This is a genomic window from Microcoleus sp. Z1_B2 (assembly GCF_036700325.1).
Lineage (GTDB): Bacteria > Cyanobacteriota > Cyanobacteriia > Cyanobacteriales > Microcoleaceae > Microcoleus.
This window is the reverse complement of the sequence record NZ_JAUBOQ010000012.1, coordinates 78,392-136,062: the sequence shown is the minus strand read 5'-3', so window position 1 is coordinate 136,062 and position 57,671 is coordinate 78,392. Positions and strand designations below refer to the sequence as shown.

At 46.6% G+C, this 57,671-nt stretch carries 49 protein-coding genes and 2 pseudogenes (2 of these 51 running past the window's edge); 36 read left to right on the top strand and 15 right to left on the bottom strand.

Annotated elements, in window-relative coordinates; genetic code table 11:
- From dnaK to QT984_RS09415, 8 genes and pseudogenes are all read left to right on the top strand, one after another.
- Positions 1–2,067, top strand: the 3' portion of a protein-coding gene (dnaK, locus tag QT984_RS09450) for a molecular chaperone DnaK (protein WP_333373833.1). Its footprint begins 75 nt before the window's first position; only the last 2,067 of its 2,142 coding nucleotides appear in the window; its start codon lies beyond the left edge, outside the window; its stop codon occupies positions 2,065–2,067.
- Between the two features lie 132 nt (positions 2,068–2,199).
- Positions 2,200–3,330, top strand: coding sequence for a molecular chaperone DnaJ (gene dnaJ, locus QT984_RS09445; protein ID WP_333212567.1), 1,131 nt, complete (start codon positions 2,200–2,202; stop codon positions 3,328–3,330).
- 291 nt (positions 3,331–3,621) lie between these two features.
- Complete coding sequence (locus tag QT984_RS09440) at positions 3,622–3,912, top strand: sulfurtransferase TusA family protein (protein WP_333056046.1); 291 nt, start codon at positions 3,622–3,624, stop codon at positions 3,910–3,912.
- Positions 3,909–5,159 (top strand): ribosome small subunit-dependent GTPase A, encoded by a 1,251-nt coding sequence (gene rsgA / locus QT984_RS09435; protein ID WP_333234145.1) that lies wholly within the window; start codon positions 3,909–3,911, stop codon positions 5,157–5,159. Before QT984_RS09440 ends, rsgA begins: the two co-directional genes overlap by 4 nt.
- A gap of 241 nt (positions 5,160–5,400) precedes the next feature.
- Positions 5,401–6,186, top strand: coding sequence for a MotA/TolQ/ExbB proton channel family protein (locus QT984_RS09430; RefSeq protein ID WP_333234144.1), 786 nt, complete (start codon positions 5,401–5,403; stop codon positions 6,184–6,186).
- 15 nt (positions 6,187–6,201) lie between these two features.
- A complete protein-coding gene (locus tag QT984_RS09425) occupies positions 6,202–6,930 on the top strand; it encodes a biopolymer transporter ExbD (RefSeq protein WP_333056049.1) in 729 nt (242 codons plus the stop codon).
- A 147-nt stretch (positions 6,931–7,077) separates the two neighbouring features.
- Positions 7,078–7,747 (top strand): annotated as a pseudogene (locus tag QT984_RS09420) (IS607 family transposase).
- 9 nt (positions 7,748–7,756) lie between these two features.
- Positions 7,757–7,906, top strand: a complete 150-nt coding sequence (locus QT984_RS09415; RefSeq protein WP_333056050.1) for a helix-turn-helix domain-containing protein — start codon at positions 7,757–7,759, stop codon at positions 7,904–7,906.
- 27 nt (positions 7,907–7,933) lie between these two features.
- Here the strand turns inward: QT984_RS09415 and QT984_RS09410 are convergent.
- Positions 7,934–9,015 (bottom strand): ISKra4 family transposase gene (locus tag QT984_RS09410; RefSeq protein WP_333056051.1). Its coding sequence is split into 2 segments (ribosomal slippage): positions 7,934–8,859 and positions 8,859–9,015, totalling 1,083 coding nucleotides; the frame shifts between segments, so codons are not numbered across the junction.
- A gap of 152 nt (positions 9,016–9,167) precedes the next feature.
- Between QT984_RS09410 and QT984_RS09405 the strand changes: the two are divergent.
- Together QT984_RS09405 and QT984_RS09400 are read left to right on the top strand one after the other, a co-directional pair.
- Positions 9,168–10,070: pseudogene (locus QT984_RS09405) on the top strand (RNA-guided endonuclease InsQ/TnpB family protein); the annotation flags it as partial.
- A 590-nt stretch (positions 10,071–10,660) separates the two neighbouring features.
- Complete coding sequence (locus tag QT984_RS09400) at positions 10,661–10,858, top strand: NblA/ycf18 family protein (RefSeq protein WP_006635253.1); 198 nt, start codon at positions 10,661–10,663, stop codon at positions 10,856–10,858.
- Positions 10,859–11,293: 435 nt separating this feature from the next.
- Here the strand turns inward: QT984_RS09400 and QT984_RS09395 are convergent, their stop codons facing one another.
- From QT984_RS09395 to QT984_RS09385, 3 genes are all read right to left on the bottom strand, one after another.
- Positions 11,294–11,743 carry a hypothetical protein gene (locus QT984_RS09395; RefSeq protein ID WP_333056052.1) on the bottom strand — a complete coding sequence of 150 codons (450 nt, stop codon included), beginning with the start codon at positions 11,741–11,743 and terminating at the stop codon, positions 11,294–11,296.
- A gap of 80 nt (positions 11,744–11,823) precedes the next feature.
- On the bottom strand, positions 11,824–13,026 hold the full coding sequence (locus QT984_RS09390) for an anhydro-N-acetylmuramic acid kinase (protein WP_333373830.1): 1,203 nt from the start codon (positions 13,024–13,026) through the stop codon (positions 11,824–11,826).
- Between the two features lie 90 nt (positions 13,027–13,116).
- Positions 13,117–13,848, bottom strand: coding sequence for a PP2C family serine/threonine-protein phosphatase (locus QT984_RS09385; RefSeq protein ID WP_333056054.1), 732 nt, complete (start codon positions 13,846–13,848; stop codon positions 13,117–13,119).
- Between the two features lie 117 nt (positions 13,849–13,965).
- Here QT984_RS09385 and QT984_RS09380 point away from each other — a divergent pair, with 117 nt between their 5' ends.
- The gene (locus QT984_RS09380; RefSeq protein WP_333056055.1) at positions 13,966–15,147 is read left to right on the top strand and encodes an RNA-guided endonuclease TnpB family protein; all 1,182 of its coding nucleotides are present in this window, start codon (positions 13,966–13,968) and stop codon (positions 15,145–15,147) included.
- 318 nt (positions 15,148–15,465) lie between these two features.
- Here the strand turns inward: QT984_RS09380 and QT984_RS09375 are convergent, their stop codons facing one another.
- From QT984_RS09375 to QT984_RS09365, 3 genes are all read right to left on the bottom strand, one after another.
- Positions 15,466–17,232, bottom strand: a complete 1,767-nt coding sequence (locus tag QT984_RS09375; protein ID WP_333234158.1) for an AarF/ABC1/UbiB kinase family protein — start codon at positions 17,230–17,232, stop codon at positions 15,466–15,468.
- Positions 17,233–17,343: 111 nt separating this feature from the next.
- Positions 17,344–17,676: a DUF6825 family protein gene (locus QT984_RS09370; RefSeq protein ID WP_333373828.1), complete on the bottom strand. Its 333-nt coding sequence runs from the start codon at positions 17,674–17,676 to the stop codon at positions 17,344–17,346.
- 888 nt (positions 17,677–18,564) lie between these two features.
- On the bottom strand, positions 18,565–20,133 hold the full coding sequence (locus tag QT984_RS09365) for a serine/threonine-protein kinase (RefSeq protein WP_333056058.1): 1,569 nt from the start codon (positions 20,131–20,133) through the stop codon (positions 18,565–18,567).
- A 754-nt stretch (positions 20,134–20,887) separates the two neighbouring features.
- Between QT984_RS09365 and QT984_RS09360 the strand changes: the two genes are divergently transcribed.
- The 3 genes from QT984_RS09360 (at position 20,888) to QT984_RS09350 (ending at position 22,602) form a co-directional block, all read left to right on the top strand.
- Complete coding sequence (locus tag QT984_RS09360) at positions 20,888–21,502, top strand: hypothetical protein (RefSeq protein ID WP_333056059.1); 615 nt, start codon at positions 20,888–20,890, stop codon at positions 21,500–21,502.
- A gap of 241 nt (positions 21,503–21,743) precedes the next feature.
- Positions 21,744–21,962 carry a hypothetical protein gene (locus QT984_RS09355; protein ID WP_333209475.1) on the top strand — a complete coding sequence of 73 codons (219 nt, stop codon included), beginning with the start codon at positions 21,744–21,746 and terminating at the stop codon, positions 21,960–21,962.
- A 37-nt stretch (positions 21,963–21,999) separates the two neighbouring features.
- The gene (locus tag QT984_RS09350) at positions 22,000–22,602 is read left to right on the top strand and encodes an ABC transporter substrate-binding protein (RefSeq protein WP_333315460.1); all 603 of its coding nucleotides are present in this window, start codon (positions 22,000–22,002) and stop codon (positions 22,600–22,602) included.
- A 24-nt stretch (positions 22,603–22,626) separates the two neighbouring features.
- On the opposite strand, the gene QT984_RS09345 is transcribed toward QT984_RS09350, so the two are convergent.
- Positions 22,627–23,925, bottom strand: a complete 1,299-nt coding sequence (locus QT984_RS09345; RefSeq protein ID WP_333373836.1) for an IS4 family transposase — start codon at positions 23,923–23,925, stop codon at positions 22,627–22,629.
- Positions 23,926–24,085: 160 nt separating this feature from the next.
- On the opposite strand from QT984_RS09345, the gene QT984_RS09340 reads away from it, so the two are divergent.
- Positions 24,086–25,162 carry an ABC transporter substrate-binding protein gene (locus QT984_RS09340; RefSeq protein WP_333314261.1) on the top strand — a complete coding sequence of 359 codons (1,077 nt, stop codon included), beginning with the start codon at positions 24,086–24,088 and terminating at the stop codon, positions 25,160–25,162.
- A 236-nt stretch (positions 25,163–25,398) separates the two neighbouring features.
- The gene (locus tag QT984_RS09335; RefSeq protein ID WP_333056061.1) at positions 25,399–26,409 is read left to right on the top strand and encodes an ABC transporter permease; all 1,011 of its coding nucleotides are present in this window, start codon (positions 25,399–25,401) and stop codon (positions 26,407–26,409) included.
- A gap of 11 nt (positions 26,410–26,420) precedes the next feature.
- On the opposite strand, the gene QT984_RS09330 is transcribed toward QT984_RS09335, so the two are convergent.
- Positions 26,421–26,831 (bottom strand): hypothetical protein, encoded by a 411-nt coding sequence (locus tag QT984_RS09330; RefSeq protein ID WP_333056062.1) that lies wholly within the window; start codon positions 26,829–26,831, stop codon positions 26,421–26,423.
- 520 nt (positions 26,832–27,351) lie between these two features.
- Between QT984_RS09330 and QT984_RS09325 the strand changes: the two genes are divergently transcribed.
- The 4 genes from QT984_RS09325 to QT984_RS09310 all read left to right on the top strand — a co-directional run bounded on the left by QT984_RS09325 (position 27,352) and on the right by QT984_RS09310 (position 34,331).
- The gene (locus tag QT984_RS09325; RefSeq protein ID WP_333056063.1) at positions 27,352–29,238 is read left to right on the top strand and encodes an efflux RND transporter periplasmic adaptor subunit; all 1,887 of its coding nucleotides are present in this window, start codon (positions 27,352–27,354) and stop codon (positions 29,236–29,238) included.
- Between the two features lie 474 nt (positions 29,239–29,712).
- Positions 29,713–30,930, top strand: a complete 1,218-nt coding sequence (locus QT984_RS09320; RefSeq protein ID WP_333056064.1) for an ABC transporter permease — start codon at positions 29,713–29,715, stop codon at positions 30,928–30,930.
- 122 nt (positions 30,931–31,052) lie between these two features.
- Positions 31,053–32,273 (top strand): ABC transporter permease, encoded by a 1,221-nt coding sequence (locus tag QT984_RS09315; protein WP_333056109.1) that lies wholly within the window; start codon positions 31,053–31,055, stop codon positions 32,271–32,273.
- A gap of 327 nt (positions 32,274–32,600) precedes the next feature.
- Positions 32,601–34,331: a chemotaxis protein CheB gene (locus tag QT984_RS09310; RefSeq protein WP_333056065.1), complete on the top strand. Its 1,731-nt coding sequence runs from the start codon at positions 32,601–32,603 to the stop codon at positions 34,329–34,331.
- Between the two features lie 130 nt (positions 34,332–34,461).
- On the opposite strand, the gene QT984_RS09305 is transcribed toward QT984_RS09310, so the two are convergent.
- Entirely contained in the window at positions 34,462–37,443 is a 2,982-nt protein-coding gene (locus tag QT984_RS09305; protein WP_333373825.1) for a glycerol-3-phosphate acyltransferase, read from the bottom strand.
- Positions 37,444–37,654: 211 nt separating this feature from the next.
- Here QT984_RS09305 and psb35 point away from each other — a divergent pair, with 211 nt between their 5' ends.
- Positions 37,655–37,867 (top strand): photosystem II assembly protein Psb35, encoded by a 213-nt coding sequence (psb35, locus tag QT984_RS09300; RefSeq protein WP_332981549.1) that lies wholly within the window; start codon positions 37,655–37,657, stop codon positions 37,865–37,867.
- A 459-nt stretch (positions 37,868–38,326) separates the two neighbouring features.
- Here psb35 and QT984_RS09295 read toward each other — a convergent pair whose 3' ends face one another.
- Both QT984_RS09295 and QT984_RS09290 read right to left on the bottom strand, forming a co-directional pair.
- Positions 38,327–38,911, bottom strand: a complete 585-nt coding sequence (locus tag QT984_RS09295) for a DUF6658 family protein (RefSeq protein WP_333056067.1) — start codon at positions 38,909–38,911, stop codon at positions 38,327–38,329.
- 233 nt (positions 38,912–39,144) lie between these two features.
- Positions 39,145–39,912, bottom strand: a complete 768-nt coding sequence (locus tag QT984_RS09290) for a DUF2993 domain-containing protein (RefSeq protein ID WP_333209484.1) — start codon at positions 39,910–39,912, stop codon at positions 39,145–39,147.
- 415 nt (positions 39,913–40,327) lie between these two features.
- Between QT984_RS09290 and QT984_RS09285 the strand changes: the two genes are divergently transcribed.
- The 5 genes from QT984_RS09285 (at position 40,328) to QT984_RS09265 (ending at position 44,375) form a co-directional block, all read left to right on the top strand.
- Positions 40,328–41,737: an HD domain-containing phosphohydrolase gene (locus QT984_RS09285; protein ID WP_333056069.1), complete on the top strand. Its 1,410-nt coding sequence runs from the start codon at positions 40,328–40,330 to the stop codon at positions 41,735–41,737.
- A 94-nt stretch (positions 41,738–41,831) separates the two neighbouring features.
- The gene (locus QT984_RS09280; RefSeq protein ID WP_333056070.1) at positions 41,832–42,425 is read left to right on the top strand and encodes a pentapeptide repeat-containing protein; all 594 of its coding nucleotides are present in this window, start codon (positions 41,832–41,834) and stop codon (positions 42,423–42,425) included.
- A gap of 127 nt (positions 42,426–42,552) precedes the next feature.
- Positions 42,553–43,308, top strand: coding sequence for a DUF2993 domain-containing protein (locus QT984_RS09275; protein WP_333056071.1), 756 nt, complete (start codon positions 42,553–42,555; stop codon positions 43,306–43,308).
- A 235-nt stretch (positions 43,309–43,543) separates the two neighbouring features.
- The gene (locus QT984_RS09270; RefSeq protein WP_333056072.1) at positions 43,544–43,834 is read left to right on the top strand and encodes a DUF1816 domain-containing protein; all 291 of its coding nucleotides are present in this window, start codon (positions 43,544–43,546) and stop codon (positions 43,832–43,834) included.
- A 265-nt stretch (positions 43,835–44,099) separates the two neighbouring features.
- Positions 44,100–44,375 carry a DUF1816 domain-containing protein gene (locus QT984_RS09265; protein WP_333056073.1) on the top strand — a complete coding sequence of 92 codons (276 nt, stop codon included), beginning with the start codon at positions 44,100–44,102 and terminating at the stop codon, positions 44,373–44,375.
- A gap of 376 nt (positions 44,376–44,751) precedes the next feature.
- On the opposite strand, the gene QT984_RS09260 is transcribed toward QT984_RS09265, so the two are convergent.
- Positions 44,752–45,675: an ADP-ribosylglycohydrolase family protein gene (locus QT984_RS09260; protein ID WP_333056074.1), complete on the bottom strand. Its 924-nt coding sequence runs from the start codon at positions 45,673–45,675 to the stop codon at positions 44,752–44,754.
- 321 nt (positions 45,676–45,996) lie between these two features.
- On the opposite strand from QT984_RS09260, the gene minC reads away from it, so the two are divergent.
- From minC to QT984_RS09225, 7 genes are all read left to right on the top strand, one after another.
- Positions 45,997–46,797 (top strand): septum site-determining protein MinC, encoded by an 801-nt coding sequence (gene minC / locus QT984_RS09255; protein WP_333056111.1) that lies wholly within the window; start codon positions 45,997–45,999, stop codon positions 46,795–46,797.
- Between the two features lie 325 nt (positions 46,798–47,122).
- The gene (gene minD, locus QT984_RS09250; RefSeq protein ID WP_333056075.1) at positions 47,123–47,929 is read left to right on the top strand and encodes a septum site-determining protein MinD; all 807 of its coding nucleotides are present in this window, start codon (positions 47,123–47,125) and stop codon (positions 47,927–47,929) included.
- Positions 47,930–48,135: 206 nt separating this feature from the next.
- Complete coding sequence (minE, locus tag QT984_RS09245) at positions 48,136–48,507, top strand: cell division topological specificity factor MinE (RefSeq protein ID WP_333056077.1); 372 nt, start codon at positions 48,136–48,138, stop codon at positions 48,505–48,507.
- A 117-nt stretch (positions 48,508–48,624) separates the two neighbouring features.
- Positions 48,625–48,834, top strand: a complete 210-nt coding sequence (locus tag QT984_RS09240) for a hypothetical protein (protein WP_333232076.1) — start codon at positions 48,625–48,627, stop codon at positions 48,832–48,834.
- Between the two features lie 287 nt (positions 48,835–49,121).
- Entirely contained in the window at positions 49,122–49,697 is a 576-nt protein-coding gene (locus QT984_RS09235; protein ID WP_333232078.1) for a TerD family protein, read from the top strand.
- 12 nt (positions 49,698–49,709) lie between these two features.
- Entirely contained in the window at positions 49,710–50,312 is a 603-nt protein-coding gene (locus QT984_RS09230; protein ID WP_333056081.1) for a TerD family protein, read from the top strand.
- Between the two features lie 160 nt (positions 50,313–50,472).
- Positions 50,473–51,174: a zinc-dependent metalloprotease family protein gene (locus QT984_RS09225; protein WP_333056082.1), complete on the top strand. Its 702-nt coding sequence runs from the start codon at positions 50,473–50,475 to the stop codon at positions 51,172–51,174.
- A 27-nt stretch (positions 51,175–51,201) separates the two neighbouring features.
- Here the strand turns inward: QT984_RS09225 and QT984_RS09220 are convergent, their stop codons facing one another.
- A complete protein-coding gene (locus QT984_RS09220; RefSeq protein WP_333056083.1) occupies positions 51,202–51,657 on the bottom strand; it encodes a TerB family tellurite resistance protein in 456 nt (151 codons plus the stop codon).
- A gap of 218 nt (positions 51,658–51,875) precedes the next feature.
- A complete protein-coding gene (locus QT984_RS09215; protein WP_333056084.1) occupies positions 51,876–53,045 on the bottom strand; it encodes a DUF58 domain-containing protein in 1,170 nt (389 codons plus the stop codon).
- A 282-nt stretch (positions 53,046–53,327) separates the two neighbouring features.
- Between QT984_RS09215 and QT984_RS09210 the strand changes: the two genes are divergently transcribed.
- From QT984_RS09210 to QT984_RS09200, 3 genes are all read left to right on the top strand, one after another.
- Positions 53,328–54,608, top strand: coding sequence for a PilT/PilU family type 4a pilus ATPase (locus tag QT984_RS09210; RefSeq protein WP_333056086.1), 1,281 nt, complete (start codon positions 53,328–53,330; stop codon positions 54,606–54,608).
- Between the two features lie 570 nt (positions 54,609–55,178).
- A complete protein-coding gene (locus QT984_RS09205; protein WP_333056087.1) occupies positions 55,179–56,810 on the top strand; it encodes a polysaccharide biosynthesis protein in 1,632 nt (543 codons plus the stop codon).
- Positions 56,811–57,383: 573 nt separating this feature from the next.
- Positions 57,384–57,671: the start of a glycosyltransferase family 2 protein gene (locus tag QT984_RS09200; RefSeq protein ID WP_333209497.1), read on the top strand. The gene runs 918 nt beyond the window's last position; 288 of the gene's 1,206 nt are visible here — the first part of the coding sequence; the start codon lies at positions 57,384–57,386; its stop codon lies beyond the right edge, outside the window.

Here is a 57,671-nt window from a genome sequence, read left to right as displayed (position 1 = left end):
GTGATCGCCAATTCCGAGGGCGGTCGCACAACTCCGAGTATAGTAGGATTCGGCAAGGCGGGCGATCGCTTAGTAGGTCAACTAGCCAAGCGGCAAGCTGTAACTAATGCTGTAAATACTGTATACAGTATCAAACGATTTATCGGACGGCGGTGGGACGACACGGAAGAAGAACGAGCGCGGACTCCCTATACCTGCATAAAAGGCAAAGACGATACCGTTAACGTCCAAATTCGGAACAAGGTTCACACTCCCCAAGAAATCTCGGCAATGGTACTCCAAAAGCTCAAGCAAGATGCTGAAGCTTATTTGGGACAAACGGTTACACAAGCCGTGATTACAGTGCCAGCTTACTTCACAGACGCCCAACGGCAAGCTACTAAAGACGCCGGTACGATCGCCGGCCTAGAAGTCCTGCGGATCGTCAACGAACCGACGGCTGCAGCCCTTTCCTACGGGCTGGACAAGCAAAATATAGAACAGAAAATCTTGGTCTTTGACCTGGGCGGCGGTACTTTCGACGTTTCGATCCTGCAACTGGGAGACGGAATTTTTGAAGTCAACGCTACCTCCGGTAACAACCATCTCGGAGGAGATGACTTTGACGACTGCATAGTGCAGTGGCTGGTAGAAGCTTTCCGCACTCAAGAAGGCAGTGACCTTTCACAAGACAAAATGGCCTTGCAGCGCCTCCGAGAAGCTGCCGAAAAAGCAAAAATCGAACTCTCCAACCGGGAATCCACCTCAATCAATTTGCCCTTCATCTCTTCTGACGAAAAAGGGCCGAAGCATTTGGAAATGGAACTCTCCAAAGCTCAGTTTGAAAAACTGGTGGCTCATTTGGTGCAAGCGACGATCGATCCGGTGACTCAAGCCCTCAAAGACGCAAGTTTGACCCCCAAAGACATAGACAGAATTATTTTAGTGGGAGGCTCAACCCGGATTCCGGCAGTTCAACAGGCAATTAGCAAGTATTTTGGGGGCGTTTCTCCCGATAAATCCGTCAATCCCGACGAAGCTGTAGCGGTAGGCGCGGCAATTCAAGCCGGAGTGTTGGGTGGTGAAGTCAAAGACTTGCTGCTGCTCGATGTGACGCCGCTCTCCCTGGGACTCGAAACCTTGGGCGGGGTGTTTACCAAAGTAATCGATCGCAATACAACTATTCCCACGAGCCGATCGCAAATGTACAGCACGGCGACAGACGGGCAAACCTCGGTAGAAATTCACGTCCTCCAAGGCGAGCGGGCATTGGTTAAAGACAATAAAAGTCTCGGCAAGTTCCTGCTCAAAGGCATTCCCCCAGCCCCCCGCGGCGTACCTCAAATCGAAGTTACCTTTGAAATCGATGCCAACGGGATTCTCAAAGTTGCCGCTGAAGACAAGGGAACCGGAAAAGAACAAAGCATCCAAATTTCCAATACAGGGGGATTGAGCGAAACCGAAGTCGAGCGGATGCGACAAGAAGCCGAACTTTACGCCGACGAGGACATCAAGCGCGCTCTACTCGTCGAACTCAAAAATCAAGCTGACTCCCTCGTCTATAATTGTGGTGTAACTTTAAAAACCAACGCGCAACTGCTGAGTGACGAGCTCAAGGCCGAAGCGGAAACAGCCGCAGCAGCCTTGCGGGCAGCGATGAGTAACCCCGACATCACAATCGAGGAACTCACCCCCGCAATCGAATCTTTCAAGCAACTGCTATACTCGCTGGGGACAGCAGTCTACGACCAAGCCCGCAGCGGGGTAGCCCCGTCAGGAGCTGTTGTTGAAAGCGAGATGATGTCAGAAGTAGAATCATCAGAACCAGAAGAGGTTAAAGCGGACGACGACAGCATTTTGCTGAAAGAAGAGCTGCTGGTGGCGCCCCAAGCTCCGCCGGCACCAAAGCCGGAACCAAAGCCGGCACCAAAGCCGGAACCAAAGCCGGAGCGACAGTCAAAACGACAGCCAAATCCACAGTCAAGTCCACAGTCAAATCCACAGTCAAGTCCACAGTCAAGTCCACAGTCAAAACAAAAACAGAAGGTTCCCGAACCAGAAGTTGATGATATGAATCCTTTCCTTTAAAACAGAAAAGCTAAAAATTAAAAGTTAAAAATTAACAATGAGAATTTTTGATTTTTAATCTGTAATTTCAGGAAAGGTAGCCCGTTTCTTTTTCGTACACTTTTTGTTATTTACCTCCAGGCAAGCAGCTCTATGGCCGGTGATTACTATGAAATATTAGGCGTTTCTCGCAGCGCAGACAAAGAAGAAATTAAGCGTGCTTACCGCCGCCTAGCTCGCAAGTACCATCCAGATGTCAACAAAGAATCCGGTGCCGAGGAGCGGTTTAAAGAAATTAACCGCGCCTACGAGGTACTCTCAGAACCAGAAACCCGCGCCCGTTTCGACCGTTTCGGCGAAGCAGGCGTCAGCGGTGCAGGCGCGCCTGGGTTCCAAGACTTTGGTGACAGCTTTGCCGATATTTTTGAAAGCTTCTTTCAGGGCTTTCAGGGAGGCGTCGGTGGGCCACAACAGCAAGGTCGCAGGCGCAGCGGGCCGGTGCGCGGAGACGATTTGCGCCTCGATTTGCGGCTGGATTTTCGAGAAGCAGTGTTTGGTGGGGAAAAAGAACTCCGCATCAAGCATCTAGAAACCTGCGAAACTTGCACCGGGACTGGCGCGAAACCGGGAACCAGACCACAAACCTGCTCGACTTGTACCGGCAGTGGTCAAGTCCGACGCGCTACCCGCACTCCTTTCGGCAGCTTTACTCAAGTTTCAGTTTGCCCCACTTGCAGCGGCACCGGGCAAGTGATTGAGGATAAGTGCGAAACTTGTGGCGGCCGAGGCCAGAAAGAAGTGATGAAAAAGCTGAAAATCACAATTCCGGCTGGGGTTGACAACGGTACTCGCTTGCGGGTTTCCAATGAAGGGGATGCCGGCAAACTGGGCGGGCCGCCTGGGGATCTTTACGTGTTCTTGGCGGTGAATGAAGACCCGCTATTTAAGCGCGACGGCACTAACGTTAGCTCGGAAGTTAAGATTAGTTATTTGCAAGCAATTTTAGGGTGCCGGTTGGAAGTGGAAACCGTAGACGGGCCGACGGAATTGTTGATTCCTAGCGGAACTCAGGCCAATACTGTTTTGACTTTGGAGAAAAAAGGGGTGCCTCGGTTGGGAAATCCAGTCAGTCGCGGCGATCATTTGATTACGGTGTCTATTGACATTCCGACTAAGGTGACGGCTGAGGAACGGGAATTGCTGATGCAGCTTGCTAAGCTGAAGGGCGATCGTACTGGTAAAGGCGGTTTGGAAGGATTTCTGGGCAATTTGTTTCAGAAATAAGCAATTTTTGACACCAATTGGTGTCAAATTTTCCTGTTTCAGGATTCCCCAGCCATTGGTTTTAGTATTTGTCAAAAAATTGTGTGGAATTGCTCACAAAAATCTCAGGTGGGACGCTTCCTGGGCATTGCGTTTCAGCAGCGCTCAAAAAAGTGAGCGCAATTGCGCTCACTTTTTTCAGAAAGAATAACAGTCTGTGTCCAATTGGACACAAAATTTTAGATTCTCCAGTTTCCAGGCAACTTGTTTAAAAAACTACGGCTTTCAGGATTTGAGATTGCAAAAAGTATTATGAATTCAACATCGAAAATTGAAAATCCCAAATCCCCAGATGCCAAAATCGATCTGCGGGGTACTCCGTGTCCTCTGAATTTTGTCCGCACTAAACTGCGCTTGGAGCAAATGGCACCGGGAGCAGTTTTGGAAGTGTGGCTGGATGCTGGGGAGCCGATCGAACAAGTGCCCGATAGTCTGAAAATGGAAGGGTACCAGATTCTGGAAACGCAATTTGTCGCGGATGGGCCGGAGTCGGGCTATTTTTCCATGAAAGTGCAGCGCCCCGAACACCAGGAAGCAGGATGAGCCTGAATTCACCCTCGATCGTGGGTACTGTAATTGCTGTTCAGGCTAACTTCTACCAAGTGAGGTTAGATCCCGAAGTCTCCATTGACGGGGAAAAGGCCCCCCTTGCAGATTCTCCGATTCTCTTGTGCACTCGTCGCACTCGACTCAAAAAAATTGGCCAACAGGTGATGGTGGGCGATCGGGTGGTGGTAGACGAACCGGACTGGACTGACCGCCGGGGTGCAATTTCTGAAGTCTTCCCCCGCCAAACAGAACTCAACCGCCCGCCTGTAGCTAATGCCGATCGCATTCTCCTGGTTTTTGCCCTCGCCGAACCAGACTTAGATCCCGCATCATTAACTCGGTTTTTAGTCAAGGCAGAATCTACAGGTTTAGAGGTGAGTTTGTGCCTGAACAAATGCGATTTGGTCACGCCCGATGAGTTGGAACAGTGGCGCGATCGGCTTTCAGGCTGGGGCTACGAACCAATGTTTATTAGCGTCCGCAGCGGTTTAGGAGTTCATGAAGCCCCCGCTAAGGGTCAAAATGAAATTTTTGCCTCGGAACCGCATTTCAATGACTTAGCGGAGAAAATAGAGCCATCTCTGCTGATTTCTGAGGATAACCCCCACCTTCCAAATTCGGTCAAGCCGTTACATCCGTTAAATCCCGTACATATGCCGTTGCCGAACTTGCTTCTAGACCACCTGCAAGGAAGAATAACGGTAATTTGTGGCCCTTCTGGGGTTGGCAAGTCCAGCTTGATCAACCAACTGATCCCGGCCCTGAATCTGCGAGTGAACGCTGTTTCCGGCAAACTCGGCCGCGGGCGCCACACGACTCGCCACGTCGAACTATTTGAACTCCCCGGCGGCGGACTTTTGGCCGATACTCCGGGCTTTAATCAACCGGCTCTCGAATGCGATCCGTCCGAGTTAGCGGAATATTTCCCAGAAGCGCGCCAGAGGCTGGCTTTGGGTAGCTGCCAGTTTAGCGACTGTTCGCACCGAGACGAGCCTAACTGTGTCGTGCGGGGGGGTTGGGAGCGCTATGAGTATTACTTGCAGTTTCTCGAAGAGGCGATCGTCCGCGAACAAGCTCTGCAAAACTCCAGCAGCGCCGAATCGAGTTTGAAGCAGCAAACCAAGTCGGATGGTACGCAGCATTACGAACCGAAGCTGCAAACTAAAAAATATCGCCGCTCTTCCCGCCGCCTTCAACACCAGTCACTCCAAGATATGTGTCAAGACTTAGAGGAATTGTGAGGAAGTCGCCGCCCATCGGCCGTAGGTACTAGAAAACCGTACCAAGACTTACCCAGAAACCGGGTTTCCTTGACGAAAATACTTAGTTGCACCCCAAGGGGCTGTTCGCAAAACCGGCTTTCTTTAGTGGCGAGTGCGTAAGTCCTGAGTACATTAATAGCTAAAATTAAATGGCCTTAGATTTGTTAAAAAAAGTAGAACAGAAGCAAAAGTTAGCGGGTACTGCAGGAGCAAAAATATTGTGAATATTCAAGAACTGTTTCAAAAAGGCGGCCCCGCCATGTGGCCCCTGTTGGTGTTATCGATTTTATCTTTGAGTACAATTATCGAGCGTTTGTGGTTTTGGGCAAGCCTCCTGAGCAAAGAAAAGCAGATAGTTAACCGCATTCTGGAAGCCGCTCGCAGCGATTGGGGGGTGGCTAACGAGATGGCCAGACAAGCTAACAGACAGCCGATCGGGCGATTTCTTTCTGCACCCCTGCGGCTCTACAATCCCGAACCAGATTTATTTCGACTCGCACTCGAAGCAGCAGCCGATGAAGAGTTGGCTTCGATGCGCCGCGGCGACAAAATCTTAGAAGCTACGATCGCTCTGGCGCCTTTGCTGGGCTTGCTGGGAACAGTCCTGGGCTTGATTAACTCGCTCAGTTCCATCCGTCTGGGCGACATCGGCACGGCGGCCACGAGTGGCGTGACATCGGGCATTGGCGAATCGCTGATTACGACTGCTACTGGGATGGTAGTAGCAATTTTTACCTTGGTGTTTTATCGGATATTTCAAGCTTTTTTGTTCAACCAGGCAAAAATATTTCGCAAAGCTGGAAATGAACTGGAATTGCTTTACAGGCAATACTGGCCCGCTGCTAATGCTAAGGGTCGAGCACCCGCTGCTGAATACAGCAATTCTTCTTTTGGTGCAGATGGTTTGAACAGGCGTTCTCTCAATTCTCAAGAACCGGGAGAACGGAATCGGGAGCCGAAATTGAAAGGTTCCGATCCGGCTGAAGATTCTCCTTCTAATAATTAAAACTCCTGAGAACTAATGAAGATTAATCTAGATACTCCTGCTGAAGAGGCTCGGATTGAACTGGTGCCTTTAATTGACGTGATATTTTGCATTCTGACGTTTTTTCTCCTGGCGGCTTTGCAACTGACTCGCCAGCAAGCCATTAATGTCGATTTGCCTAAAGCGAAGACTGGACAAACGCAGATGCGAGAGATGCTGATTGTCAGCATTGACGATTTCGGGCAAACTTATATCGACCAATTGCCTGTTAATTACCAACAGCTCGATCGAGTTTTAAAGAGTTTCCAAAGCCAAAATCCTACGGGGTTGATGGTGCTGTACGCTCCTCAAAATGCTAGATATGCCAAGGTTGTCGAGGTTTTAGACAAATTGAGAGAGGTAGGGGGCGATCGAGTTGCCCTGGCAACTCTTCCTAGTTCGGCTTCCTCCCCATTGCCCAATCCCTCGCTTCCCAATTCTGGCATTCCCGCGACACCTGCGATCGGCAATTCAGGTCAACCTCTGCCGTCTCCTGTGCCTCCGGGGCAGCAACAGTTCAACCCCAATCAGTTTCAATCCCCTCTCCCCGCTCCCGGGCAGCAGCAGTTCAATCCGAATCAGTTTCAATCCCCTCTCCCGGCTCCTGGGCAGCCTAGCAACTTTGGGGCAAATCAGGGCATTCCTCCTGTTTCGCCTGCACCCGCTGCTCCCAATTTCAGTCCTGGAGTCGCCACTCCACCGCAAGATGGCGGGCCCTCCAATTAGTTAGGAAGAAGGTTCGGCAACGGATTGTGTAAGGGATGTAACGGATGTCAGTCCGATGTCCGTCGGAAGAAGGGAGAAGGAAGAAGGGAGAACAGAGCTAGTCCCTAGGTAGCGAATAAATAGACAAAATGATACACTTATAGACAAATATGCGGTGTACCATTTTGTTTAAGCTCGCGCGTTTTCGCAAAAAAGCTGGGATTGTCAGTAAAAACACTCCAACGTTGGGACGTTTCAGGGAAGTTGCAAGCCTTGCGCACCCTGTCAGGTCATCGGTTCTACACCGAAGATGATCTCTTGATAGCCAACGGATTGAAGCCCATAGAAGCCAACCGAAAAACGGTCGTCTACCGCCCTTGTTTCGTCCAGTGGACAGAAACCGGAACTCAAAAATCAGATGCTGGCAATGGAAGCTTTCTGCCCTTGTCGAGGATTAACAGTCGATGATTGGGTGTCAGAAATTGGGGGCGGACTAAATTTTAAAAGGAAAAAGTTTCTAGCAATCATGCTGTCAATGCTCAAAGGTGAAATATCAATAATTGTAATTGCACACAAAGACAGAATGTGTCGCTTTGCTTTTGAATTCATCCAAGAGCTTGCCACGTCGGTTGGATGCGAAATTGTAGTCGCCAATCAATTATCGTTGTCCCCCCAGCATGAATTAGTAGAAGATTTGATGGCGATAATCCACTGCTTCTCTTGCCGTCTATACGGTCTACGAAATTACTCCAAAGAGCTCAAAGAAAACCTAAAAAATGCTATTGACAAGCCCGTACAAGAACTGGCAAAATTGAGCAATCAAGAAATACAGTGTTGAGGTCGAACAATGCTTCTGTCCATCAAAACAAAGCTAAAGCTAAGCAAAAGTCAAGCCACAATAATGAGCAAGCACGCTGGAATAGCAAGGTTTACTTATAATTGGGGCTTGGCTACTTGGAGTAATCTTTATCAAGATGGACTGAAGCCAAATAAATAGGGAGCATGTCACTTTTGCAATAAGTATTTATACTTGTGCAGTTTTTGGCGGTCTACCAATTAAGCCATTTAAGTAAGCACATCGATGAGCCAATACCTGCCCAATATGTTCTGATTTCCAACTTGCTCCAGATATTTTAATTCTTCTACCTATTTGCTTAATTCCTGATTCTACTGCCCCAGAACCAATCGAACAGATGTCATTTCTCTGGAAAACTTCGTAATTAATAATTCTTTCTTTATGCTTTTCTAAATACTTACAAAAATTAACTGCTGGCTTTTTCTTCAATTGTATGAATAGTGCTATTGCACTTTTTACATTTCCTTGCCATAAGTATGTTTCGGCTTGCTTCAATCGCTTAATTGAACCCCCCACCTTCTGAAGATTTTCATTCAAATGATACCAATCTAGAATTTCTCTTCTGTCCTGTTGACAACTAATTTCTTTAAATATATTCCATACACCATCATGTCCATCAGCTAGACAAGTTACTGGTTTGGCTAGTGGTTGTTTATTTGCCCAATCAATAATGATGTCATTTCGATCGAAGCTGGCTACTATGCCTGCTTCCGACACAATTGCTTTATAGTCTTTCCACTCAGATTTTTCTCCGAATGGTGTTATCAATCGTGCTTTTCCACCGTCTGCACTTAACTCGGTAATATCTGCTGTTGCGTAAGGCTGCTCAAATTTTTGATAATGTACTAATCTTTGTTGTGTCTTGGCTGGAACCGTAATCCCTGTTATATATTCAATATCTTTGGCTGCATGTTGATATGCAACATTAGCACTCAGTCTTAAACAACAGTTTTCTAAATGTGGACTCAATCTACTCCCGCTCCCACACCCTAGTTTATCTGCTTGCTTTTGGGTGATGCTTAAATCACCTAATGTACTTTTTAATTTCTTTACCCTTCCTGCTTTTGTGCCACTAGCTGAGTAGATAAAAAAATTCCGATTTGCGGTGTCACATGAGTTAACACCTTATCTTTAACCGTGAGCTCGATATCTTCTAATGTTTTCAAAGATTCCGGGTCACAATCAGCATACAGAATTGCCGAAATAGCTTCTACATGTGTTTGAATCGCCTGTTGCTCTTCGTCCGTCATAGTTCAATCGCCATTAATTAAGACATCATTATTATCGCCGATTTTGCCCAAAAATAGCTCAAAACCTCTGCCCTAGTATTTTTGGGTATTTATACTCATTGCAAAAGTGACACGCTCCCAATAAATACCTCCTCAAGAAATTCTTTAACAACCATGTAAAACCTGAGTTTACGTGGATTAAAGAGGCAGGTATTTGCCAAAAAATTACCCAGTATGCGTTTGATAACCTTGGGGATTCTTTCTCTAGATTCTTCTCAAAAAAAGGTGGCTATCCCAAATTCAAGAAGAAGGGGCATCACGATTCTTTCACTATTGATGCGAGTGGTAAGCCTATCCCTGTGGGCGGTACATCTATAAAGTTGCCGACAATCGGCTGGGTAAAAACTCACGAGGGATTGCCTCATACAACTTGCAAGTCAATTACCATTTCGCGCACTGCCGATAGTTGGTTTATCGCATTTGCCTACGAACAACATCATGAACCTACAATCAAAAGTCATGATGTTGTAGGAGTTGATTTGGGAGTCAAAGAGTTAGCTACACTTTCAACTGGCGTAGTATTTCCGAACCCAAAGCACTACAAAGCACATCTCGCAAAACTCAAGAGGTTGTCAAGGGTTCTTGCCAGAAAAGTCAAGGGTTCCGAGAATAGATACAAAGCCAAAATTCAATTAGCAAAGCATCACGCTAAGGTAGCAAATCTTAGAAAAAATACTCGGCATCAAATCACTACTTACTTATGCAAAAACCACGCAAAAATAGTAGTAGAAAATTTGAACGTTTCCGGGATGTTGGCAAATTATAAACTAGCTCAAGTAATAGCTGATTGTGGATTCCATGAATTCAAACGCCAGTTAGAGTACAAGGCTAAAAAGTTTGGCTGTGAAATAATCGTTGCCGACCGATGGTTCCCGTCGAGCAAGACCTGTTCAAACTGTGGACACATCCAAGATATGCCACTCAAAGAAAGGACTTATAACTGTGGAAGTTGTGGTCATTCGATGGACAGAGATTTAAACGCAGCAATTATGTTATCGCGGTTGGCTAAACCGTGAAAGCTTACTGAGGGATAACCGCTCCCATGCTCCCGATGAAGTAAGAAGCAAATGTCTAGACTTGTCTAGTATTTGTGTAGCAGAAATAGAAATTTTCCCAATCTCCTCATCTCCCGCTCTCCCGCTCTTCCGCTCCTCATCTCCTCATCTTTCAATCTCCCCCTTTCCGCATCTCCCCATCTCCCGCTATCCTCATCTCCCGCTATCCTCATCTCCCGCTATCCTCATCTCCCGCTATCCTCATCTCCCGCTATCCCCCTCGCGGAGAGAAGATCCGCCGGATTTGGTATAAAGGGCTTCAATTATTTTGGTTCGTACTGAGCCTTTTTTCTCTTGACAAGTAGATACACTTGTATATGCCTGCGGAAGGAACTTTTGCAGACATCTCGCCATCTCTATCCCTAAGTAAGTTATTTCCTAGGACAGATGGTAATTTTGTCAAATCATTGTTACCTTTTGTAATATATACTAAAGCCAGATGGGAAATCGGGCATCCCGAAACCAACGGTCGATCGCTGAAACAACTTACAAATCTGGTTAATCCAGGTGTTCAGTTTTAAGTCACCTTTACTTACAGAGGAGTCAAAGTCATGAGCCAACCAGCAGAATTGTCTTTGGAACAGCAATTTAGCCTGTGTTCCTTCAAAACACAGGTAAGTGACATGAGCCGCGAACAAGCTCAGGAGTTTTTGGTCAAGCTTTACGAGCAAATGATGCTACGAGAAACCATGTACCGCCATTTTCTGAAACACCACTGGGGTTTAGAACCTAACCCAGGTGTTGAGTAGCCAAGAGTCGCAGTCGGCGACCTCCGTCTCTTACTCTGTTCCCTCAAGCGGAAAGGAGTTGGGGGTGATGGGGCGTCACTCGAAGGCAGAAGCTAGAACGCATCTGTAAAGACGTGAGGAAAATTTGACAATTCCTTTGTGGATTTCACTGAATGTGGAAGTCGATGTCAGCAGTTTGTCGATCGACACCACTGGAGAGTGCAAAGATAATTTATCGCGTCTCAACTCGAAAATTGGACAACTATTAATAAAAAGTGTTAATTTTTTAACCACTTAAAATTTTTAACAAATTCAATATATTTTTGTTTATTTGCAGCGGATGAGGTTTGACAACAATGGCGCTAGTCGGACATCTGAGCGCGACCTCCGACTAGCAAAACCTTTAGTTTTCACATCACAATCCCTAGAACTGGCAACTGTGGCCTCTAGAAAGAGTTATTCCGGCTGACGTTCCAGAGTCGCCTCCATTGTACTTGTCAAGTAATGACCAGACATGATGCCGCTAGATTGGTAGTAGCGGTTCTCATCAACCCGGTGAAGGGTATCAAAACCCGTCCGCCGCTGGCGTTCGTCTCCCAATACCCAATAACGCTGGACGATCGACTGGGGAGCAATCCAACCTTCGCCCTCGACGCGGGCGAGTTCGCTGTGTTGGAGTACAAAAGTATACTGCCGTTCATCACTGTTGAGGTGTCCTCGGTACTGCAAAATAATCTCTTCGCGATCGCCTCCAGGAAATACGAGCTTTGTCACCATACTGAACCAATCTGTTCGGTTCCAGCTCACTAAAGTTTTGCCTTTAACCGTAATTGGCACGCCATTGCGCTCAATCCAGCTTCCTTCGAGCGTCCATTGGCCAGATTCCATTAAAAACGTGTGAGCCACAGTGCTGTTCCTATGCTTTTCCTGCTGGCTACAATGCTGGTGCAACAACGCACAGCCGTTGTCCCTCAGACTCTATGCTATCACGCCCAACTGTGCCAACAAGAGTTAATTTCTCCTAAAAGTACCGATGTCCGGGCACCAGTAACTTGAGGCAGATTGCCGGGAATGCCCCGAACCCGCCATGCGGCTAAAACCGCGAACGCGATCGCCTCTTTAAAATCTACATTCAAGCCTGCCTCTGAAGTAGTCAACACTTGCACTGGATGCAATTGAGATTGCAATCGGCGTTTTAAGTAGAGGTTGTGGCTGCCGCCCCCGCATAGTAAAACTCGATCGGGCATAGCCGGTAAAAAAGTTTGGTAACTGTGAACGATCGAGGCAACAGTCAGTTCTGTCAGAGTAGCCAGCACGTCAGCAGGACTGAGGTTGTAACCTTCGGCCTCGACCAAACACCTGTCAAAATAGTCTACACCAAATAGCTCTCGCCCCGTTGATTTCGGAGGTGGTTGGCGGAAGAACTCTGATGCGAGCCAATCCTCGACTAAAGCTTGACAGGGAGTGCCCGATGCCGCCCAAGCTCCACCTTCGTCGATCGTCTTAGTGCCGCCTGAGAAGTGCTGTACTGCCAAATCTAACAGGGAATTCGCCGGGCCTGTATCCCAGCCCGATATGCCATCCCCAAGACTGAAAATCTCAGACTCGTCATTCTTTCCCCCTTTTCCCCTGGCCGGAAGATAGGTAACATTGCCAATTCCCCCTAGATTTTGGATGCAGAGGCTGATGTTGGGTTCCGCCAGCAGGCAGGCATCAACTATTGACACTAAGGGTGCTCCTTGACCCCCGGCCGCAATGTCTGCCGATCGAAAGTTACTCACCGTAGTAATTCCTGTCAATTCCGCAATTAGCGCGCCCCGCCCGATTTGCAAGCTGTAGCCCATTAACGCACCGGCGCTGTCTTTCTGGGCTTTCCCAGCAGGTCGGTGGTAGACGGTTTGACCGTGAGAGCCGATTAATTCGGCTCTATCATATTCTGCTTGAATTGTCAAGGCTGCCCTGGCAAATTCTTGGGCGATGGCATCATCTAATTGGGCTAGTTCAGCCATTGACAAAGCTGAGCCACTGCAAACCGAGAGAATTTGCGATCGCAAATTAGCAGGATAAGGGAAAGTGTTGCCGGCCACCAATTGCACTTTCAAGTCTGTTTGGGAACCGACCACATCCACCAAAGCAGCATCTATGCCATCCACCGACGTGCCGCTGATCAAACCGATAACGCGGGTCATTCTATTTTAGATTTTAGATTTTAGATTTTAGATTGTTCAATTTTTCGATTTTTCGATTTTAGATGGTCGGGTGCGATCGGGCGATGAATATTATTTGAGGTCGATCGTCACGATCACCACAGTAATATTATCGCGTCCACCTTTATCCTTCGCTGCTTGAATTAAAGCATTTGCAGCGCCCTCGCAGGCGCGAATCGACTTCAGAGGCGAAGCTATCAAAGGATCGGAAAGTTCTTCAGTCAAGCCATCGCTGCAGAGCAGCAAGCGATCCCCAGGCTGCACGTCCACCGGCAAAATATCTATCTCCCGCAAATCATCGCGGCCCAAACACTGGGACAAAACGTGACGCCAAGGATGAGAGCGAGCCTGGTCAGGAGTTAGGGCCTTTCTTTTCACAGCCTGAGCCACCCAAGTCTGGTCTTCAGTAATCTGTTCCAAGCGAGATCCGTGCAGTCGGTACAAGCGAGAGTCCCCGATATTAGCGCACCAGGGTCGGCCCTCATCCCTAAACATGAGAACCACAGCCGTAGTTCCCATATCAGCACGCTCCGGGTGGTCGAGCTGATCCGTCAAAATTGCTTGATTGGCAATTAAAAAAGCCTTTTCCAACAACAGGGGAGAATCCTCTGGCCCTTCCCAATGTTCGAGCAAATAAGATTGAATCGCCTGAGTCGCAATCCGGCTGGCTTCTTGACCTCCGGCGTGTCCTCCCATTCCGTCGGCCACTATGAAAAATCGCCCGTCAGAGTCTATGTAGTACGAATCCTGATTTACGGAACGAACTAGCCCTGTGTCTGTCTTACCTGCGAAAGAGCGTTTCATCAGAAAAAATGGGTCTGAAACCCCGTCCTTGTAGGACGGCTTTACATAGATTTTTGTTAAGACGTACCATCTTACATAAGAGGTGCTACTATGTAAAACAGCACATTTAAAGTAAGCATGACACTAAAAGCCTTCAGCTATCGATTATACCCAACGCCGGAACAGGAAAATTTGTTGCGACGTACTCTGGGTTGTGCTCGTTTGGTCTACAACCGTGCTTTAGCCACAAGGACTGAAGCTTGGTACACAGAACAGAAACGAGTAGGATATGCTGAGACTTCTTCAATGTTAACCGAATGGAAGAAAACTGAAGAACTAGATTTTCTTAACGAAGTTAGCTGCGTGCCTTTGCAGCAATGCTTGAGACATTTACAGACGGCTTACACCAATTTTTTTGATGGGCGAGCAAAATACCCTAACTACAAAAAGAAACGTAACGGTGGCAGCGCAGAATTTACTAAGTCGGCATTTAAGTTCAGAGATGGACAAATCTACTTAGCAAAAAACACACAAGCATTGCCAATTCGCTGGAGCCGTATATTACCTGATGGTGCCATACCATCAACTATTACGGTAAAGCTTGCACCATCGGGCAGGTGGTCAGTTTCTCTACTGGTAGATGTAGAAATTGAAAAATTACCCGAAACAGGTAATCAAGTCGGTATCGATTTGGGAATTACCAGCTTGCTTACCTTGAACACTGGCGAAAAGATTGTCAATCCCAAAGGATTCAAAGCAAAGTATCGCAAACTTAGAAGAGCGCAGAAAGCTTTAAGTCGTAAGCAAAAGGGATCAAATAATCGTTACAAGGCACGACTTAAAGTAGCGAAAGTGTATCAAGAGATCACTGATGCAAGGAAAGATAATCTTCACAAGTTAACGACGCGGTTGGTGCGTGAAAACCAAACCATCGCCGTAGAAGACTTAGCTGTGAAGAATATGGTTAAAAATCGGAAACTCGCCGCTTCTATAAGTGACGCAAGCTGGGGGGAATTGGTCAGACAACTTGATTACAAGTGTGATTGGTATGGTCGCACTTTAATTAAGATTGATCGCTGGTTTCCGAGTTCTAAGCGATGTGGCAATTGTGGCCACATTGTTGACAAGTTGCCGTTAAATATCCGGGAATGGGATTGCCCTAAGTGCGGTACTCACCATGATCGTGATATTAACGCTGCGAAAAATATTTTGGCGGCAGGGCTTGCCGTATCAGTCTGTGGAGCGACTGTAAGACCCCAACAGAGTAAATCTGTTAAGGCTGGTGCGAAATCCCCGTCAGGGAAAGAAGCAGAAACCTAAGTTGTGAGTCTTAGGAATCCTCGCCCTTATAGGGCGGGGTGGATGTCAAATTGTAGATCGTATGATGGTAATCCCATCTTAAAATTTCGGTAAATCCAGTAAATTAAGCAGCACCTGCAAAAAAAACTGGATTTATACCCAAAATCAGAGGTTTAGCTGGCGAAAAACTTAGGCAGCAACCGGGTTTTTCGCCTCAAAGCGCGTAAGTGTTGTAAATTTTAGCAATCTGTGGTATGGCAGCCAAAACTTAACATTCGAGGTCAAATTTTGGCTGGCGAGAAATCTCAAACCTGAAATTTCAAATCCCAAATTGCCCCATTATGACATCCTGTCTAAACGATCGATCCGCTTGAACAAACGCATAAGAGCAAACCCTGCACCCGCAGCCAGCACGGCAACAGCGACAGCCGGCCAGACCTGATTGCTGACAAACAAAATTGTCGCCGACAAAGTAAAAGCACTCATCAGCAAAGCATAATTCGTGCCCATTTGAGCGCTGCTCATCCGGCGGAGCAAGCGTTCTGTTTCGGCAGAACGGACGCGAATCCGCAAATCTCCCTGTTCGAGTTTATCAATAGTCTCCTCAATCCGGCGGGGCAAACCCAAAGCACTCGAACTCACCTGAGCCGCCTGACGGCCGATTTCATTAAAAATGCTGCTACTTGTATCATGGCCATTTCCATTAGTCATAAGCTGCATGGCAAAAGGTTGTGCCACCTCCATAAAGTTGAACTCGGGATCTAAGCCTCGGCCCACCCCTTCGATGGTGGAAAAAGCTCGCATTACAAAAGTAAAAGTAGCTGGGAAGCGAAAAGGTTGATTGTAGGCAATATCGTAAAGGTCGTCGGTAATCGCGCTCACAGACTGATTTTCAAAAGGCTTGTCCATGAAGTTATCCAGCATATACTGGATGCTGCGGCGCACAGGACTCATATCACCCGTAGGCACCAAAGCTCCCAAATTGATCAGAGAATCCATAATCCGCTGTCCATCCTTGGAAGCAATGCCGTAGAGCGTCTCCATCAGTCCTTCGCGGACGTTCGACTGGATTTGCCCCATCATGCCAAAATCGTAGAAAATCAGACAACCGTCAGCACTAACTGCGATGTTGCCGGGGTGTGGGTCAGCGTGGAAAAAGCCGTCGTTGAGCAACTGGCGCAAATAAGCTTTTGCGCCCAACTGAGCGATTAATTTACGATCGATACCGGCCGCTTCCAAAGCTTCGTAGTGGCTGATTTTAATCCCCGGCAGGTATTCCAAAGTCAGCACTCGCGGAGCCGCGTACCGCCAATAAACCCTCGGCACCCGCACCCAGTCACAGTTGCTAAAATTGCGGCGAAAAGTATCAGCATTGCGGCCTTCATGGAGATAGTCAATTTCCAGCCACAGAATGCGACAGCATTCCTCATAAATCCCCATCCAATCGCGGCCGCGGCCCCACTTAGGATGGTTTTGAAAGTAGCGGGCTATTCCCTTAAGAATTTGCAAATCGATCTCGAACAGTTTCCGCAGTCCCGGCCGCTGCACCTTGACCACCACTTCCGGGCCCGAATGCAGTTGAGCTTTGTGTACCTGACCCAGACTGGCAGCAGCCAGGGGCACCGGGTCAAAGCTGCGGTAGAGTTCTTGAACAGTCTTGCCCAAGTCTTGCTCGACAATTACCTCTAACTGCTCGTAGCTGAAAGCAGGCACTTTATCTTGCAGCTTAGAAAGTTCCTCGACAAACTCTGCCGGGAACAAATCGGCGCGGGTAGAAAATAACTGCCCCACTTTAATGAAAGTTGGCCCCAAATCCAAGAGTGTTTCTCGAACCCAGATAGCTTGAAAGCGCCGTCTGGCAACTTTCTTTTCTTCAGTCACGCCTCCCCAGTAGCTCCAATTTTTGCTGTCGAGCCACAGCGAAGCCAGCCAGAGCAAGACAAAGGCCCAAATGTCGAAGAAGCGCCGCTTCCGGGAGTATTTTTCGCGATTCCAGCGATAAGCTTTACTTTTGTAGGATTTACTAGGAGTTTTTTGCTCATCGGCTTCGCCAGTGTGCTTGGGGGAGCGCTGGCGATTAACAGAGTCATCAAGGAGAGCAGACACTTGGGTTCCCAAATTGCTTATTTTATGTTGTTGCTTTGATTGAAAGTAGGAGCGCAGGAGCGCAAAGCAGTGCGCTCACGTTGTAAATAATAGTTGTGGTCGAGTCGATCCCTAGGGCAAACAGCTGCGGTAACGCTGCAATTCCGATCGCACCAGAGCCACTTCGGCGCGCAGCTCGTCAATAGTCGCTTGCAAATCAGCGGGATGGATGTCTTGAATGGTGGTGGTGCGATCGGTGCCAGTTCTGGTCTGCATCGCCTCATCCGAAGCTCTATTGGCCCGTTCCACAACTCGATCGGTGAACTGCCGCAGGCGTTCTCTTTGTTCTGCGTCAAATTTGCCGAGTTCAGAGAAAGCGTTGGTGGCCGCGCTTTCTAATTGCTCGTACAGTGCTTCGGCAAGTGCTCTGCCTACAAAAAAAGCATGAACTGGGGGTTTACTCATAAAAAATATTCGGTAAGTGGGAAACTCAGAGTCTTTAGACCTGAGAGGAAAACGACTCGGCGGTTTCAACCGCCTTGAATCCCCTTTCGGGGTTAGAGGGGTATGGTTGCCCCTCCAATGGAGATACAGTTGTCTCCTTCCTCCCTTGCGGGGTAATGTTCGTGCAGACCTGGTTATAAAGGCTTGTTAGACCTGCAACACTGTCGAGCGTGACTTTAAAACTGTTTAATTGCAGATGACAGAGCGGAAAACTGGCGTCGCACTCAAGGAGTGTCGTGACCTGAATAACGTCTCCTCCTGAGAGGGGTCTGGTCAGAACAGCTTGTAAGAAATTACAAGCTCAGTGGCTTTAGCCCTGAGTTCCTGACAAAAAATCTCTGTGCGCTTCCGCAACAAATTATAACTTGCTTGTCCCCGATGATGCTTGCTCCCAAAGGAAGGAATTTTGGGGGAATTGACACTCCCACCCCGAGTGTCGGAGATGGGATTCTTGAGATTTAGAACAGTCTAACGCGCCACGGCGTAGCCCTAAAGCGTCGCTTACACTGGCTCAAATTCGAGGTTGGGGTTGCTTTGTACCAAAATGTTTGCAGCTTGGCAGTATTAATACGCGACATCACACCACCTCAGCGCCGCGCACATATTATAACATAATTTAAATCCAAATAGAAAACAGTCCTGCAATTTTTTGCGGGCATTTAGATTGCCGAGGGAATAGGAAATATTCGATAAACTCAGACGGCGACTGTTGGGATTTTCAGATTCGACGGAAGTTTTTGGAAGATAGTCGTTGGCTAGGTAGGGCCTTATTATCTCAACTACTGAGCGGATATTTGCTGACTCATAAAACCAAGTATTTGTCCGCACTTTTAACCAACAAAAACCATACTAATTTGTCGCAGGTTCGGGAAAAGGCATTGTGGGATCTGCCACAGGGGGTGGTGAATCAGGTGCGATCGAACTATCTGAATAGTTGTCACTGCCGCTTGGTATTGCAGGCTCAGGCGATCGCTCGATCGGCGAGGCTATTACTGGTGACGGGGATTCCGACGACGGCCAGGTTTCAGCGCTAGCACTCTCAGGGGCAGGTGGGGCGGGTGGGGCGGGCGGTTCTGGAGGCAGGGGCGCAACTTCCGGTACCGGTGCGGCTTCTGGTTCGGGCTCTGGCTCGATTTCGGTTTGAGGCTCTGGAATGAGGGACTCAGAAGGCTCCTCTGCGGGTTCTGGCGCCGGGGATGGCTCAGATTCCGCTTCGGGATCTGGGGCGGGAGTTTCCTCGTTTGGAGACTCAGAAAGTTCGGCGCTAGTTTCTGAGGACTCGATTTGTTCGGGAATGTTGCTGCTGTCTAAGGGGGGTTTGGGGAGCTTGTTGAGTTCGATGGGGTAGAGAGGGGTGCTTTCGACAGACGGCTGTCCGAACATCGGCTCTGATAAATCGCGGGATTTGAGCAAATCTTCGAGAGATGGGAAGGATTCAATTTTGGGACTATTACTGAGACTGGTGCTGTTGTAGTGCGATGCTAGGTCAAAACCCATCCAGCCTGCAATTGCAGCCGTTACCACAAATGCCACAAAAGTCAACTGCGGCGGGGGAGGTGCGGGCAATCTTAGACTTTGCTTGCCTTTTCTTTTTACTGATACTCGCTCTGTTTCTTGCAGCATGGTGAGCCAATTTTCCACTGTCTGAGGGCGGTTGTGGGGGTCGATTTCGAGTCCCTGAAGGATGGCTCGCTCGATTCCTGGGCTGAGGTTGGGCTGAAATTGCCGTAAGTCAGTCAAGGGAATGCGATCGCGCAGGGGTGCTGCTACGGGCGCCACGCCGGAGAGTAAGTAGTAGAGGGTGGCGGAGATCGCGTAGATGTCAGTGGCCGATGTACATTTACCGTCATGGAGGTATTGTTCGATCGGCGCGTACCCAGGGGAGAGCAAGTTGGTGTGGGTTTGCTTGGTGCCGGCGGTAAAGCCGCGAGCAATTCCGAAATCTATTAACATTACTACGTGAGAATCGGCTCGCCGGATAATATTTTCTGGCTTGATATCTCCGTGCAGCAATCCGCTGTGGTGAACTGTACTTAAGGCTGAGGCTATTTGCCGAATATAGTGCAGGGCCTGGGCTTCTGGGAGCGGCCCATCGGTTTCGACTATTTGGGCGAGAGTTTGGCCCGGAATGTAGTCCATTGCAATAAAAGACTGTCCGGCTTCTTCAAAAAAGTCGATTACCCTGACTATGTTGGGATGCTGACACCGCGATCGCTGTTGGGCTTCGGCAATAAACTGCTGCTGAAATTGGGCAGATTCTGGGTGTTGGCGCAGACTTTCGTTGAGGGTTTTGAGTACGACGGTTTGGTTTAAATGGGTGTGGATAGCTCGGTAAGTGATGCCGAACCCTCCTATCCCTAAAGTCGCGTTAATTGTGTATTTGCCCTGTTGCAGGACTGTTGCTGGCGCTAAGTTCATCTTCAGTTGATGCCGTTTCCCAAACTATGCTACCGCCTTTGGGTTATTTCGCAGAGTTAGGGGTGAGGTTCGATCGGCGCCCTAGTTTGAGCTTTAGCTCTGCTATATCTTTAATCTTGGCATCCCCACGTCATTTTATCTGTAGTAGCGTGAAACTTAACGCTCCGGCTTTCCAATAATAAAAATCCCGCTCTTGTGGAACGGGAAAGCCATCAGGGTGCATCTATAATATCTGACTCTAACTTGTGGGGGGTACAACCCCTCATTGCTTTAGCAAGTCTTTAAAATTAGCCGATTTTTGTAAAAATTTAGGTTTTATGTTGACTTATGAGCAATCTTATGATCGCTAAGATTGCCGGATGGCGATCTTGAGCTTGGGGAATTGACACTCTCACGTCTGATGTTGCTCCCAGAGTCAAACATTACAGACCAGATTACCTTTTTGGCTCTGATGAAGTTCAGGCGAGCGGCATAAAATAACAAAGAGGCATCGTATGGGGCTTAATCTTGAGACTGCACATGGCTCAAACCTTGTAAATAAAAAGGCTGTAAGCATTCTCCCGACATTTGTAGCCCATAGCCATAAATGCTTCAATCGCTGTTCGCGTTACACAGCAAGGCCTGGAGGCAAGCTCAAGTTCTCCGAAGGGGGGAACTTGAGCTTAAGTTGTCACAAATGGGGTCTTCCTAGTAACGAGAAGCGATAGATTAGCAATTAGCAGCAATTAGTAATTACTTATTCTTTGGTTTGAATATGTCTGTTAAACAATCACATTACGAGACTTTACTAGCAGAGTACAGCGAATCTTCTGCCGCGATCGCCCTGCTGAAAAAATATCGGGTTTACATGGAAATGATTCCGAGTATCCGCCGCGCCCATGAGAGTTTAATCACAATTCCTTTGCCAATTGCGCGCTTGCGGGACGGGGTTTCTTATGCCGGAAGCAGCGGCACTAGCATATCGCCCGGACAGGCAGTTTGTTTGCCCTGCGATTTGGCGATTTTGATGTGCGATCCTGAATGGAAAGTTAAAATTGGAGTGGAAATTTTGATTTTCATTCATCGTCCGGGCGAAGAGTTTTCTGAGTTGCTCGGCCGCTGGCGGCAGTCTCAGGTTTGGCTGGATAAAGGTTACGAATGGGTGATGCCACACCGCTACAGACATATTTACAGCGATGAAGCTGAGGCTGTTCATCCGCTATTTGTTTTGTTTGAGGAAACGCCGGAACTGGTTCAACGGGGTTTGATGGCGGCGGGTTTGCCGTTTGTGGTGGAAAGTTTCGAGTCGGGGAGTGAGGAAGTAGAGGAGGAAGAGTTTCTGGGTAGCGGGGAACTGGGAAGTATTGGTGAAGAGAGTTTTGATTTGTAGGGTGGGTGCGATCGCCTATAGCCATCCTATTGCTTGAAGTAAAGTAGATTTTTTTTTAAACCGCAGAGGGCGCAGAGGGCGCAGAGAAAGAGAAAAGAGAAAAGAGAGAAATATTGATGTTTTTGAATTCCGAATCGGGTTGTTATATGCAGATATTCAAAAATCTTTTGGGTGAGGAAAGGAATGTTTATGCTCCCCCTAGATTCAGGGAGTAACTCTAAAATCTACAATCTAAAATCGAATGACCCATCTAGCTGGGCCGGAAATGTTAGCTCTCATGCTGGCTGCGTCGCCTAATGTAAAGGTGTGTCTTGATATTTTCCCCTCCAGCATGATATCATCAGGCTGCTCTATTTGGTTTGTTAATTTAGATGGGTTGTTAATAGAAAATTTACTAAATGAACCGCAGAGAACGCAGAGACCACAGAGGGGAGAGAAAGAGCAAATTATAATTTATTGATATGAGTATAATTTTCTATTAAACTGGAGCTATTGAAATGATATTGTTAAAACCCTGGCGTTTATTTTTATTAGGTCTAGTTTTTGGGATGGCTGTAATTTTATCAAATTGCGGCACTCCTTCAAACACTGTTAGCAATAATTCTCCAAGTCCGACAACTCCTGCTCCGGTTCCGGCTGGGGCTTTAGTTTACGGTGCGGGCGGGCCGCCGATTAATCTGGAACCGGGAAATATTACTGATGGCAATTCGGTGATTGTTATCGACCAAATTTACAATCGCTTGACTGATTTTAAACCGGGAACTGTGGAAATTGAGCCGAGTCTCGCTACTGAATGGTCAAGTTCTAAAGATGGTAAAACTTGGACTTTTAAGTTGCGTTCCGGGGTAAAGTTTCACGACGGTACGGATTTTGACGCGGAAGCTGTTAAGTTTAATGTGGATCGCTGGTGGGATGCGAAAAATCCTAACGGTTTTCGAGAAGCGGGCAAGAATTATCCGATTTGGAAAAATCTTTTTGCCGGCTTTAAGGGAGAAAAAGATTCTTTAGTAAAAGATGTGACGGTTGTTGATAAGTTTACAATTAAATTTGTTTTAAATCGACCTTTTGCTGCTTTTCCGTCGGCGATTGGGCATTGGTGACAAGTTAAGGCTGTAAGTCTTTTGTCAAGAGGCTTTCGGAGAGTTCTTAAAAAAGAATTGGTCAGACCCTCGTTGCTTTTCAGGAAAAGGGGCAATAATTAACTTAACATTCGGTTTTCGCTGCTGTTTAATAATGCCTAAATCTCGATTTTGGGGGTCAGCAAAATACTTGATTGGATCTGTTGCTTTACCTTTATGATGAGCCATAGTAAAATGATAAAGACCGCGATAAATCATTTCTAAAGAAATCTGCTCAAAAGGTAGAGCTAGTTCATCAGCTACCGCATCACCTAAATCTACTAAAACTGCATAAAATAACCAAGTTGCCCAAATCTGTAATTTAATCCCATTGATTGAACCCGTCCATAAATAGCTTAAATCTAACAGCCTTTTTACAATATTAAAAGCTTCTTCAATCCGCCAACGTCTTCGATACAAATCTGCTACTACATAAGGGGGTAATTTTTCTGGCTCTAGCACACTTGTTAAATAAGAATGCCAGGTTTTTTCTGAACGAACTTCAATCAAACGTAAGGTAATAAACGGAGTTTTCTTCGTTCCAGACCCCAAACGTATCTTACGGTCTCGCAGTCCATAACTATCGGTAAATACTTCCTCTACTTTGATGGCGGCTCCTTTCTTTATTCGGGTAATAAAGTTAACCTTTTGCTCAATTAATTTTAACCAGAAACTAAAGTGATAAAAGCCTCTATCTAATAGTAATAACGTATTTTCGCTGACTAAATTGAGGATATTCTCTTCAAGTTTTACATCAGATTCTTTCGCATTTTCGGTAAACCAAATTTCGACTGGCAATCTAGTTACTAGATCAATTACTGTACTTATTTTCCCCGCCAATTGTCCTATTTTAGCTGACTCTAAGTTTGATAATTTCCGAAATAATGCCTCTAATATTGAACTATCTATAATCCAAATCTGCTCAAATCTTGTTAATGTAAACTGAATACTTTCTGGTAAGGTTCGTTGATTTCTCCTCTGCCAATTTGTTCTTAAACGCGGTAATAAATCCTTAAATACTTGTTCAAACAGCTCATCCGTAAAGGTCAAAAATCTTTGTGAGAGTGCTTGTTGGCTGACGGACGTGGGATTACACCACAGAAAGCCGTCTCTCGTTAACATTCGGGTCAGCTCTCTTACCCCTGCCACATCTCGCCATAGTAAGGTTAAGACCGCAGCCATCATCAATGGCAAGTTGAGAATTCGGTCTCGAAGTTTTAGCTGACGGTAGGAATTTTCCTCCCAAAGCATGGCTGGTGTCAGTAATGCTTCTAGTTGCTGGGCAATTACTTCATCCTCTATCAGTGGTCGTTGTTTCTTTTTCGCGTGGTCCCGATTGGTAGTTCTGGTCTTGGTCATGGCTGGTCATAATTGCTCAACTACTTGCCTATTCTGAGTTTCATCTATTTTTTAACCAATGTAAATACCCCCTTGACAATTTACCCATCACCTTAACTTGTCACTAATGGCGATTGGGTCGGGTTATTTCGGGATGGCGAGTCCGGCGGCGGTGAAAAAAGCGGGTGCTAAATACGGCACTCCGGGGTCGCTGGCGGTGGGTACGGGGCCTTTTGTGTTTCGGGAATGGCGATCGGGCGATCGCATTGTTTTGGAGAAAAATCCGAATTATTGGAAAACGGGTACGCCAAAAGTCAATCAATTGGTAATTCGTTTTGTTGATGATCCGGCGGCGAGACTGGCTCAGCTACGAGCTGGACAACTTGATTTTACTGTGGATTTAACGCCGGATCAATTGCAAGAAGTTCAGGGAGATCCTAATTTAGAAGCTGTTGTGCGACCTTCTTTTAATGTCGGTTATTTAGCATTAAATCCGAGTTACGAACCTTTGTCAAAACCGGAAGTCAGGCGGGCGATCGCCCAAACAATTAACAAGCCAGCAATAGTCAAAGCTTTCTGGGGAGAACTCGGAAAACATGATTCGCAATTTATCCCGCCTGCGCTGAATTGGGCGGCGTCCGATCGAGTTAAAGATGATGAATTTAACCCACAGCAAGCTAAAGCAATGCTGGCGAAAGCCGGTTATCCGAACGGTTTTGATTTGGATTTGTGGTATATGCCCGTTAGCCGTCCATATTTTCCCACGCCGAAGCCGATTGCTGAGGCTTTGGCGGCGGATTTGAGCGCGATCGGGATTCGGGTAAAATTGCTGACAAAGGATTGGTCTGCTTATTTAGCCGATCGGCTCAAACCTCCCGGCTTTCAAGCTTTTATGTTGGGTTGGACAGGAGATTATGGCGATCCAGACAATTTTTATTATCCTCACTTCGGGCCGGGTTCGACGGCGGATTTGGGAAATTGGAAAAATCCGAAAGTTCTGGAACTTTTGGATCGGGGGAGGGCGAGTGGCGATAAAGCAGCTAGGGCGAAAATTTATGCGGAAGTTAGCGAGATTTTGCATGGGGAAGCTGTGCGTTTGCCGATCGTACATTCACAGCCGCTTTTAGGGAAACGCAAGAATATTCAAGGTTGGATTCCGAGTCCTTTGGGGTCTGAGTCTTTTGAGGATGTTAGTAAGTCTTGAATATGGCAGATTTTCCTTGTATCTAATTGTGTAGGGGCGGGTTTTACCAACAATATAGCCCTAATACCGACAATCTCAAAAACCCGCCCTCTTCTCTTGGTGGTTCCCTAAAAAAGGGCGGGTTTATCTATATTTTTAGTCATGCCAAATATTGCTCATAAAAAAAAACCTACCAATCACATAATAATATGTGAAAAAGCCGTAAAATCCGAGCCGATAGAATCTATATAAAAAACATGATTAATTATATTGTAAAACGTTTACTAGGACTATTGCCCGTCCTTTTCGGAATCACTCTGCTAGTATTTATCTTTTTGCATTTGATACCAGGAGACCCAGCTACAGTGCTTTTGGGAGAACGGGGAACTCCCGAACAGGTGGAAATTTTGAGAGCGAGATTAGGTTTAAATCAGCCTTTACCTTTGCAATATTTTGCGTTTTTATGGAGTTTGCTGTGCTTGGATTTGGGAAATAGCATTATTAGCGGTATCCCCATAATTGATGAAATTACAAGTCGCTGGCCTGCTACTTTTGAACTGTCTGTGGTGGCGATGTTGGTGGCACTGGTTATCGGAATTCCGGCGGGGATTTTGGCTGCTGTTCGGAAAAATAGCTGGCTGGACAATCTAGCGATGAGTGGTTCGTTAATTGGCGTATCTTTGCCGGTGTATTGGTTGGGATTGATGTTGATTTATTTGTTTGCTGTTTATCTGAAATGGCTACCTCCTAGCGGGCGCATTAGTGTAGATTTAGGGTTTGGTTTTAAGTCGATTACGGGTGTTTATGTTTTGGATGCGTTGCTGAGATGGGATTTGGTGGCTTTGCGGGATGCGATCGCCCATTTAATCCTGCCAGCTTTGACTTTAGGAACTATTCCTCTGGCTATTATAGCTCGCATCACTCGTTCTGCGATGCTGGAAGTGCTTTCTCAAGATTACATCCGCACTGCGAGGGCGAAGGGATTGCCGGAATATTGGGTGATTTTGAAACACGCTTTGAAAAATGCGTTTTTGCCGATCGTCACAACTATCGGTTTGCAGTTCGGCACTCTTTTAGGCGGCGCTATTCTGACGGAAACGATTTTCTCGTGGCCGGGAATTGGTTCTTGGATTTATAGCGGTATTCTGACGCGGGATTACCCAATAGTCCAAGGTGGAGTAATTTTTGTGTCTGTGACTTTTGTACTGATTAATCTGGCGGTTGATATTTCCTATGCTTTTTTAGATCCGAGAATTCAGTACCGTTAATTAAAAGGATATCAGACACGAAATGCTTGTTTAACATCCGGCCGCAGCAAGTAGTAAATGCTAGCTACTGCAAAACCCAGAGTTAAAAAATTGACTGCTGTACCGCCGCTGCCAAACATTTTGACAATTTGCGCGAGGGTGGCGATGATATGGACAATTAACGTTCCCGTCCAAGCCCAATTTTTGAGTTGAAACAAACCCCAAGTTAAGAGTAAAGAGAGGAGACCTAAAATAAAACTAATTCCAGCAAAAATTGCAATGAAGCCGCCAATTACAGTGCCAACTTTTGCCCCGCCGAAAGCCGCACCGAGACCACCAAAAATGCCAGCAAAAAGTAAGATGAACAAGCCGTCAAGGAGGCTGAAAATGCCGCTAATTAGCTGCAAAATTGCCAGAACGGTAACGCTTTGAGGACGATTCATTTTTGTTTATTTTCCATTTTTAAGGGGATTTGGAAAACATTTTACCCTGTTGTGGGCACAGGGCTGATATGGATTCAGGGTTTACGCACCGCTACCCGTGAAACCGGGTTTATGAGAATAAGTGTGTCCATAGTGTGCCGTTGCGAGATTCGCACTGGCATATATCCCGCAGCGAGGGGCTCACGAGTCGGCAATGACCGAGTTTAGTCGATCGCCCGCTGCCCGATCGGCCTTTGTTGCTGCTGAGGATCACGCCCCGATCTCCCAAAAATGATATTATTTATTAAAATATATTTTTATTTGCCAGCAGCCGGGAGCGATTTTGTTTAGATCCACCTCTTTTGGCTGAAAAAACTTAACATTTTTTAATAACTTGCAAAGATTAGCTATAATTGTTTACAGGTGCGGGTTGGGGAACTTTTTTGAAATCACCCGATCGGATGAGTCTGAAAGACGATGCCAAGCATCAGCAAAAATTTTACCTTTAAGGTAATCCTGAGATTAAATTAGGTGAGTCGGTATGATCGTTAGCCCTAAAAAGGAAACTGCTCAGGTCAAGGTGGAAGATACTCAGACTGTAGACACCAATCAGACTGTAGACACCAAGGCCGCAGAGACCAAAATTGCAGATAAAAAAACCGCCCAAAAGCAGTCTCCGAAGAAACCCGCGCGCAAACCGCAGCGGTGGGCGATTGGGTTGGTTGCAGCCGGGTTGCTAGCTGTACCGACCACAATATATATAGCAAAAAGCCGATCGCAGCCGAAAGTAGATGCGATCGCCACTATGACAGTGCCGGTGGAAGCGCAAAACCTCACGGTGCGGATCACGTCTAGCGGCACGGTGCAGCCCGTACAGCGCGTGAATCTCAGCCCCAAAGGCTCCGGCCGGATCGCAGAATTATTTGTCGAACAGGGCGATAAAGTCGAAGCAGGACAAATCGTGGCCCGCATGGAAAGCCGCGATGTAGAAGCTCAACTCGCTCAAGCTAAAGCCCGCGAAGCCAGCGCGCGAGCTAGACTGGCCAAAATCGAAGCAGGAAATCGATCGGAAGACATCGCCAGCGCCCGAGCGCGCTTAGAGCAAGCCGAGGCCAGTCTCGCGCAAGCCCAAGCCGGTAGCCGCGTTGAAGAAGTTGCAGGAGCCAGAGCCCGCTTGCAGCAAACTCAAGCTGGCTTACAGCGACTGCGAGCCGGCAGCCGCGTTGAAGAAGTCAGCCAAGGGCGAGCTCGTTTAGCCCAAGCTCAAGCTCGTTTAGCAGACGCTCAAACTGGTAGTGTAAAACAAGAAATTGCCCAAGCACAAACGCAAATTGACTCGAGTAAAGCCCAAGCCGAACTAACAGCTCAACGGGTGGAACGCAACCGACCTTTAGTTGAAGAAGGTGCTCTGGCTAAAGATAAACTGGATGAATTAATTAAAGAAAATCGCACTGCCCAAGCTAAATTAATAGAATCTCAAAAACGCCTGCAACAACTGCAAGAAAGTCGGGAGTCCCAAATTCAGCAACTGCAAGCTGCTGTGCAAGTCGAGCAGCAAGCATTGAACCAATTGCAAAACGGCACGCGCTCCGAAGAAATTGCGAGAGCCGAAGCAGAAGTTGCCGAAGCTAGAAGCAAATTAGCGCAGCTAGAAAACGGCAACCGTCCAGAAGAAATCGCCAAAGCCGAAGCAGCAGTTGCTGAAGCCAAAAGTCAATTGGCCGCACAAGAAAACGGTTCTCGCCCGGAAGAAATAGCTCAAGCTCAAGCTGAATTAGAGGAAGCTCAAGCTCAAGTACGCTTTCAAGAAGTGCAGTTAGAAGATACGAAAGTTCGCGCTCCTTTTGCTGGAATTATTACCCAAAGATACGCCATTCAAGGAGCTTTTGTAACTCCGGCCACTTCGGCATCGGAAGCTACTTCGGCAACTTCGACATCGATTGTCGCTCTAGCTAGAGATGTGGAGGTTTTGGCGAAAGTCCCGGAGGCTGATATCAGTCAAATTAAATCTGGTCAAGAAGTTGAAATAGTGGCTGATGCTTATCCAGATAAAGTGTTTAAAGGTCGCGTTAAATTAATTGCGCCGGAAGCTGTTAAGGAACGGGATGTGACGCTATTTCAAGTGCGAGTTGCCATTGATACGGGCAAAGATTCGCTGCAATCGGGGATGAATGTAGATTTGAGATTTGTTGGTCAAAAGCTGAGCAATGCTTTAGTTGTGCCGACGGTGGCAATTGTGACTAATAAAGGTCAAACGGGTGTGCTGGTTCCTGATGAGAAACAACAGCCGCAGTTTAAGCCTGTTACGGTTGGATCGACTATTGGCAACAAGATTCAGATTTTGGAGGGTGCAAAAGCGGGCGATCGCGTTTTTACCGAACTTCCTCAAGGTAAAAAGCTGGAGGATATTATCAAGAATCAGAAATAGGGCATAGGGCATGGGCCACAGGGCAGGGGGCCTTATTTATCTCGATCGCTCTAGGGTGTTTTCTTTCCCCGGACATCCCCCCTAACCCCCCTTCTTAAGGGGGGGACAAGAGCAGTCATTCGATTTTAGATTTTAGATTTTAGATTTTGGATTGACTTGCGCGAGATAAATTCGGGGGCTTGAGGATTTTAGATTTTAGATTTTGGATTGATTCCACGGATAAATCCGGGGGCTTGTACCATCAAGAAATTCTTGGTCAAAGTCCCTCTTAATAAGGGGGAGTTAGGGGATCTAGACTCGGCTACAAGCGAGTTTATTATGGGTTTAAATATTAAGTTGACACCAATAATCCCAGTCCCAAATCTAAAATCTAAAATCTAAAATCGAATAATCCAATCCCAAATCGAAAATCGAAAATCTAAAATCGAATAATCCCCAATCTAAAATCGAAAATCTAAAATCTAAAATCGAATTATGGATATTGTTGAAAGCGTCAAAATGGCTGTCACAACTTTGATGGCAAACAAGCTTCGCAGCACCTTGACGATGTTAGGAATTATCATCGGCAATGCTTCTGTCATTTCGATGATCGGTATCGGCGAAGGAGCTCAAACATTTATCGAAGGACAGGTTAACTCTCTGGGTTCAAACTTGCTATTTATTATTCCCGGAAGTCCTGAAGCACAAAGCCGCCCGGTGATTCCGCCCCAGACTTTAGTAGTGGAAGATGCAGAGGCGATCGCATCTCAAGTTGCTTCTGTCGAAGAAGTCGCACCAACTCTCAATGATAGTCAACTCGTTACCTACCGCAACAAAAATGTCTCATCTTCCATTGTCGGAACTACCCCAGAGTTTCTGACAGTCAGAAGCTTTGATGTTGCCCAAGGTCGATTTTTAAACAAATTAGATTTAGAAAGACAGGAAAATGTGGTTGCTTTAGGATCGGAAGCAGCCGAACAATTGTTTGGTAATACACCGCCACTTGGTCAATACATCCGCATCAAAAACTCGACTTTTCAAGTGATTGGTGTCATGCAGGCGAAAGGCTCAAGTTTTGGCGACAATCAAGATATGAATGTTTATTTGCCGCTGACAACAATGGCAAATCGGATCGTAGGTCGCTCGTCTCCCTACGGTACAAAAGTAACATTTATTTCGGTTTCCATTAAAGATGAAAGTATGATGCAAGCAGCCCAATTTCAAATAGAAAATTTGCTCAGGTTGCGTCATAAAATTACAAAAGAAGATGATTTTACTGTTCGCAACCAGAAAGATTTAATGAATACTTTGGGCAGTATTACTGGTGCTTTGACGTTGATGCTGGCTTTCGTGGCGGCAATTTCGCTGTTTGTAGGCGGCATCGGGATTATGAATATCATGCTGGTTTCTGTTACCGAACGCACGAAGGAAATTGGATTGAGAAAGGCGATCGGAGCTTCTCAGCAAGATATCCTAATTCAGTTTATGATCGAGTCTGTGATTTTGTCAGCGGCAGGCGGGGCGATCGGCACTGGATTCGGTATCGGCGGCGTGCTTTTAGTCGCTGCTTTTACTCCCCTGCAAGCTAGTGTTTCCCCAATGGCGATCGCACTTGCAGTCGGTGTTTCCGGCAGTATCGGCTTATTTTTCGGCATCGTACCTGCAAAACAAGCTGCTAAATTAGACCCGATTGTGGCATTGAGAAGTGCTTAAGAAGTCAATAGTCATTAGTCATTAGTCATTGGTTATTTGTTGGTTTCAATTACCAATGCCCGATGCCCGATGCCCGATGCCCGATGCCCAATTCTAAATTTCCAATTCCCAATTCCCAAATTATGAATTTTATTGAAAGCGTCAAAATGGCCGGTCAAACGCTACTAGCCAACAAAACTCGCAGCAGTTTAACAATGATCGGGATGATTGTCGGCAATGCCTCAGTAATTGCGATGATTGGAATTGGAGAAGGAGCTCAAAAATTTGTAGCAGGACAAGTTCAATCCCTGGGTACAAATGTATTAATCGTGAGGCCTGGAGTTCCCAACGCGAGGCGAAGTACCATCTCAAGTGCGCCTCAAACTCTCGTATTGCCAGACGCAAAGGCGATCGCAACTCAAGTCCCATCCGTTCAAGGCGTGTCAGCAGAACTTAACAGTTCTGAAATAGTTCGCTACAGCAACAAAAATGTTTCGTCTCTAATTTTTGGCACAATTCCAGAGTTTCTAGAAGTTAGAAGCTTTGAAATGGCAAAAGGGCGGTTTTTGACCGAACTTGATGTTAAGCAAAGTAACCAAGTTGTAGTGCTCGGTTCAGAATTAGCCGAGAAACTTTTTGGCAATACAAATCCCTTGGGCGAACAAGTGCGGATCAAAAATGTCAGCGTCAAAGTAATTGGAGTATTGGCGCCCAAAGGCACATCTTTTGGTACGAATTTTGATAATTCCGCCGCTGTGCCGATCACCACAATGGCCAATCGCATAGTCGGGCGCAAATCTCCCTACGGTTTGGCTGTCACGTCGATATTTATTTCGATTAAAGATGAATCGCAAATGGACGCGGCGCAATTTCAGGTAGAAAACTTGCTGAGATTGCGGCACAAAATTACTACCGAAGATGATTTTACTGTCAGAAATCAGAAAGATTTAATGGCAAGAATGGGGGCCATTTCCGGCGCTTTGACTCTGATGTTAACTGCTGTTGCCAGCATTTCCCTATTAGTCGGCGGAATTGGGATTATGAACATTATGCTTGTGTCCGTTAGCGAACGCACTCAGGAAATTGGGCTCAGAAAGGCGATCGGCGCATCTCAACAAGATATCTTGTTTCAATTTATTGTCGAAGCTGTGATTTTATCCGCTGCCGGAGGGATAGTCGGTACTTGCGTAGGTGTCGGTGGTATCTTGCTTGTAGGTAATTTCACGCCTTTGCAAGCTGGAATATCACCCGTGGCGATCGCCCTTGCTGTCAGTGTATCCGGTGCAGTAGGCCTCTTCTTCGGCGTTGTCCCCGCCCGCCAAGCCGCCAAACTCGACCCGATCGCAGCTTTGAGGAGTGCTTAATAAATATCTACTTAGTCCGTTACACAATCCGCTCATTTATGATATGGGAATAGGGGTTATATAAAAATTTAAAAAAAATGTTTTTTTGTAAAGATTTAACAAAATGGGACTGTTTGAGGAACTTTTTTAAAGAGTATTTTGACTTACATTTACAGCGCAAAAGTTCATCAAAAACCCATTAAATGTTAAAGATTTAATAAACCTTTATTGTGGCGTTTGCTTACGAACAACAAAGTTTAATAATATTAAATCTGGGGTAAACAGACTTAAGCATCTACAGAGTTTACGAAACCTTTGCGATTTAATCAAAATATCCAATAAATCAACATGGCATCCCTGACCCCTAGTCCTCAATTTGACTATCTCGAAGGAACCACCCAACCAGACAGATTTAACGCTTTGGATGGCAACGACATAATTTATGCCAACAGCGGAGACGACTATCTCGAAGGCGATGTCGGCAAAGACAAAATCTGCGGCGACCAAGGCAACGATACTATCATTGGCGGTGCAGACGACGACATCCTCTGGGGAGGCAAAGGCAGCGACCTAATTGGTGGCGATTCCGGCAACGATCTCATCTACGCGGGCGCCGGTAGCGATACCGTGAGCGGCGGCACAGGCGATGATATATTTGCCATTGCTAAAGGCAGCGGCGGCCCAACTTTAGCCACAGCCGATAACATCGCCGACTTCGGCAACGGCAATGACAAAATTCGATTGCTAGACGGCCTGGGCTTTGAAGATTTAAACATCCAGCAAGGCACCGGCGCTAACAGCAACAGCACCATAATTCAAGACAAACTCACGGGCGAGTATTTAGTAGTATTACCGGGAGTCAACAGCAACACAATCAACCGCGACCAATTCACCAATCAGCTATCGGGAAACCCTGTCATTGAGTGGAACGGAGTCATGCTGAATGCAGTGCGGACAGCCAACAGTGCGCCTCCTCTGGCCTCCCGCAACATGGCAATGGTTCACGCAGCCATTTACGATGCTGTTAACTCGATCGGCAAAAAATACAGCCCTTACCAGGTCAACATAGATGCACCAGCAGGCACATCAGCAGAAGCTGCCACCGCCGCAGCCGCCCATCGCGTCTTAGTCAGCGTCTACCCAGCGCAAGCAGCCACATTCAACGAAGTATACGCATCGTCTTTAGCTAAAATTACCGATGGCAAAGCTAAAGAAGACGGGATTGCCCTCGGACAGCAAGTTGCCGACCAAATTATCAGTTTGCGGAATACAGACGGCATCGCCAAAGTAGTGGAGTACAACCCCTCAAGCAACCTTGGCAGTTGGGTTCCGACTCCCCCCGCCCTTGCCGCCCCGCTGGCACCACAGTGGGGAGAAGTTACTCCCTTTGCCATGACTAGCGGTTCTCAGTTCCGCCCGCCCGGCCCGCCCGCCCTTGACAGCGCGAAGTACGCAGAGGAAGTTAACTACGTCCAAGAAATCGGCAAAAGTGACAGCCTCACACGCACCCCAGACCAAACAGTCATCGCCAAATTCTGGGCCAACGGCGCTGGGACGTTTACCCCTCCGGGTCACTGGAACCAAATCGCCGAAGAAACAGCGACTCTCACTGGTCAATCCTTAGAAGATAGCGCCCGCTTATTCGCCCTGCTGAATATTGCTCTCGCCGATGCAGCTATTAGTTGCTGGGATGCCAAGTACCAGTACAATTTATGGCGGCCGCTGACAGCTATCCGCCAAGCTGACACAGACAACAATCCCAACACGACAGCCGACCCCCTGTGGACGCCTCTGCTAACTACTCCGCCGTTCCCTGAGTATACCTCGGGCCACAGTACCTTTAGTGGTGCCGCCGATCCTGTTATGAGTGCTGTATTTGGTTCAGATTACGGCTTTGCCGATCGAGGCGATCCATCTGTCAACACTTTGCGAACCTACGAGAACTTCAGCGAAGCGGCCGACGAATCGGGTATAAGTCGAATTTACGGAGGGATTCATTTCATGAGTGCTAACGTAAATGGTTTGAGTGCGGGTAGAAATCTGGGGAATTATGTTCTCCAGAATTTCTTAACAGCCTAGGAAAGTTGGGACGGGTTTACGAGATTGCTGAGATGTTGCACCATTTTCAATAATCTTTTTAGGAACAGGCAAGATGCCTGTTCCACAAGAAATCAACTCTTTGTGGAACAGGCATCTTGCCTGTTCCTAATTATTCCAGCAGTTCTACAGTGCCGAGATACCCGTCTACTCGCACTTTTTGACCGTCTCGGAAGCGAGTTGTAGCTTCAGCAATATTCATAACTGCGGGAATTTTGTACTCGCGAGCGATTATTGCTCCGTGAGATAGTTGGCCGCCAACTTCGGCGATAATTGCTGTTGCTCCTAATAGCAGCGGTGCCCAACCTGCATCGGTGTAAGGAACTACTGCGATCGCATTTTCTCCTAAATCCGTGCTCGCAGTGCGGCAAATCTTGACAAAGCCTTCGACACTACCAATACTTGCTGGAATTCCCTGGATGATATTAGTTTCCGATGTTGCGGAGTCGATCGCCCTTGTCTGAGAATTCGGCAGCAAATTGCCGTAGACTACAGGGGGAATCGGGCGATCGCGATCGGCTTTTAACTGTTGGCGCCTTTGGCTAATTGTATCCTGAAAAGAAACACTCGCGCCGCTGCGAATCCACTGCTGAATTTCCCCAAATTCCAGATAAAAAATATCCCCGCTTTCCTGAAACACCTGCATTGCCAATCCGCAAGCTTCAATCTCCAAAAAAGTCCACCGTAAATGAGCCAACAACCGCGCGTAAATTTCGCTAATTTCGTTTTTGACAAGCGCTCTTTCTTGACATTTATCTAATCGCCACTTCTGCGAAAAAGTCAATTTTGTTTCACGCTTTTCAACTAAATTATTTTCGGCTTTTTGAGCCATATTTATTAGCAACTTTTGATAAACTTCCGGTTGTTCTCGCCAAGTAGGAACAGCAATATCCGTTCCCACCTCGCTCAAATATCCGTAAATATCAAGCCACTTTTCAAAATCTGCTTGTAAAGCCGGAGTTTCCGCAAATGTCTGTGCTAAATCTGCGACTGAACCAGTTTCGTCAGACTGCGAAACACCAGCTTGTCGCAATTTCTGAGCCAACTGCTGTAAAGCTCGCACCGAAGCAATTTCAGGAGCGCTGTCATTAGCCAGCCAGTCATCATTAACGCGAAAAATTGCCTTGCGAATAGCCAGCCCGATCGGCCCTAATATATTGTAGTAAGTAATCGGTTTCAGCCACTCCTGAATTTGCTCCGCTCTCTCCAACAATTCCAACAAATATTGATAATCGAGCCTTGGGCATTGGGCATTGGGCATTAATATTTCTTCTTCGCTCCAACCTCTTCCTTCTTCCTTCTTCCCTCTTCCTTCTTCCTTCTCCAGACTTTGCAGTGCCGGGAGGAAAATAGAACTACGATCGCCCTTAAATTCTGCATTGAGCGCCCTTTCTCGCTGCACCAGACGCCACAAACCAGGCAAAGAAGGCAAAATCTTCCCCAAAGGCGGCTTGCCCATCTTTTGCCCTCTCAGCAAAAATTCCAAACCCTGCTCCGGCAATCCCATCATCCGAAAGATTTCGCCCAACAAAGTAGCATTAAAATAGGCATGAGAACCCAGCAAAGTTGCCGTTTCATTAAAGTTTAAGCCACTGGCGCGATCGCCCAAAACCACCTTGAAAATCTCCCCCCAAACCCCGCAAGTTAGCGGCCGATTAATCGACCAAGTTAGGGGGCGAATTGCACCGGGAATCACTTCTGCTGCAATAGTGCGCGTCCAAAACGGCTGTAAATTTGTAATTGGGCGGCTTTGCAAAATCCAAACTTTTTCCCCGTCCCAACTCCACTCAATATCCTGCGGGATTCCGTGAAAAAATGCTTCAATCGCTTGGGCTTGTTTCACCAATTCTGCTAAAATGGGTTGAGCAATAATTGAATTACTTTGAAGTTCAGTTAATTTGTTTTCTAATGATTCAGGTTTACTAAAATCAATTTCTAAATGAACCGGAGTAGATTGTCCGCCGACAACAGCTTCTGCTCCTCCCGGTAAAGCTTCTATAATTACCTGGGAACCGCCATCTAAAGGATTGCGACTGAACATCACTCCCGCAAATTCGCTGTCAATATAAGGCTGAATTAATACAGCCATTTGGGTATCGGGGAGTTGTCGTTGGCGGCGGTAAGCAACAGCTTCGGAAGTCCAATAAGACTGGCGGCAGCGATTAATGCCGTCGAGTAATTCTGCTTCAGTGAAAACAGGGCCAATAGTTTGATATTGTCCGGCGGCAGAACTCGTATCGCCATCTTCTCCCGCAGCAGAAGAACGCACAATCATTCGATTTTGGATTTTGGATTTTAGATTGTGAATGGAAGCATTGGAAATTGACAATTCATCACTATTTCCTCGCTGCCCGATGCCCGATGCCCGATGCCCGATGCCCGCTTCTTGTGATAATACCCAACCAGAAGGTACGTTAAAACCTGCGCGTTTGAGTTGAGACAATTTAGCAGCTTTATCGCCACAGATTGCAGCATCTAACGAATCATCAAGAGAAAACAATTGCTCTGATTTAGATAAAGCCATATCATCACCCTGACGAAGACTAATTGTGAAGAGTAAAAAGGCTAATCCTGCTGCTGCTAAAAATTCGGGCATTGATTGTCGCCACACCCAAACCCAGATTGGGGTACACAGACACCCGCAACGGGAAGCAAAGAGTCTCGCCCGATCGCCCTCACCCCACCACCGCTGTGCCAAACCCCACACCAGCAGCCCCCAAATGCCCGATGATACAGCCACCGGCGGCGAAAATACCAAAAGACCCCAAACAGCATTGGTCACGCCTCCACCTCCGGCGATCGCATATCTGCCCGCAACTAGAGGAATTAACAGGGCAAGTGCGATCGCAGGTGCATCCGGGAAGCAAAATCGCCCCGCCAAAACCGGCAAAATACCCCTGGCAATTTCCGCCAACACCGCCGCAATTCCCGCTAATTTCCCCCCGTGAATGAAAGCAGCAGACACGCCAACATTCCCCGTGCCCAGCGCCCTCAAATCTCGGCGGCTAAACACTCGCACCGTCCATCCCGTTAGCGGTAAAGCACCCAGGCTGAAACTCGCAGCCAACAGCAATGCTATTGTCCCCAACGGCATAAAATCTGCTCTCCTATTTTCAACCTCTAAACATTATGACCTCAATTCTGTCAATTTTTCTGTCTTCCGATATATCAACCAAACGGCATTAGCACTTAAGATAATGTAAAAGTAGAGTAGATAAGGATTTAGCTTAATGATAGATATCAGCTTGACAACTCCTATGGGAGTTCTTGTTGCACCCATCAAGCGAGTAGCGATCGATCTGCTGATGCAGCAGCCAGTGCCGGAATCAAGTGTCAGCTTGACGGCTCCAATAGCAGTTCTTGGTGTTGGCTTTGTTGCCGCAGTTACGATCGGGTCGATCGCCTGGTACAACTCCAAGCGCCCACCCGGTTGGGAATCCAAAGAACGCCCTGATTTTGTACCGAAAGTTGATAAAGACGATTTGATTGCTGATGTTTCTGACTCCAAAGGTAAATAAAACAAAGTTTCTTTAGAGGAATAAAAGCAGGACTTGTGCATTAATTAATGAGAAAACTCGGTCAGTGCGAGTTTGTCATTGCCAGCCGGAGCGCTGCAATTTCAATGGTTCATTTTCCCATTTTTTGCACAAGTCCTAGAAATTTAAAATCCCCATCTAAAATATCAAATATCGGTAATGTGCGCCCTAAGCATCCTAAATATACAGGGCTTACGAAAAAAGTAAGTAGTTTTACATGATACATATAACGTAAGGTGCGCCATAAGCACCATAGATATACAGGACTTACGAAAAAAGTAATTTTAGAGGATTAATATAGGGTAAGGTGCGTCCAGCGCACCTAGAGATTCTGCGTCCAAGACAGATATAGAATTTCTGGATAAATACTTGTGAATATAGTGTAGGGGCTATTCTGAAAAAACCCCTACAAATCGGCGATACCGCGCCAGTTATGCTAGCTTATTTTTGCAGCGGATTGAGTTTCGTAACCGAGCTTTCCTTGGCATCTTCAGCGCTATCTTGGAGGAAACCAGAAGCATCCTTAAAGGCGGCGCCTACTCTCTCTAAAATATTGGCATCGGGATCGCTGCGATCGAATACGGGTTGAGCCTTAGCCGGCTGTCCGTCTGGCGCTTCTAACAGAGTTTTATCTCCGCCGAGTTCGAGGTCGAACTTGTCAGTTTCCATCGGTGCAGAACCCGGATAAAGCAGCTTTGAGGAATTAGATTCAGCGGTAGTCGCAGCCAGGAGACGATCGCCGATAATCGCCAAATCAGCCCGATTCTTTTCTGCTTGAGCAGGGGACTGATTTACTTTAGGATCTGTGGAGGTTTTATAATTCGTGTATCCATCACCGCCACCCTTGTGAGGGTTATTCATTCCTCCAGCTTGAACGGGAGGATTCTCAGGCCGAGCTCCTCGAACATCGCCCGCATTGCAAGCGGTACTGGTAAACAGCAGCACACCTGCCATAAATACAGTCAACAATTGACTCAAAAATTGACCGATACGCAGTCTTTTAAAAAAAGCAGTTACAGTGTTCACAAAACTTTTCCAAATTTTTACTACTACTTGTTAAGAGTAAAAGTTAAGTCCCCATCCCTGCCTCTAACGGCGGTGATACTTTGGTGCCAGTTGCTATCGACTTTTTTATAACTTTAGAGGGATTTCATCAACGGCGGCTATTTTTCCAAAGCCAAGCATAATCATAGGGTGCGCCAGTTCCAATAGTTGGAGGAATTGAAGAGTTTTTTGTTTCTGACCCACCCTACAAGCTCCTAATTAGGGAATTGTTCGACTTTCGCTTCAGCTTGCAAAGTTAGCACACCAGCTTCCACATTTAGCTGCTGAATTCGCAGGGACATTCCCTCAATTTCAAAATTTCGCAAGTTTAAAACCTCACCAGCTTTGTCCGCCAAAGCTTCAGTTAACTCCGGCGAAAATTCCTTGTTTTCGGGATACTCGACATCCTGAAGAGAAATTGCCCAACCGCCCGCTGCGATCTCAGGTTTTGCTGTAAAATAAATTTTTTCATTGGAGGCAGTTTCCTGCACCCATATCTCAGCATTTAAAGCGATTTTTCCGGCTAGCAATTGGCACTCAATAGTTTTAACGTCTATTGTCCGCAGTTGTCCGTCAACAGTAACTTTTAAGTTTTTCAGTTTCCTGCTGATGTATTCGGAATTAAAAGCGCGGTTGATATCGCTTTCTGTTAAAACTGCGCGCGCCCCACCGAAGGCAGGCCCGTTCAGTTCAATTTTGCCAAACATAGCGGTGAGGGGATTGACAGCAATATCCTTGACGTGAATTTGCAATTCTTCCACGCGCAAATCTTGCTGCATTACCAACCCTGTGCCCTCAACGGCAACGGCCTCTACTGAGCCCTGGGCTAGCTGGATCGGATCGGTGTTGACTGTGACAGACAAAGTTTCGGATTCGTCTAATTTGCTCGTAATAGCAATCTCTGCCACTTTGTCGATCGCCTGTTCCCCTAAACTTCTATTTTGTTGAAGCACGCTCAGAATTCCTAATAATATTGTTTTCAAAATAGTAGTTAATACCTAAGTCATTTACCGTCTTCCTCTCGGCTGGTTTCTCGTCTGAAAAAAACTTAGCCAAAGACAGAGGGTTTCCAGAAAATTGCTAAAATTAATCAGGTAGTCTTCGGCGCACTCTACATTGCCCGAAAGCATCCAGCATACAAGCCCCCAGATTCATTCCGAAAGCAGACTCAGGACCGGTGAAATAAGAAACCTGTATCCGATGAAACTTGCCGAACGTATTTATCGGTGGGGTCAATGCTTCAATTCTAAAATCTAAAATCTAAAATCTAAAATCTAAAATCGATTGACTCGGTTGCAAAGCGGTGAAAACTCAAAAACTCGGATTTTTGCCAAAAGTCTTTTCGAGAAGTTCGATCGCCCGGTACAATTAAGTTAAGAGCCGGCACCGCCATTTGCAATGAATCCAGAATCAACTCTCGCTAGACTACAAGCTACACTTCCCGACGGAAAACTGCCTTCTAGCTACGGGGTATACTTCAAAAACACCCTAGTAGCCCTATGTCACGCCCTAGAAGACCACATCTTGCAAACCAGTGGCGGGGACAAGAGCGAACTCCAACCCTTAGTTTTGGTAACGTTTCAGCAGGGTAAATGGTATTTACAGGAAGCCGATCGCTACCTAGATATTGCTAATGCCTCTAGGCGCGTTGTCATAGGTGCAGTAGCCGACAGCGGTTTCGCTACCCACAAAACCGGGCAATTAGAAAATGTATCTTTAATAAATCTCGATGAAAACGACCCCATAATCCAAGAATGGAATTTAATCATCCTCGCCCCGACATACAAAGCAATGGTGCTTTGTCGCGAACTTTCAGATCGGGAATACTTGCCCGAGGGCAAGCCAGAAGTAGATACAGAACGAAAGTTCTACGGTTTGTGGTCGTTTGACCAGTCTTTGGTGTCGGCTGCAGCAGAAATTTTTATAGAACAGACGCGACATTACAACTCTCCTCTGGCAGACACTTTGCTGGAAATGCACCACGAAATCCTGGCAACCAAAGGCCCGCCCTTGGCCGACATTAGTGGCGTGGTATCGCGGATAGTCACTTACCTGCAAAGTTCTCAGCAGCAAATGGTAGCAATTAACCGCCAAACCCGCGAGTTGTGGGAATTGGAAGGTCAAGCTTTGCGTGTCAGTCGTAATTTGAACGCTAACAAACTTCAAGCTTTTCTGCGAATGGCCCAGCGCGTGGACGAACGCGATACCTCAAATCCTACAGCGTCCTTGCAGGTGGCGGCTTTGTCGGAAACTTTGGGTCAACTGCTGGATTTGCCGGCTTTGCAGTTGCGGAGGCTGCGGCTGGCTGGATTGCTATTTCGAGTCGGCTTAATTTCGGCCCCGAATGAGGTGTTCGATCGCACTCCCGATGCTTTTGACGAAGCAACTTTCTCGTTTTGGCGCGATCGCAGTTTCATTGGTTCCCAACTGCTGCAAGCAATGCCGGAACTAGCACCTGTAGCGGAAATTGTCAAGCATAAACTTGAATATTGGGACGGCAGCGGCAGGCCAGAGGGTTTGCGAGCCGAAGCGATACCGATGACTTCGCGGATTTTGGGGTTAGTCGCTTATTTTCAAGAACTGACTCAACCACGTGGCGATCGTCCGGCTTTGAGTTTGAGCGAAGCTTTGGAACAGTGCCGCGAACTGTCGGGCACTCGCTTCGATCCGGCTTTGCTGGAAACTCTCAGCAACGTCGTCAGAATGACAGAAATTGGTTTGATGGAGTTACCAACTCGCCCAAGCCAACTGCCTAACGTGTGGTTGGAGGAGGGCGATCGAACGACCTCGGCCGCTCCGGCATTATAAAATAACTCGACTGTTGACTGTTGACTGTTGACTGTTGACTGTTGACTGTTGACTGTTAACCAACAACTGACAACCAACAACTGACAACTGACTAATGACTAATGACCTCGAAGCCATACGCAAAGGCAAAATTTTGATGTTGGCCGGCACTGATTTAGCCGGCCAAGACTTAGCGGGAGCGGATCTCGCCGGTGCTAACTTGTCTCAAGCCAACTTGAGTGGAACTAATCTCGCCGGCGCTAACTTGCAGCGGGCAGTATTGCGAGCCAACCTCCGCGGCGCTGACTTGAGCGGCGCCAACCTGCGAGGGGCAGATTTTCGGAATGCCGATTTGCGGGGAGCTTCCTTCGCTAACGCTTTAGTCCGCGACGCCAGTTTTGGGGGTGCTTTTTTGACGGGGGCATCCATCGGCAATTTGGATTTGAGCGGTGTCGATTTGCGCGGCGCCGATTTGCGGGGCGCTGCTTTGGCTAGGGCAATTTTGCTTGGTGCCGATTTGAGCCATGCCAATTTATCCGGCGCTGATTTATCGGGAGCTGACTTGGAAGAAGCGATCCTGAATGGAGCCGTACTGCGCGGCGCTAACTTGACCGGGGCTAATTTGCTTTGCGCCATGATGGAACAAACCCTTTGGGATGGAGCTTTGCTCGATCGCGCCTGTCTCCAAGGCACCCCCCTGAGCCCTTAAATTTCAACAATGTTGTTTTGAAGACAGACAAAAAACAAGATCTGCTTATGAGGTGAATAAGCACAAGCAATTTTTACATTTCTTAATATGAGGTTATAATGGCGACTGTAGATGAGCAAACGAATAAATGGTAGCAGCTTTGTTTAGCGGTACATCCTTTCAAGGTCAAAGTGGCGATCGCCTTGTTAGTAAAGTAGCAGGAGCTGCGATCGCAGCCTTATTCAAGCGTTCTGAAAAGGCCGAGGCCAACATCCGAGTCGAACCAGTAGCCAAACTCTTGCAGGGAAGCATCGACGGTTTCGACTTCGTTGGCAAAGGTATGTTGATGTACAACGGCCTTCGCATAGAAGTGATGGAACTCTATCTGCAAGCACTCTCCATTGATTTTGGGGCGATTTTTGCAGGTCAAGTGAAATTACGGCAGCCTACCCAGGCAAATATGCGAGTAGTCTTAAGTCGATCGGATTTAACCACCTCATTCAATACACCTTTTGTAGTTGAAAAACTCCAGAAGCTGAAGTACCAAGAGCAATCTCTGCACTTTCAAAACACTGAAGTCAGCTTCGGAACCGACAAATCAATTCGGCTTCAGTCCGAAATTACCGTAGGCGAGGCCAGCGAACCGGTCAAAATAGATATTACAGCTCAGTTGCAAGTAGAAGACAGACGCAAAATCCAATTTGTCAGCGTTACTTACGGCGGTGACGAGCAAGCAGTAGACTTGGGTCAAGCTATAATTGCCCACGTAAATAACTTGCTAGACTTAGACAAATTTGCCTTAGAAGGCACTCAACTGCGAGTAGACCGCTGCCGAGTTCAGAACGACGAGCTGGTTTTCTACGGTTGGGCTGGTATCGAACAGTTCCCCAAAGGCAAGCGCTAAACCTCAGCAAGCTGAGGTTTGCCCAGCCATCTAGTTTGGAAAAAGAGCATTTTTTAGTTAGCAAACAACCCGCACCGGCGGGTTTTGCTTTAGATTTTAGATGGGAGGAAAAATCTAAGATATAAAATCTCGCATCTAAAGTCGATCGACGCAAAATCAGCACTGAGGTTGATTCGATCTGGCAAATTATTTTGATAGATTTAAATAATAAATTAAACCACCCTCAAGAATAAAGATGCTCGGATTTTATTTATTTTGTATCTACGTTGCAGTCTTGTCCGTGTTGGCCGGGCCGAACCACCGCGGGTCTGAGAAATGGTGGGTAGAAATTGTCACCGATTTGCCCCACTGTACCTACTATTTTGGCCCCTTCGACACCGACAAAGAAGCCTCCAGCAATATTCCCGGCTACGTCGAAGACCTCGAAAGCGAGGGAGCTAAAAGGGTTAGTATCCGCATCAAACGCTGTCAGCCTTCGCATCTTACCATTTGCGAAGAAGAATTATCAGCAACTGTAGAGATTTAAAAAAGTTGAGTTTTGACTTAACTCAAACCTCAACAATAATATAAACACACTCTTCTTCTAGTCCTTACCTTGCGGACTTTGTATGTCTAGCAGTGACTTACAGCCACCCAGCCTAAAACTCTCCTCCACCAAAATGCTGATTTGATGCAGCACTTACTCTCAAAAATTACCTGCGTCAAATCAGCACTGAGGATGAGGCGATCGAGTTATTTGCCCGGATAAGTTGATAAGAGTAAACACTACTTAAGTATTCCCAGAGGTAAATATGTTTGAAATCTCTATGTTGGGTATGTTTTTCACGGCTTTTTGGCTACTAGGTCAACCTACTAGCAGCACTCGACGCGACGAATGGTGGGTAGAAGTTGATACAGATTCGCCAAAGCGTACCTATTACTTCGGGCCCTATGACAGCAGAGAGGAAGCTTCTGACAAATCGACCGGCTACATCCGAGACCTGGAAAACAAAGGAGCTAAAAAAATTACCATCAACCTCAAACAAGGTAGCCAACCTACTCAGCTAAGAGCTAGTGAAGAGTCTTGAGAAGGTGGGAAACTGCCAATTACGGGCGAAGAAAAGTTGACTTATTAACAGGGTATTTTTCAAATGAGATCGCGCTGGCATACAGTAGGGACACAACAATGCTGTGTCCCGATGAAATAGTGAAGAAAGGGTATTATCTGCGTCCGAGAAATGCACGCTTTTTCAATTAAAACAGCAGGAGTCCCGCAGTCTAACGGTACTCCGGTGAGTGACGGGAGGAATGCGCGTGAGGCTCAAGAGCTGAACAAATTATCTATAAAAACAACAGAATTTCTTCCATACGTAATACAATATTGTCATGAAACAAGTCCTGACAGTATCTACAATTATTTATGTTATGCCTGGGAATTGTCACCCTTGATTTAAAACATCGATTTTAACTAGATAAAGAGAAAAGCCGATCGCCAAAAGATACAATTAAAGTGCGATCGGCTAATTGCGAGAGCCATTTTTCCGGTATTCCCCCCTCCCCGTAAAAAGCCCCCGCCAACTGTCCGTAAACCGCACCAGTTGTATCCGCATCGTCGCCCAAATTCACAGCCAACAAACAGCCTTCGGCAAAAGAAGAACTGTTGTAAAACGCCCAAAGTGCCGCCTCCAAAGACTTGACAACATAACCAGTACCTTTAATTTCAGGAGGTTGTCGCAATTTAAAAGAACCCGCCGCAATCTCATCAATCTCTGCTACCAGCGGATTTGCGGCCCAATATCCCGAAATAGGACAATATCTTTCCGACAGCAACACATCTTTAGCAACTCCATTCACCGCCCCCGCAATTAAAGCACCCAAATAACGGCAAGCATCCACACAAGTAGCAGCACCGTGAGTAGTTCTCGAACTTTCTCCAGATTTTTCTATGACTTCCAAAGGATTTGTAGCATAAAACAAAGGCACGGGAGCCAAGCGCATAATCGAACCGTTGCCAGCAGTCTGAGCATCGGTAAAACCGCAGTAAGGTTTTCTTGTATCTTCAAACTTCCAAAGAGCTTGCTGAACCGTATTGCCAATATCAAAACACTCGCCCGTACTGCTCAAATGTCCGTCTCGCCACCACCGCAAATAAGTTTCTAACTGATGGACTGGATCGAAACCTTGCTTCTCAATCAAACTTTGGGCCAAACAAAGCGCCATCGAAGTATCATCCGTCCACTCACCCGGTTGCAGTCGAAACGGGCCACCGCCAATCATATCGTTAATAGGTGTAAAAGTTCCGGGGCGACAGAACTCTAAAGTTGTTCCCAAAGCATCGCCAACTGCTAAACCTAGGAGACTGCCGCGATAACGTTCAATTTGTTGCATAACGTAATTAAAAATCAATAATTAGTAAGCCCGTTATTATTGAATTATCATATAGCAATCCTTGCAGGAGTCGTGAATTTTTTACCCCTCCCCAACTCTCCCCGAACTCGCGGGGACGGAGTAAGAAATTCACAAATGATGCGAGGATTGCTATAGCTTGTCAAAACTATTTCTCTCTTCTCCTCTCTATTCTCTTTCTCTGTGTCCTCTGCGCCCTCTGCGGTTAATAAAAAAAATCTTGTTCACAAACGAAGCTGAGCCAAAAGACCGATCGAGCTAATATTGATGTTAACCTGTCCCTACCTGAACTCAGACCTGTCCATGACACCCGATGCCACCGCCGGAGCCGCTGCCGCCCCTCAATCAACACCCGAAGTCAGCTTGGAGCTGCAAGTCAGACTCAAAACCGAAGATGGACAGCTACTGTTGCTACTCCCCCCAGAAACCAATAGCGAACCCGCAACAGCCTCCGCCTCGACTTGGACTGAACTTTGGCAGCAGCTAAAAGTCAGACTGAACGCAGGAGAACGCTTTTGGCAGCCAAACGCAGAAGTACAATTGATGGGGAACGATCGACTTTTAGATATCCGCCAACTGCAAGAAATCGCCGATGCCCTCTCCGAAGTGGAACTGCAACTCAAACGAGTCCACACCAGTCGCCGCCAAACCGCCGTTGCCGCAGCTACAGCAGGCTATTGTGTAGAACAGCAGCCTCCGGTTTCTTCCCTGAATAAAGCCGCCGCTGAAAAACCGCAATCGCTGGCGGAACCTTTATATTTGCAGATGACAGTGCGATCGGGCGTAGAAATTCGCCATCCGGGCACCGTCGTACTTTTGGGAGACGTAAATCCCGGCGGCTCAGTCATCGCCGGAGGCGATATCCTAGTTTGGGGCCGTTTGCGGGGAGTCGTGCACGCCGGTGCCGGTGGCAACACCAAAAGCGTGATTATGACCTTGCAGATGGAACCGATGGTGATTAGGATTGCTAAGTATGTTGCCAGAGGCCCAGAAACCTCACCCGCTCAGTTTTTCCCGGAAGTCGCCTATGTGACGCCCCAAGGGATTCGGATCGGTAGAGCCTCTGATTTTGACAAATCGCAGTTAGTCGGGGGTAATGAGTAATCGGTAATTGGTAATTGGGAATTGGTAATGGGTAATTTGTAATACTATTTCTTTTTAAGCCTGCACTTGATAATTTTTCCCTTGGCTAAATCAGCCACTAAAGGACGATTTTAAAATTAAGTGCAGTTTCATATAGAATTAGTATTACAAGGACAGTTTTGAGTGTTAAGTTAATTCACTGAATAACAAATTACTGCCAACTTCCCAAATAATAATTGCTAATTATCAACCAATAATAAAATCAATTACCAATTCCCAATTACCAATTCCCAATTACCAGTTACTAATTCCCAATCATCAATTCCCAATAAATCTAAAATCGCTTATGGCTCGCATTATTGTTGTTACATCAGGGAAAGGCGGGGTAGGAAAAACCACCTCCACAGCCAATCTCGGCATGGCTTTAGCTAAGCGGGGGCGCAACGTTGCTGTAATTGATGCCGATTTCGGTCTCAGAAATTTAGACTTGCTGCTAGGCTTAGAAAATCGGATTGTTTACACGGCATTAGAAGTTCTCGCTGGAGAGTGCCGATTAGAGCAAGCTTTGGTGAAAGATAAGCGGCAGCCGCGCTTGGTGCTGTTGCCGGCTGCCCAAACTCGGATGAAAGATGCCATCAGCGCCCAGCAAATGAAGCAGCTTGTGGGGATGTTGGGAGCAAAATACGACTATATTTTGATCGACTCTCCTGCTGGCATTGAACAAGGTTTTCAAAATGCGATCGCGCCGGCTCAAGAAGGGATAATTGTCACCACTCCCGAAATCGCTGCTGTCCGCGATGCCGATCGAGTCATCGGCCTGCTGGAAGCCAACAACGTCAAGAAAATCAACCTGATCGTCAACCGGATCAGACCCGCAATGGTGCTGGCAAATGATATGATGTCGGTGCAAGACGTGCGGGAAATCCTCGCCATTCCGCTGTTAGGCGTGGTTCCCGACGACGAGCGCGTCATCGTTTCCACCAACCGAGGCGAACCATTAGTATTGTCGGAAACGGCCTCTTTAGCTGGAACTGCCTTCGACAATATTGCCCGCCGCTTAGAAGGCGAAAAAGTTGATTTTCTAGATCTCAATCCCCATCGAGAAAACTTCTTTACTCGCCTCCGCAAGTTCTTAAATACTAAAATTATGTGATGTGCTGCAATATGGGCGATCGATCTTTAACAGCAGCGACTTCATCAAAAAAACTAGCCCAAATTTTCCCCCAGTGACACCAGTTCCCAAAAAGAATGAAACTGTAGGTCAACTTTAAACCATTAGGGAATGAGTGATTCCCCAATCGAAAATCGAAAATCGTATAACGTTTTCTATGCCTAACCCTTGACAAATCAGCCTGACCCATGATACACACACTTCTCGAACGACTTTTCCCGCGCACCCCTGACAACAGCCGCGACGAGGTAAAACGGCGCCTCAAACTGGTTCTAGCCCACGATCGCTCAGAACTCAGCCCAGAAATGGTTGAGTCGATGCGCCGAGAAATTCTAGAGGTGGTGTCTCGCTACGTGGAAATCGATACCACTGGGTCTGAGTTCTCGCTGGAGAGCGACCAGCGGGCCACAGCACTAATTGCAAATCTTCCGATCCGGCGAGTCAGGATCGAGCATCCACCGGAGAATTTGCCCAAGAATTTGCCCCCGAATCGGCCCGAAAATCGACCCGAATATGTACCGGAGTATGTAGTCGAAATTCTCCCCGACACTACGGAGTGATAGGGATTGAGATTTTATTGTCAGGCAAAGAGTTCGATTCGAGCCGATCGGCATTTAAATTAAACTATAGCAACCGCTTTCGTCGGTTAGAAAATAGACTACAATTAGTGGCCAGTTTTGCAGAGCGATCGCGCCGACTTTTGGGCCCAAACTGTACATTTATACATCCTTCATCAGGTCATCCGAGCGATCGAGTTAAATGGCATGAAAAAAATCGAAGTTGCTCAAGAGTTGGGCCTCCGTCGCAACACCATCGACGCCACAAGTCGATGGTATTGCATCACAGGAGACTTCCAAGCGGAGGGCCTTGTGGAAACGGCCTGGTAATGGTCACTTGCATCACAAAACAGAGTCAAGTTCCGAGAGTTCAAAATACACAAGCACAATAACCCAAGTTGAGAATACACAACTGTGGGAGGCAGGGCATGATTACTTTGTACTCAGACCCAAAAAATAATTAAGAGTTGTCATCCCTATTGACATCTGCACAGTTAGCTAATATTCTTATTATTTAAGATTAAAAATTCTACAACTATTTCCAGCAAAAACTTAAAAAAGTTTTCAAGTCCGCGCCTCCCTCCATAACCACTTCTAATAAAGAGGAAGATTGAATCATGGCAGTATCTCTGAGCAAAGGACAACGGATATCGCTTGAGAAAATTTCACCCGGTCTCTCAGAAGTATTCATAGGACTGGGATGGGACGTTAAAGCTACAGACACGGGCTCTGACTTTGACCTAGACTCATCATTGTTCCTCTTAGGTGCTAACGAAAAATTAATTTCTGACAACCACTTCATTTTTTACAACAATCTCACAAGTCCAGATGCCGACAAATCAGTGCAGCACCTGGGAGATAATCTCACGGGGGCCGGCGAGGGGGATGATGAAGTTATCAAAATCAACCTCAAAAAAGTGCCTAATGATGTCCAAAAAATTCTTGTAACTGTAACCATCCATGAAGCACAGCAACGCCGTCAAAATTTTGGTCAGGTGCAAAATGCCTTCGTGCGGCTCGTTAATGCCCAAACACAACAGGAAGCTGTTCGCTATGACCTGGTAGAAGATTATTCCATAGAGACAGCACTGATCATGGCTGAACTCTACCGGAAAGACGGCGAGTGGCGTCTCAATGCAGTGGGCTCAGGTTATCAAGGTGGTTTACAAGCATTACTCGATCGCTATAGCTAAAAGGTAAAACACATGGGAATTAACCTACAAAAAGGACAGCGCATCTCGCTTTCCAAAGAAGCACCCGGGCTAACAAAACTGATGTGCGGATTAGGGTGGGATGTGGCGAAACGCTCCGGTGGAGGTTTGTTTGGGGCTTTTAGCAGTGCTCCCGATTATGACCTGGATGCCTCAGTGATTTGTTTAGATGGAAATGACAAAGTGAATGATATGACCAATATCGTTTATTTTGGCAATCTCTCCCACCGTTCAGGAGCTATTACGCATCTAGGTGATAATTTGACTGGAGCGGGAGAGGGAGATGACGAGCAAATTCTCGTCGATTTATCTCGAATTCCCTCGCAAATTGTCAAACTGGTTTTTACAGTTAACATTTACGATTGCATTGCACGCAAGCAAGACTTCGGACAAGTTCAAAATGCGTTTGTGCGTTTGGTTAATACGTCTAATAATCAAGAACTTGCAAAATACAACCTCTCAGGTTCTGAATACAAAGGCATGACGGGGATGCTGATGGCAGAAATCTACAAGCATAATAATGAGTGGAAAATGGCAGCCATCGGTAACGGTGTTAAGGTTAATGGGTTACAGGAACTTGTGAAAACCTATGCTTAACAACTCCTTCGGTACATAGATGCTCCTTACTTGCTGGAATCAGAAGTGGACAACAACGATGAATACCCTTTGTTTTGTTGAAATACCTGAAGTAATCAGCGTAATTTACATGAGATGAAAAATACGTTATGTTACGAGAAAAAATTCCTACACTCAGTCAATGTCGCTGTACGATCGCCTAGACTTAACCAAACACAATCGCAAGCTAAAACTCCCCCTCTCTCAACGGCTAAACCTGACTAGAACCCCCAAACTCTGCTGTCACGGCTGTCGTTCCCGTATCCACCCTCAGTGGGAGTTTTGCCCTTCCTGTGGAATAGTTCTAATTGATAATGATAGCGATTTTCGCCGTTGTATTTGGGTAGATGTATCAGGAATGGATGTCGCACCCGAAAATAAAGAAGCGATCTTTTCCCTACTGATGGACGCTTTCTCCAAACTCTACGGCGCATTTAGAAGCATCAAGGTATTTTTGACCTCCGAGCCCCCCGATCGCAAAGAGTGGGGCGAAGATTTTACTCATGTTTATATATTCGTTGATAGCCAGCCGGTTGACTATCTCGGCGTGGCTAGCTTCAAATCGGCAATGGTTACAGATCGGGCGATTATTCGGATTGACCAAGTATTCTATGCTTCTTACAATGCCAGCCTTAGTCTCAATCAACTATCTAACTTAATTGCAAATACCATTGCCCATGAAATAGGACATACACTAGGACTCGATCATTCTGCACTTCCGACCGATGTCATGCACAATGGACTCCTTCATACTGTTCATAGCTTAATGCCTCCCTCATTTCACCCAGAGCAAATAAACTCCATGAACAATGCTATTCGCAGATATCAAGCCTTGAATAATTGATGGGCTAGAACCAGGAAATAGCTGAATTTAGAGATCGAATTCCACAGGATTAATGCCCACAGCATGGCAAGCTTCTTTGACAACCTTCTTTTCATCTTTGTCAAAATTACCATCCGCACCACCGATAATAATGCCAATTTGGATGACGGCACGACCTTGGTCTAGTTTTTTATTAAGTTTCCCTATCGCTTGGATAGCCTCAATTTTACCAAAATCGAAGTCCTGTGAGAGCTTCTCACAATAAAAATCAAATTTTTGCTTCAACTCCGACGCCGGAAAAATTTGGAGTGTTTCATTGGAAATTATTAGAGCCGCCGTTTTTTGTCTTTCCTCGGTATTGATAGTGCCATCAGCAGCAGCAATCAATGCACATATTGCCATTGAGGCATCAGCAAAATCATTATTTTTAAACTTGGAAATATTGGTTTGCAGAGAAACATTGATTTGTGATACGTTCTGCTTTAATTTCTCCCAGAAAGTCATTTTTTCTCCTATTTGGTGAATGAGATATGATGTTTGCGACCGGAGTCACAGTAATCTAAGCTGCTCTTAACTTGCCAAGCAATTGCCAGACCCTGTAAGATCCTTAAGTTGATGAATTACACTCCTGTAGTGTATCATGGTTCTTGAGGTTTTAGATTGATCAAGTCAATCTTCATAACTAATCGCTCTTTCATAGGTTTTTTCGTGGTCTATCTTACTTAATAACTAATCGCTCTTTCGAGAGGATCTTGTAACTGAAGTTCTAAGGGTCGGTCAGAGCGAATTTCTAAACCAGGTAAGTCATGTTTGACTAACATTTTTTCGCCTGTTTCAGCAGTTGCCGACGGCCATAGTACCCAGCGACTGCCAGGGGAAAGAGTGCTTAAAGTTGCAGAGTTTTGAGTCAGCCAAATTATCGGCAGTTTCGACCGATTATCGATCGCATCTTCCCCAGCATTAACCGCCGCTAAAGTTTCCAAAACTACCCGGTTCCCCGAAACAAGTCCAGTCCCGGCAGTCCAAAGTTTGACGTTTAACAGGCGCTTGCTAGCATAGAAGTAAAGAGACGCAGCTACTGTCACGGCTCGTTCAAATTCTTCTGGCTGCCACGCCGCAGCGCTGTCGAGAGCAATAATAATTTCTTGACCGCCGGCTGCAACTTCTAACTCTCTCACCCGCAGTTCTCCGTAGCGGGCGCTGGTGCGCCAGTGAATCAGGCGGGTGGGGTCTCCGTGGCGGTAAGGTCTCAGGTTGCGGGTGAGACCTTCGGTAGCAGTTTGCGATCGACTGCGATTGTAAAATTGCGGGCTGTCTTCTTGACCGATGCGATCGATCAAAGGACAAGTGCTCAACGGCAAAACCTTTGGATACACAACCGCCACCGCTTTGACTGCGCGACTGCGTCTGCACCAAAACAACCCTAAAGGTGCCGCCGTCCTCAAGTTTACCTCTTGCCAACGATAGACGCCGCGCTGCCGGACTTCCAGATAGTATGTATCCCTGTATATACTGTTCGGCTCTATGACTTCGATCGGGCGGACAACCGGTTCTCCCAATACAAACGGCAAGATGTCTATCACTTGCAACAAAGTCTTAGGTTGGCGGGCGCGATTTTCGATTTCTAGTTCGACGGTGATTCGATCGCCCGCACTCACCGGTTCGATCGGGCGGCGACGGACTTCCAAGGCACGGAGCGATTTTCCCGGCAAAACCGCCGCTACTGCCAACAGCGCCAAACCCCCACCGCTGAGCACGTACAGCCACCCAGACATTGTATTAGTCGCCGACCCAAAAAAGAAAACCGTCATCCCCGACAGCAGCCAACCGGCGTAGGCAGGGGTAACAGCACGATTTTCGAGCCAGTCGGCAATTTTGTGACCGATGTTCATAGGAGTTAAAATTGTTAATTACTCGATCGCCCAATCAAGCCTAATTGTAAAATATTCTCAGCATTTAACACCGAATTAGCTGCGAGGGATTAGATTATAAATCGGGCATTTTTTCGCAATAAATCTACATTGACCCGCCCAAAAACGGATACCCTGCCACGTACACTCAGTCAGGGTCGATGCCCAAATTTTAGACTCTAGTTCCTGCTCCCAGATTAATCTGTGGAGTAAATCTAAAATCTAAAATCTAAAATCTAAAATCGATTGACTGGAGACCAAAAAATGAACCCATTAAACAATCCTACACCCGTTCAACCAGAGGCTCAAGGCCGCCGACGAACACCGCCACCGCCCCCGCCCTTGGCTGCAACTCCCGCACCGCCTCCAGCGCCGAGTGTGCCCCCCGCAGCCCAGCAGCAGCGGCCTGTTGAGACACCCGTCAGTACGATCGAACAAATGGTCAGAGATGCCCATGCAGCGAGCGCTTCCGACATTCACATTCGAGTCGGCCAACTACCTCGGTTTCGGATTCGGGGCGTGATGCAAGTAGCAACTAACCACCCCAAAGTAACCCCAGAAATTTTTGAAAATTACCTAGCCGAAATTCTCACCCCCGAACAGAGAAAACAGTTTGCAACTACCAAGGAATTAGACTCAGCAATTTTTTACCCTGGCTTCGTGCGGTGTCGGCTAAACTGTTTTGATTCCCTCAGCGGCGGTGCCATAGTATTGCGGTTGATTAGTTTGGAAATACCTACTATCGATTCCTTGAGGTTGCCAGAAGTTCTCAAAAATATCATTTTGCGATCGCAGGGATTAATATTGGTTACAGGGCCTACCGGTTCGGGGAAATCCACAACCGTAGCTGCGATGATCGACCACCTCAATCAGATGGAGCAAAAGCACGTAGTTACAATTGAAGACCCGATCGAATTCATTCATCCTTCTAAAAAATGCTTGGTCAGCCAGCGGGAAGTCGGCTTGCATACCCACGAGTTTCAGCAGGCTTTGCGCGCAGTTTTGCGGGAAGATCCCGATGTAATTCTGATCGGGGAAATGCGCGACAGAGTTACCATCAATACAGCTTTGCAAGCAGCTCAAACTGGTCACTTAGTATTGGGAACTCTCCACACTCGCAGCGCCATTAACGCTATTAATCGGTTGTTGAACCTCTACCCACCTGAAGAACAACAGGCGATGCGGCTTCAAATTTGCGATTCTTTAGTAGCGGTAATTGCCCAACTTTTGCTGCCAACAGTTGACAACCGTCGGGTAGCAGTTCACGATATTTTGGTGAATACACCTGCTATGCACGATTACTTGATGAAAGGTGCTGATGATGAAGCTTTCCGGTTGATGGAACATGATACTTACGAAGGAATGCAGATTATCAACCAAGGTCTTTACAAACTGGTGCTAGAAGGCAGAGTGACGATCGAAGAAGCAGCAAAAACTTCTCCTGAAGCCAGCGATTTAGACCGCCGCTTGCGGACAGGAGGCTACGATGTTGCCGACGCTCGCGGCTTTGAAGGCAGCAAAAAAGAACGCACCGTTCGCGCCTAGTAGCAGCACACATACAGGGGTAGGCACTGCAGGACTACCCCACCCCTCAAGTAACAAGATTTTGAGCAGACGGAAATATTTGATTAAGATTTTTGTGCGTATTTTTACTTAAGCTTCACTTTCATTTAGTAACAAAAAATACATTTTAATTAAATAGTAAAGTGCTAGAATCAATGTCTAGTGTATTGTTAAGTTTTTTAAATGTAGACCCTACTTTACATAAACTTTAAAATTACGTGAAAACTCACAGGTTATTGCAAAGAAATAGTAAAGATATGTTCAGAGTATTGGCAGCAATCAGCAATTTAAGTATATAGTTGTAGTGACAAATTTTCGACAGAAAACATTCCGACTTAGCCGATATTTGCAGCTCGCAGAAGTAAGCAGGTTACAAAAGGGCTTAATAAAACTACAAGCCGAGCCGATCGCGTGTCTTTCCCATTAACTAGCTTTTCGTCGTCGAAAAAATCCTAAAACCCACCAGAATTTTAAAGATTCTGTTCCTCGAAAATTTGTTTAACAACGCGCTTATCAGCAAGGGTATTTCTAGAATTTAAAGGAGAAAAAAAAGTGAAGAGTGCATTTAACCAAAGAGAAGTGTTTGAAGGTGCCAGCAAAGCGGAAATAATCGATCGCATCCAGCAGCTAGTTCGCCCCGGTTCCCCGGAACCCCAAGATCCTGAAATCCTCGCGGCCTTACAAACTCTCACCGCACAGCTAATCTCCGCCTATCAAGCAGACGGACAATTAGAAAGCGAACCTTTTAGCGACGTGCGCGATCGCACTATTCACCTATACGCATCCGCCTGCAGCAGCCAAATCAAAGGAAAAACCATCCTCATCACCGGTGGAGAAGGATGTGTCGGTCGTTTCTTAATCGCAAAACTCTTCGAATTAGGCGCAACTAAAATCATTTCCGCAGACAACGCCCGATGTCACAACCCCGAAGAAAATCTCCCGCTTTTTACCAGAGAAGGTGCTGTAACTTTCTATGCCGCCGACATTCGCAACCTCGACGCGCTCAAACACATATTTGAGGTAGAAAAACCAGCAATTGTTTTTCACCTAGCAGCCCAACGCCAACCCGGACTAGCTGAAATCAAAATCCGAGAAACAGTTACAACCAGCCTGTTAGGATGTAAACACATCATCCAACTCTGCGAAGAATACGGCGTAGAACATTGCATCTTCTCTTCTACAGGCAAAACATCTCGATATTTTACAACCGAAGTTTACGCCGCCTCGAAAAAGTTTGCCGAATGGCAATTTGCTAAAGCAGCTCAAGAAGGAGATGTCACTTACGGGATGGTTCGCTTTACCCATATGTTGGAAAATAGCTTGTTCTGCGAGCAAATGTCCAAAAAAGTAGAGCAAGGTAAAACTGTCAACGTTCACGCTCCCCACCGTTACGTAACTGCTCAAAATCTGGTCGAAGCCGTACATTTATTGCTGAATTCTTTGGTTGTGTCCGTTCCCGGCAAACTGAAGTTTGTCGCAGTAAGTAATCTCGGTTGGCCGACAGAAACCTTGGAAGTAGCTCTTTATAAAATTCTTGAATCAGGCAAAAATCTGCCGATTTATTTTCAAGGACTTTTGCCGGGATATGAAGAACCGTTTTTCCTAGGACAGTTTGACTGGAAAAAGCCTACAGACATTCACCTCCTAATTAATGTCTTGGAAGATCCTTTTAGAAGTGTTAACGATGCTGGCGACATGGTGAGTGTAGAATTAGCTCCTTTTTCTTTGCCCGTATTAGATAAACAAGTTTCAAAGCTGGAAAGCTTAATCATCGATCCAGATTTCCCCGAAGTGCAAATCAAGCACGCTCTTGTCGCAGCGGAAAAAGAAGTCATTGCTTCCTCTTTTGCGTGGAGTGCGCCTGAAGACTTGTTGAAGATTTTGCAGTGGGGAATCAATCCCAAGAAATTGCAAGGTTACGGAACAGAAATCGCTGACTATAGCGAGATTATCGAACTCCTCCTGCAAGGAATTTGCGGGCGACTTAGCCAAGAAGTCTTGCACAATGCTGGAGTTACGGCAGATGAGTTTGATGACTTAGTTGAGAGTCTTTCTACCCTGGATTCGATTCAAGCAGAAGTGGGATATTTGCGATCGATATCGAGATATCTAAGAGAATTTGCACCCCCCGCACAGTTCACCACCAAAAAATCTGAACCTGTTGCTATCCGCGATGCAGCGTAGCTTGAACATAGTTTTGAGTTGGGAGATTACTTCCTGAGTTCCCACCCACAGGGGATGAGTTATATCAATTCCGGTTGCACGAGCGAAATGATTGTTGACTGTTGACTGTTGACTGTTGAAGGATGGGTCTAAAAACTGAATGGTTAAGTGTTAACTCTTGACTCGATTTTATTATTCCCCTGCAACCGGATTTGATGTTAAACATCGACTAAGTGTTTAGTGGATTAAAAATAGAACACGTAGAAACCTGGTTTCTTTTTGAAACCGGGTTTCTCCAGTCTGGGCTTGTTTGATGTTTAATTAAATTGAGTGACTTAACATTGTCAGAATTGACATGATATGATCTTACTGGAAACCGCACAACCGCAATCAAATTAATTTTTAGTGAGGAGGCTAGTCCTAATATTTTTAGGAGGACTTAAGTTCTCACAACAAATGTGAGAAGGGTGATTGTTGGCGGGCATGATATAATCATACTTTAGATAGCGTGGCGCAGTGAGTTAACAAAGATGCAATAAGATTAAATACACTCAATGAACGCAAAAAATAAAATTAAATTAAGGTACTAGAATTGTGGAAATTAATCAGCTAATGTTCCTATTGATTGATGTTGTGCTATTGGCGATCGCCCTGATCCTTCTAATTCCCGTTGCAGTTCTATTTCTAGAATGCAGTGCAGCTTTCTTGTCCGGCGAGGGCGAGACAGCGGAAACTAAAGCGCCCCGCCCCAAAGTAGCAGTTTTAATTCCCGCTTACAACGAAGCAGCAGGAATTGCCGCCACCATCTCCACCATATTGCCACAGCTAACACCTCAAGACCGCCTCTTAGTGATTGCGGACAACTGTACGGACGCCACGGCA

Coding starts and splice junctions, on each gene's coding strand:
- QT984_RS09215 (WP_333056084.1), bottom strand. CDS start 53,045: ATGAACATCGGTCACAAAATTGCCGACTGGCTCGAAAATCGTGCTGTT.
- QT984_RS09365 (WP_333056058.1), bottom strand. CDS start 20,133: ATGAACTTAGCGCCAGCAACAGTCCTGCAACAGGGCAAATACACAATT.
- QT984_RS09225 (WP_333056082.1), top strand. CDS start 50,473: ATGTCGCTGTACGATCGCCTAGACTTAACCAAACACAATCGCAAGCTA.
- QT984_RS09235 (WP_333232078.1), top strand. CDS start 49,122: ATGGCAGTATCTCTGAGCAAAGGACAACGGATATCGCTTGAGAAAATT.
- minD (WP_333056075.1), top strand. CDS start 47,123: ATGGCTCGCATTATTGTTGTTACATCAGGGAAAGGCGGGGTAGGAAAA.
- psb35 (WP_332981549.1), top strand. CDS start 37,655: ATGCAGCAGCCAGTGCCGGAATCAAGTGTCAGCTTGACGGCTCCAATA.
- dnaJ (WP_333212567.1), top strand. CDS start 2,200: ATGGCCGGTGATTACTATGAAATATTAGGCGTTTCTCGCAGCGCAGAC.
- QT984_RS09220 (WP_333056083.1), bottom strand. CDS start 51,657: ATGACTTTCTGGGAGAAATTAAAGCAGAACGTATCACAAATCAATGTT.
- QT984_RS09390 (WP_333373830.1), bottom strand. CDS start 13,026: ATGACCCGCGTTATCGGTTTGATCAGCGGCACGTCGGTGGATGGCATA.
- QT984_RS09230 (WP_333056081.1), top strand. CDS start 49,710: ATGGGAATTAACCTACAAAAAGGACAGCGCATCTCGCTTTCCAAAGAA.
- QT984_RS09325 (WP_333056063.1), top strand. CDS start 27,352: ATGATCGTTAGCCCTAAAAAGGAAACTGCTCAGGTCAAGGTGGAAGAT.
- QT984_RS09370 (WP_333373828.1), bottom strand. CDS start 17,676: ATGAGTAAACCCCCAGTTCATGCTTTTTTTGTAGGCAGAGCACTTGCC.
- QT984_RS09440 (WP_333056046.1), top strand. CDS start 3,622: ATGAATTCAACATCGAAAATTGAAAATCCCAAATCCCCAGATGCCAAA.
- minC (WP_333056111.1), top strand. CDS start 45,997: ATGACACCCGATGCCACCGCCGGAGCCGCTGCCGCCCCTCAATCAACA.
- QT984_RS09425 (WP_333056049.1), top strand. CDS start 6,202: ATGAAGATTAATCTAGATACTCCTGCTGAAGAGGCTCGGATTGAACTG.
- QT984_RS09305 (WP_333373825.1), bottom strand. CDS start 37,443: ATGCCGTTGGGGACAATAGCATTGCTGTTGGCTGCGAGTTTCAGCCTG.
- QT984_RS09380 (WP_333056055.1), top strand. CDS start 13,966: ATGACACTAAAAGCCTTCAGCTATCGATTATACCCAACGCCGGAACAG.
- QT984_RS09350 (WP_333315460.1), top strand. CDS start 22,000: ATGATATTGTTAAAACCCTGGCGTTTATTTTTATTAGGTCTAGTTTTT.
- minE (WP_333056077.1), top strand. CDS start 48,136: ATGATACACACACTTCTCGAACGACTTTTCCCGCGCACCCCTGACAAC.
- rsgA (WP_333234145.1), top strand. CDS start 3,909: ATGAGCCTGAATTCACCCTCGATCGTGGGTACTGTAATTGCTGTTCAG.
- QT984_RS09210 (WP_333056086.1), top strand. CDS start 53,328: ATGAACCCATTAAACAATCCTACACCCGTTCAACCAGAGGCTCAAGGC.
- QT984_RS09315 (WP_333056109.1), top strand. CDS start 31,053: ATGAATTTTATTGAAAGCGTCAAAATGGCCGGTCAAACGCTACTAGCC.
- QT984_RS09400 (WP_006635253.1), top strand. CDS start 10,661: ATGAGCCAACCAGCAGAATTGTCTTTGGAACAGCAATTTAGCCTGTGT.
- QT984_RS09320 (WP_333056064.1), top strand. CDS start 29,713: ATGGATATTGTTGAAAGCGTCAAAATGGCTGTCACAACTTTGATGGCA.
- QT984_RS09385 (WP_333056054.1), bottom strand. CDS start 13,848: ATGAAACGCTCTTTCGCAGGTAAGACAGACACAGGGCTAGTTCGTTCC.
- QT984_RS09285 (WP_333056069.1), top strand. CDS start 40,328: ATGAATCCAGAATCAACTCTCGCTAGACTACAAGCTACACTTCCCGAC.
- QT984_RS09310 (WP_333056065.1), top strand. CDS start 32,601: ATGGCATCCCTGACCCCTAGTCCTCAATTTGACTATCTCGAAGGAACC.
- QT984_RS09275 (WP_333056071.1), top strand. CDS start 42,553: ATGGTAGCAGCTTTGTTTAGCGGTACATCCTTTCAAGGTCAAAGTGGC.
- QT984_RS09265 (WP_333056073.1), top strand. CDS start 44,100: ATGTTTGAAATCTCTATGTTGGGTATGTTTTTCACGGCTTTTTGGCTA.
- QT984_RS09360 (WP_333056059.1), top strand. CDS start 20,888: ATGTCTGTTAAACAATCACATTACGAGACTTTACTAGCAGAGTACAGC.
- QT984_RS09340 (WP_333314261.1), top strand. CDS start 24,086: ATGGCGATTGGGTCGGGTTATTTCGGGATGGCGAGTCCGGCGGCGGTG.
- QT984_RS09270 (WP_333056072.1), top strand. CDS start 43,544: ATGCTCGGATTTTATTTATTTTGTATCTACGTTGCAGTCTTGTCCGTG.
- QT984_RS09355 (WP_333209475.1), top strand. CDS start 21,744: ATGACCCATCTAGCTGGGCCGGAAATGTTAGCTCTCATGCTGGCTGCG.
- QT984_RS09335 (WP_333056061.1), top strand. CDS start 25,399: ATGATTAATTATATTGTAAAACGTTTACTAGGACTATTGCCCGTCCTT.
- QT984_RS09260 (WP_333056074.1), bottom strand. CDS start 45,675: ATGCAACAAATTGAACGTTATCGCGGCAGTCTCCTAGGTTTAGCAGTT.
- QT984_RS09280 (WP_333056070.1), top strand. CDS start 41,832: ATGACTAATGACCTCGAAGCCATACGCAAAGGCAAAATTTTGATGTTG.
- QT984_RS09415 (WP_333056050.1), top strand. CDS start 7,757: ATGCTTCTGTCCATCAAAACAAAGCTAAAGCTAAGCAAAAGTCAAGCC.
- QT984_RS09330 (WP_333056062.1), bottom strand. CDS start 26,831: ATGAATCGTCCTCAAAGCGTTACCGTTCTGGCAATTTTGCAGCTAATT.